We start from the raw sequence: 56,440 nt of genomic DNA on the forward strand, positions 1-56,440 counted from the left end.
GCGGTGGCGGTGATCGCCGACACGCCCTGGCATGCGATGCGCGCGCTCGACAAGGTCGCGATCGACTGGGACCACGGCGCGGCCGCCAGCCTGTCGAGCCGCGCGCTGATCGACCGGCTCGCGCAGAGCCTCGATGCGCCGGACCAGGCCGACGTGCACCTCGAGACCGGCGACGCCGATGCCGCGATGAAGAGCGCCGAGCGCACCATCGAGGCCGAGTACCGCGTGCCCTTCATCGCGCACGCCACCATGGAGCCGATGAACTGCACCGTGCAGTTCAAGGACGGCGCGGCCACCGTCTGGGTCGGCGTGCAGGGGCCCGGCATGCTGCGCGGCGGCATCGCCAAGGTGCTGGGCATCGAGGCCGCGAAGGTCGACATCCGGCTGGCCTACCTCGGCGGCGGCTTCGGGCGCCGCTACCTCGGCGACTTCGTGATGCAGGCGGCGGCGCTGGCGCGCGAAACGGACGGCATGCCGGTGCAGCTGATGTGGTCGCGCGAGCAGGACATGGCGCACGACTACTACCGCCCGGCCTACGTGGCGCGCAGCAAGGCCGGCTTCGATGCGCAGGGCCGGCTGGTGGCCTGGCGCGTCGACACCGCGGGCTCGAGCCTGGGCTCGCCGGCCCTCCTGAGCGCGGCGGCCGAGGGCACGGCCACCACCGCCTACCGCTTCGCCAACGCGCGCGTGGCGCATCGCACGATGGAGTCGGCGGTCACGGTCGGCATCTGGCGCTCGGTCAACCATTCGCAGAACGGCTTCTTCACCGAGAGCTTCATCGACGAATGCGCGCATGCCGCGGGCCAGGACCCGGTGGCATTTCGCCGCGCGCTGCTGGCGGGCAGCCCGGCCGAGGCGCGGCACCTGGGCGTGCTGCAACGCGTGGCGGCGATGTCGGGCTGGGGCACGCCGCTGGCGCCCGAGGCCGACGGCACGCGCCGCGCGCGCGGCCTCGCGCTGCACCGCAGCTTCGGCAGCGTGGTGGCGCAGGTGGCCGAGGTCTCGCTGACGCCCGAGCGGCAGATCCGCGTGCGGCGCATGTATTGCGCGGTCGACTGCGGGCTGGCCGTGAACCCGAACCTGGTGCGCCAGCAGATGGAGAGCGCGATCGTGTTCGGCCTCTCGGCCGCGCTGCACGGCGAGATCACCATCGAGCGCGGCCAGGTGCAGCAGAGCAACTTCCACGACTACGCGCCGCTGCGCATGAACGAGTGCCCGCAGATCGAGATCGCGATCGTGCCGAGCAGCGCGCCGCCCACGGGCGTGGGCGAGCCGGGCACGCCGCCGGTGGCGCCGGCCGTGGCCAACGCGGTGTTCGCGCTCACCGGCCAGCGGCTGCGTTCGCTGCCGCTGCGCCTGGCCTGAACGCACGGCCCGATAGAAAAGGAAGGAAGCCCATGACCACCACGCTCCAGATCAACGGCCGCCCCGTCGCGGTGACGGCCGAGGACGACACGCCCCTCCTGTGGGTGCTGCGCGGCGAGCTGCGCATGACCGGCACCAAGTTCGGCTGCGGCAAGGCGCTGTGCGGCGCCTGCACCGTGATGCTCGACGGCGAGGCGGTGCGCTCGTGCGCCACGCCGCTGGCGGCCGTGCAGGGCCGCGCGGTGTCGACCATCGAGGGCGTGCAGGGCCCCGAGATCGACGCGCTGCGCCGCGCCTGGACCGAACTCGACGTGGTGCAGTGCGGCTACTGCCAGAGCGGCCAGCTGATGTCGGCCTGCGCGCTGCTGCGCCACACGCCGAAGCCCAGCGACGCCGACATCGACGCCGCGATGAGCGGCAACATCTGCCGCTGCGGCACCTATCCGCGCATCCGCGCGGCGATCCACCTCGCGGCGGGCGACGACCGGCGATGACCCAGCGCCCGCCCGACCTGATCGTCGTGCCCGCCGTGATGCAGCAGCGGCTGCGGCTGCTGGGCTTCGACACGCAGTCGATGCTGCGCCGCGCGGGCCTGCCGGCCGACCTGTTCGCGAGCGGCAAGGCGCGCATCACGACGCGGCAGATGTTCGCCGTGTGGGACGCGCTGGCCGCGATGAACCCCGACCCCGCGCTGGGCCTGCGCATCGGCGCCGAGGGCGCGACCGAGCACTACGACATCGCCTCGATCGCGGCGCTGCACTCGCCGAACTTCGGCGAGGCGCTGCAGCGGCTGTCGCGCTTCAAGCGGCTGACCTGCCCCGAGGTGATCCGCATCGAGCGCGGCGACGGCGAGGTGCGCGTGCGCTTCCACTGGTTCCTGGCCGAAGGCCATTCGCCGCCGCTGCTGACCGACGGCACCTTCGCGTCGGTGCTCGAGCTCGCGCGGCGCGGCACCGGCACCCGGGTGGTGCCGCGCCGGGTGGAGCTGGTGCGCGCGCACACGAGCACGCAGGCCGCGATGCTCGGCGCGCACTTCGGCTGCGCGCCGCGCTTCGGCGCCACGGCCGATGTGATCGTGTTCGACGAGGCGCTGCTCGCGCAGCCCTTCGTCACCCACAACCAGGACCTGCTCGCGGTGCTGCTGCCCGGCCTCGAAGCCGCGCTGGCCGCGCAGGCGCCTGCCACCTCGCTGGTCGACCAGGCGCGCGCCGTGCTGGGCCGCACGCTGCGCGGCGAGCGCCCGAGCATCCAGGCCGTGGCGGCCGAGCTCTGCGTGAGCACGCGCACGCTGCAGCGCCGGTTCGAGGAGGCCGGCACCAGCTACCAGCGGCTGCTCGACGAGGTGCGACACCAGGCCGCGCGGCAACTGCTCGAGGACACTCAGCTCGAAGCCGGCGAGATCGCCTTCGTGCTGGGCTTCGAGGAGCTGAATTCCTTCACGCGGGCGTTCCGCGGCTGGGAGGGCACCACGCCCGCGCGCTGGCGCACGGCGCAGGCGGTGCCGGAGCGCCCCTCAACTCCGCGCACCATGACATCGACCCTGCACTCCTTCAAAGCCTGGCTCGCCCTGCTGGCCATCGCGGTCCTCGCCGGTTGCGCCCATCCGATCGCCGTCGTTCCCGATCAGGCGCGCCTCGCGCGCAGCGCGGACGCGCCCGCGCCGATGCCTCTGCGCGTGGGCTATCACATCCCCGCGGCTCTCGCCGACATGGAAGTCACGACACCGGGCGGCGGCGGGGACAACATCCGGTACTTCCCCTACCGCGACATCGATGCGGGCTTCGAGAAGATGCTTTCGAACGTGTTCTCGGACATCGTGAAACTTCCGTCCATTGCCAACCCCGCGGAAACGGCGAGCAGCGGCGTCCACTACGTCATCGTGCCCACGATCGTCACGACCTCGGGTGGCTCGGGGCTGTTCACCTGGCCGCCCACGAGCTTCTCCGTCGACCTGACGAGCCAGGTCCGCGATCCCGCGGGCACGCTGGTCGCCAGTCCCCGCGTGGTGGGTTTCGGCAGCGCCGAGACCTCCGAACGGATCTTCGACCACGGTATCGCCGGCCGGCGTGCCATGGAGGACGCACTGCTGCGCATGCAGGCCGCGTTGCGCGAAACTTCCTTTAGCGGAGCGCCCGCGCAACGGCAGCGGGGCACGACCTCCGAGCGGCTCGATCAGCTCAAGGCGTTGCGGGAGCGCAAGGACATCACCGAGGAGGAGTACGAGAAAAAGCGCAAGGAAATCCTCGACGCCCTGTAGACCCGGTATCCCGGACGGCCGCTCAGAGCAGCCGTCCGCCCTCTCCGGGCGGCGTCACCAGGTCCCGACGCAGGCTCCAGACACAGGCCGCCAGCTTGAGCAGCCGCTCGACCTTGCTGTCGTAGAGCTCGTCGGCGGGATCCTCCTGCGCGATCAGTTCGGCGATCTGCTCGATGGCGAGCGCCGGCGGGAAGCCCAGCCCTTTTCTCGCCATCTCCATCGCCGTCGCCATCACTTCTGTCTTTTTCATGGGCATGCGTACGCATCGGCCGCGTGGCCGGATTCGAAAAGTCCGTGTCCCGGGGCGGCTCGATGCGGCATCAGGCGCGGCGCTTTCGCACCGCCGTGCCCGAGGGCGTGAGCATCGCGGGTTCGGTGTCGAGGTCGGCCGCATCGGTCACCCGGCCTTCGCGGTCGTGCTGCACCAGCAGGCGCCGCGCGCGCTGCCACAGCGTGAGGCGCTGCGGCGCGAGCGAAGTGTATTCGGCGAGCTGGGCCACCGTGCTGTCGGGCGAGCGACCGCGCGTCTCCTCGTCGGCAATGGCGCGCCGTCGCACCGGCGCGAGCAGCAGCATCAGCGCGAAGATGGCGAGCACCGACAGGGCGTAGAGCGTCAGCAGGTTCGCGCCTTCCGCGGGCCGCCAGACCTGGAAGAAATGGTGCCAGGCGTAGAACACGACCCCGACCCAGAACGCGGCCAGCAGCAGCGGCCGCGCGATGCGCAGCCACACGAACATGAGCAGCGCGCCCTGCGGCGTCTTGTGGCGCATGAAGGCGCTCAGCGGCATGCGCGCGGCATCGAGCACCGGCACCTCGCCCTCGGGCTCGGCCCACTCCCGCTCGCGCGGCGGTGCCTTGCCGTTGGGCAGCGGAGGCGCGGCGCCAGGGCCCAGGCCCAGGTCTTCATTCATGCTCGATGGCACGGACGGATGCAGTCGATCGTTCATTCGCAATCACTCCTCTGTCGGGGCTGGTCCACCGGGCGCGCTTGCCCTTGCGCCGCAGGATCGTGGCCGGCAAGGCCACGACCGTGGTGAACATGTTGATCATCCAGAAGGCAAGCGGGTACCAGATGGTCCAGACCAGGTAGCGCAGGATGTCGCGGTCGTAGTGGCGGTCGATCCACAGGCTCACGCCCATCTGCAGCATGCAGGTGATGCCCAGCAGCATCCCGTGCCACTCGGGCCAGAAGCCGACGTACTGCCACTCGGGCGGCAGGAAGCGCCGCACCAGCGCGAGCACCAGCACCGCGAACATGGCGTAGGCCCAGACCACGCTGGCCAGGTACTCGAGGAACACCGGCCACATCATGAAGTTGCGCGGCCTGATCACCTGGCCCGTGTAGCGCAGCAGGGTCTGGATGCCGCCGGTGGCCCAGCGCTGGCGCTGGCGGTAGAGGCCGCGCACGGTCTCGGGCATCAGGATCCAGCACAGCGCGCGCGGCTCGTAGCGCACGCGCCAGTCCTTGAGCTGCAGCTTCCAGCTGATGTCGATGTCCTCGGTCATGACGTCGGGACTCCAGAAGTCGACGTCGAGCAGCGCGTTGCGGCGGAACATCGACAGCACGCCCGAGACGGTGAACAGCCGCCCGGCCAGCTGCTGGGTGCGCTTGATGAGGCCGATGTTCGAGGAGAACTCGCCCACCTGCATGCGCCCGAGCAGGGTGGTGCGCCCGCGGATGCGCGGATTGCCGGTGACGGCGCCCACGCGCTCCGAATGCAGCATGTGGGTCAGCATCCAGGCGATGGCATCGGGGTCGACCAGCGCATCGCCGTCCACGCCGAGGATGTACTCGCCGTTGGCCAGCACCGCCGCCGTGTTGAGCGCGACCGCCTTGCCCTGGTTGGTGGCGTGGTGCACCACGCGCAGCTGGCCGTAGCGCGCGGCCAGCGCGTCGAGGATGGGGCCGGTGTCGTCGCTGCTGCCGTCGTTGACGGCGATGATCTCGTAGTTCGGATAGCGGCTGCGCATCAGCTGCTCGATCACCTCCTGCACGCGCTCGCCTTCGTTGAAGCAGGGCACGATCACGCTGACCAGCGGTTGCTCGGGCAACAGCGGCAGCGGATCGATCCGCCGGTGGCGGCCGCGCTCGAACACCAGCGCATGCGCGATGCCGCCGGCCATCCAGACATAGGCCGCGAGGAAGGGGTAGTAGAAGACGTAGTTGAGCAGCACCCGCACCACGTCGGCGCCGAAGAAATCGGGGTTCATCGCGCGGCTCCCGGTGCGGTCGGCGCGGAGGCCGCGGCCGGCTTGGTGGGGGCGAGCGCCGGCGGCGTCTCGAGGCCGTCGACCTTGCCGCCCGCGAGGTTGGCGCGCACCGACAGGATGTCGCGCACGGTCACCAGCGGCGGCTCGCCCGCGAGGAAGTCGTCGGGGTAGAGCGCGACATGGCGCGCGCCCAGCCGGTGCAGCAGGGTCCACTGCGCGGCCAGGGTGTCCTTGTCGACCATGCGGCCCGTGCGCCAGTCGCGCGCCTGCAGCTCGAACACGGTGCGCGCCAGGCCCTGCGGCTGCGCCGCCACCTGGCGGAACAGCGCCGCCAGCCAGGCCTGCGGATCGGCCGCCTGCTCCATGAAGGGCATCGCCATCACGGCGGTGTAGTCGTAGGCCTGCAGCGACTGCGCGAGGTCCTGCGCGAACCACTCCTGCGCGGCGGGCTCGAGCACCGGGCGCGCATAGAGGTTGCGCGCGGTGAGGATGCGCGGCTGCCAGTCGCGCACGCGCTGCGCGAGCTCGAGCGTGAAGTCGGTGAGCTGGCGCGTCTTCCACGCGGTCCAGCGCGCGCGCAACGCGGGATCGGCGCGCACCGCGGCCAGGTCGGGCGGCAGGCCCTGGGCGGCCAGTTCGCGCAGCGCGGCCGGGCTCGCATCCTCGTCGTCGCTGTAGGTGGCGTCGTCGTGGAACAGCAGGCCGGCGATCGGCGCGTTCTTCGCGAGGTCCTCGTAGATGTCGCCGATCAGGGCGCGCACGCGCGCATCGGCCGGCGAGAGCCGGTGGTAGCGCGTCTGGTCGCGCGCCGCGGCCGACGCGGGCGCGAGGTGCGTCACGCGCACAGCGGCCAGCGGGTTGTTCGCGGGCAGCTGGAACGCCAGCACCGGCATCCACGCATAGACCTCGACCCCGGTGCGCGTGCGCAGTTGCCAGGCGACGCGGTTGAACAGGTCGGCGCGCATCGGCAGGTGCCGGTTCGGGAAGTACAGCGCATCGGCCGCGCCGTCGCCGTCGGGATCGGCGAAGGCCTGCAGGTAGACGGCCGAGGGGCCGACCGCCTGCACCCGGTCGAGCAGGCGCGAGAGGTTGGCCTCCTGCTGCGCCGGGTCGGGGTCGTAGACGTGGTCGAGGTCGATGTGCATGGCGCGGTGCAGCGCGCGCGGATCGGGCCGCGCGGGCGCGCGCAGCAGGCTGAAGTCGGGCACGGACATGTCGTAGGTGGCGAGGCCGCGGCGGATGGTCTGCAGCGGCACCTCGGGCGTGTTGGCGCCCTCCTCGAGCGTCAAGGTGATCGGCATGCCGGCGCGGTCGGCCGCGCGCAAGGTCTGCTTGTTGTAGGCGCCGTAGGGCCAGACCATGGCGCGCACGCGGGTGCCGGTCTGCGCCTCGATCAGGCCGCGGCTGCGGCGCAGGTCGGCCTCGACGCGCGCGATCCAGGCCGCGTCGTCCTCGTAGCGGCCGGTGGCGCTGTCGTAGCGGTGCGTGACGGCCGCGGGCTGCAGGTTGCCCTGCGGATTGCCGGGCACGCCGGTGTGGATCGCGTCGCCATGGCTCGCGAACTCGACCAGGCCCGAGGCGCCCATCTCGCGCGCCTGGCTCCAGGTGATGAAGGCCTCGCGCTTCAAGGGATTGCGCGCGCCGTAGCCCTCGACCACCTGGCCCGGCGGCACCTCGAGCCAGCCGGTGACCAGCGCCATCACGGCCGGATAGCCGAACTGCTTCAACAGCGGATAGACCTTGGTGTAGAAGCTCTCGTAGCCGTCGTCGAAGGTCAGCAGCACGGCCTTCGAGGGCAGCGGCCGGCCGCCGGCGCGCGCGTCGACGATCTGCTGCAGGCTCACCGGATGGTGGCCCGAGCTGCGCAGCCAGGCGAAGAAGTCGGCCACGGTGCGCTCGTCGAGCGCGGTGGGTTCGGGCTCGTCGACGAAGCTCTCGCGCACGTTGTGGCGCACGTCGTGCAGCGCGATGGCGCGGAAGGTTTTGCCGTCGTCGGCATCGGGCGCCGGCAGCGCGGTGGCGCGCGGCAGGCCCTGGGCAAGCGCGGTGCCGGCCAGCAGCACGGCGAACAGCAGCGCGGCCAGGCGCAGCGCCATCGGGATGGACGTCTTGTTCTTCATTGGAACGGCACCGACAGATTGAGATAGACGAAGCGGCGCCGCTCGCGCACGCCGTCGTAGGGATGGCTCGCGATGCCCAGGCCGTAGGCCAGGGTGGCCGAGCGGCCGAACACCCATTCGTGCCCGTAGCGCAGCGACCAGAGCGCGCCGCCGCCGAAGCCCTGCTGGCGATAGCTGCCGGCCTCGATGCCGAAGACATGCGAGAAGCGGCGGTCGTCGCGCTTCCATCCCAGGTACTTGCCGGTCAGGCCGACCTGGAGCGCGCTCTCGCGGCGCGGCGCGAAGTAGTCGACGTCCTGCCGGTCGTAGCGCCCGGTCTCGCCGGAGAGCGTGCCTTCGAGCTGGAAGCGCGGGCCGCTCACGAGGCGCTCGCGCCAGCGCAGGCCGAAGCCGTCGCGCGCATTGCCGTCGCTGAAGTCCATGCGCTGGTAGCGGGCCTCGAAGGCGCGCGACTCGTTGACCACGTAGGTGGCGCCGAGTTCGGCCGAGCGCGCGCCGACGTTCGCCAGCCGCGCCTTCCAGGGCGTGTCGAGGCTGTTCGAGTCGAAGCGCGCCGAGAAGCGCCAGCTGTCGCTGGCGCGCCAGTCCACGCCGAGCGCGAGGCCGGTGCGGTAGCGGCCTTTGTCGGCCTGGTGCAGCTCGGCGCTGGCGCGCCAGCGGCCCTGCAGGTATTCGACGCCGACGCCGGTGCGCGACAGGTCGATGTTGCCCAGCGAGGTGTCGCCGCGCGCGAACACCTGGCGGAAGAACAGGCGCCAGCGGTCGTCCCACAGCGGTGACGAGAGCTTCGAATCCACGCGCCAGTCGCGGTCGGCCAGCACGCTGCTGCCGTGGCCCTGGCCGTAGTCGGCCTCGACGTCGAGCCGCGCCGCATACAGCGTGTCGCGCTGCGCGACGGCATTGCGCACGGCGATCGATTCGGGCGCCTCGGCCTGCAGGTTCTCGGTGAGTTCGCGGCCGGCGCGCATCTCGCCCGCATCGAACAGCGCGCCCGCGTAGCCGGCGCGCGCGGCCACGTCCCAGGGATGGTCGACCAGCGTCTCGCGGTAGCGGCCCAGCGCCTCGTCGGGCTTGTCGCGCAGCTTCATGGTCTCGGCCAGTCCCGAGCGGAAGCCCGCGTTGAGCGGCGCGAGCGAGGTCAGGCCGCGGAAGCTGGTCTCGGCCTGCCAGGGCCGTTCGGTGTAGAGCTGGTAGAGCGCGCGCAGGTTGCGCACCTCGGCGTACTCGGGATTGGGACGGCCCTGTTCGGGCGTGAGCCGCAGCATCGGCGGCGTGGCCTGCTCGAGCTTCTGCAGCAGGGCCTCGGCGTCCTCGAAGCGCGCGGTGTCGAGGTAGGCATAGACCAGGCCGGTGTGGGTGTCGCTGGGCACGGGGATGGCATCGCCGCCACTGCGCAGCGCCTCCTCGTAGATCGGCACGGCGAGGTCGGAGCGGCGCTGCTGCTGGTAGGCACCGGCCACGTCGGACAGCGCGTAGTAGGGCAGCGGCTCTTGCGGATGCTCGGCCTGCCAGCGCTCGTAGGCCGCGGTCACTTCGGGAAAGCGGCCGCGCGCGGACACGGCGAGCAGGTGGTCGGCATAGAGGCGCAGGTACAGCGCCTTCCAGCGCTCGAGGTCGTCGGCTTCGTTGGCCTGCGTGGCGCGCTGCACGGCATCGGAAGCACCCTGCAGTTCGTTCGGATAGAGCGGCAGCAGTGCGTCGATGGACTCGAAGCGCTCGGGGCCCTCGCCACCGCGCTGGTCGCGCTCCGAGATGGCCCAGCGCAGGCGCTGGCCCAGCGCCTGCTGGCGCAGGCTCGCGAGCTCGAAGGCACTGAAGCTGCCGGGCGTGGCGCGCTCGGCGGCCTCGGCCTGCGCCAGAGCCTCGGTCAGCGAGCCCTGGTCCTCGAGCGCGAAGGCGTTCTCGCGCCGCACGATGCGCTGCGTGGGCTTCAGCGCGCTCAGGTGCAACTGCAGGATGCGGTCGTCGACACGGCGCGCGGCGACGAACGCCGACTCGAAGGCATAGCTCGCGAGCCGGTCCAGCGGCACCGCCTGCGCCCATCCCACGGATTCCCGTGGGTTATCGGCCTGCAGTGCCCACACCACGCCATCGGACGCGATGCGCTCGCGCTGGGCCGCGGTCGCGGCGCGCGGGAACCAGGTACGCAGCGCATCGAGCGCTTCGGCCGGCGTCGCGCTGCCGGCACGCACCCGTTCGACGAGCGCGTCATGGGCGGAGGCTGCGTAATCCGCTGCGACGGCGTCAGCCGAAGGGCGAGAAGAGGAAGTCGAGACACCGGGCCGCTCCACCTGTGCCCTGACCTGCGGGCTCGCACCGGCCCACACCGCTGCGACAAGCAATGCCGCGGCGGAGAGAGGGAAGGTGGAACGAAGGAAGGTTGGGTGAGGTTGAGCGAGTGCGGGGTGTGTGACAGCGTGGCGGCGTTGCTTTCTCAAGATCGGGTTGCGATTGGTTATTTGCTTGAACCATATCGCCCGACCTCGAAGCCACGCTGTAGGAAATAGTCAAAAGACCTCGTCGATCCGTAAGGGAGCGTAAAAAGCCGCGCCCCCTGAATCCAGGGCCTGCCACGCTGCGTACGCCATGGGCGTACGCAGCGTCGCGCGGCCCCGGTGCGGCGATACGTTCGCTTTCCGAATGACATCCATGAAACGGGAGGTGTCGACTGCGACGAAGCCTTTGGTTTGACAGCGCCGGGACACTTCCGTCGCGCCCAGATGTCCTCCAGTCGAAAAAAAACCATCGGGCCGCGGGTTGCGGCAGCCGATGGCTTCAGGTGGGACGCGGGATCAGACGCGCTCGAGGATCAGCGCGATGCCCTGGCCGACGCCGATGCACATCGTGCACAGCGCATAGCGGCCGCCGCTCTTGTGCAGCTGGTTGACCGCGGTGGTCGCGAGGCGCGCGCCGCTGGCACCCAGCGGATGGCCCAGCGCGATCGCGCCGCCGTTGACGTTGACGCGCGCGTCGTCGTCCGAAAGGCCCAGCAGGCGCAGCACCGCGAGGCCCTGCGCGGCGAAGGCCTCGTTGAGCTCGATCACGTCGATCTGGTCGAGCCTGAGGCCGGTGAGCGCCAGCACCTTCTGCGTGGCCGGCGCCGGGCCGATGCCCATGATGCGCGGCGCGACGCCGGCGGTGGCCATGCCCACGATGCGCGCGCGCGGCGTGAGGCCGTGCTTGGCGGCGCTGGCCTCGTCGGCCAGCAGCAGCGCGCAGGCACCGTCGTTCACGCCGCTGGCATTGCCCGCGGTGACGGTGCCGTCGGGCCGCACCACGCCCTTGAGCTTGGCCAGCGCTTCGAGGCTGGTCTCGCGCGGATGCTCGTCCTTGGCGACGACGATCGCATCGCCCTTCTTCTGCGGCACGCTCACCGGCACGATCTCGGCGTCGAAGAAGCCGGCCTTCTGCGCGGCCACGGCGCGCAGCTGCGAGTTCAGCGCCATCCGATCCTGTGCCTCGCGCTCGATCTTGTAGTCGGTGGCCACGTTCTCGGCCGTCTCGGGCATCGAGTCGACGCCGTACTGCGCCTTCATGAGCTTGTTGACGAAGCGCCAGCCGATGGTGGTGTCGTAGACCGCGTTGGCGCGGCTGAAGGCGCTCTCGGCCTTGGGCATCACGAAGGGCGCGCGGCTCATGCTCTCGACGCCGCCCGCGATCATCAGGCCGGCCTCGCCGGCGCGGATGGCGCGCGCCGCGCTGCCCACGGCATCGAGGCCCGAGCCGCACAGGCGGTTGATGGTGGCGCCCGGCACCTCGATCGGCAGGCCGGCCAGCAGCGAAGCCATGCGCGCGACGTTGCGGTTGTCCTCGCCGGCCTGGTTGGCGCAGCCGTACAGCACGTCGGTCACGGCCTGCCAGTCGACGTTCTTGTTGCGCTCGATCAGCGCCTTGAGCGGCACCGCGCCGAGGTCGTCGGTGCGCACGCTCGACAGCGCGCCGCCGTAGCGGCCGAAGGGGGTGCGCACGGCGTCGCAGATGAAGGCTTGGTTGGTCATGGTGTGTCTCTATGAAGGTGGAACGAATTCGGGATGCCGGACGCAGAGGACGCGAAGGTTCCGCGAAGGACGCGAAAGAAAGACAAATTATTTCTGAAGTTCTTTCGCGCTCTTCGCGCAACCTTCGCGTCCTTCGCGTCCGGAAGTCCGTATCAGACGGCGATCGGCAGGCCCAACAGTTTCTCGAGCTCCGCATGCTCGAGCCCGTCGACCTTGTCGACCAGCTTCAGGCCCTGCGGCGTGCATTCGAGCGTGGCGAGGTCGGAGTACACGCGCTTCACGCAGCCGATGCCGGTCAGCGGGTAGCTGCAGGTCTCGACGATCTTGCTCTCGCCCTTCTTGGTCAGCAGGTCCATCATGACCCAGGTCTGCTTGGCGCCGATCGCGAGGTCCATCGCGCCGCCCACCGCGGGAATGGCGCCGGCCTCGCCGGTGCTCCAGTTCGCGAGGTCGCCGGTGGCCGAGACCTGGAAGGCGCCGAGCACGCAGATGTCGAGGTGGCCGCCGCGCATCATCGCGAAGCTGTCGGCATGGTGGAAGAAGGCGCCGCCGGGCAGCAGCGTCACCGGCTGCTTGCCGGCGTTGATCAGGTCGTAGTCCTCCTCGCCGGCCTCGGGCGCGGGGCCCATGCCGAGGATGCCGTTCTCGCTGTGCAGGATGACCTCGCGGCCGGCCGGCAGGTGGTTGGCCACCAGCGTGGGCTGGCCGATGCCGAGGTTGACGACGGCGCCGTCGAAGATGTCCTGCGCCACGCGGGCGGCCAGCTGGTCCTTGGTGCGACGGGTGTAGCTCATGGTCATGCCTCCTTCTTGAAGCCGCCGGCCTGCGTGGCGACGCGCTCGATGCGCACCACCTTGTGCACGAAGATGCCGGGGGTGACGATGGTCTCGGGGTCCATGGTGCCGAGCTCGGCGATGTCGTGCACCGTGGCGATGGTCTTCTTCGCGGCCATGGCCATCACCGGGCCGAAGTTGCGCGCGGCCTTGCGGTAGACCAGGTTGCCCCAGCGGTCGCCGCGCTCGGCCTTGATCAGCGCGAGGTCGCCGTGGATCGGGTACTCGAGCACGTACTGCTTGCCATTGATCTCGCGCGTTTCGCGCTTGCCCGCGAGCTCGGTGCCGTAGCCCGTGGGGCAGAAGAAGGCGCCGATGCCGGCACCGGCCGCGCGAATGCGCTCGGCCAGGTTGCCCTGCGGCACCAGCTCGAGCTCGAGCTGGCCGCTGCGGTAGAGCCCGTCGAAGACGTGGCTGTCGGCCTGGCGCGGAAAGCTGCAGATGATCTTGCGCACGCGGCCGGCCTTGAGCAGCGCGGCGAGGCCGGTGTCGCCGTTGCCGGCGTTGTTGTTGACCACCGTCAGGTCGCGCGCGCCCTGCTCGATGAGCCCGTCGATGAGCTCGCCGGGAATGCCGGCGGTGCCGAAGCCGCCGATGAGAACGGTGGCGCCGTCGGCCACGCCCGCGAGGGCGTCGGCGATGGAGGGCGCGATCTTGTCGATCATGGATCTGTCTCCGAAGAAGGATGGTGGAGAGGCGGGAAGACGCTCGTCGCGGTGCGTCCTGGTGAACTCAATTTTGTTCGTATATCGAACTTCTGTTCGTATAATGAATTCTAGAGAGGATCCACACCCATGGCAACCCGCCCCCTTGCGCCCCCCGGGACGCCCGCCCCCGGCGACAGCTACGTGCAGTCCTTCGCGCGCGGCCTGCAGGTGATCCGCTCGTTCAGCGCGAGCGCGCCGCACCAGACGCTCAGCGAGGTGGCGGCCGCCAGCGGCCTCACGCGCGCGGGCGCGCGCCGCATCCTGCTCACGCTGCAGACGCTGGGCTACGTGGTCACCGACGGCAAGCTGTTCACGCTCACGCCGCGCATCCTCGACCTGGGCTTCGCCTACCTGTCGTCGATGCCGATCTGGAACCGCGCCGAGCCCGTGATGGAAGCGCTGGTGCAGCAGGTGCAGGAGTCGTGCTCGGCCGCGGTGCTCGACGCCACCGACATCGTCTACGTGCTGCGCGTGCCGACGCAGAAGATCATGCGCATCAGCCTCGGCGTGGGCTCGCGGCTGCCGGCCTACTGCACCTCGCTGGGCCGGCTGCTGCTGGCCGACCTGCCCGACGAGGAGGTGCGCGCGCGGCTCGAGGCCTCGGCGATCGAGCCGCTGACCAAGCACACCGTGACCGACATCGACGCGCTGCTGGCCAAGGTGGCGCAGGCGCGGCGCCAGCAGTGGTGCCTGGTGAACCAGGAGCTCGAGGAAGGCCTGATCTCGGTGGCCGCGCCGATCGTCGACCGCGCGGGCCGCATGGTGGCCGCGCTCAACATCAGCGGCCAGGCCAACCGCACCAGCGCGAAGGTGATGCAGGACAGCATGCTGCCCGCGCTGCGCGAGGCGGCGCGGCGGATCTCGAGCCTGCTGTGAGCGGGCACCGCGGCCTCAGGCGCCTCCGTTCTCGATCTCGAAGGGCGCGACCTGCCGCCCGTCGATGTCGGTGAAGCCGTACTCGCGCGCCAGGTCGCCCACGCGCAGCGCGCGGCCGGTCTTGTCCATCACCGCGGCATCGCCGGCCAGCGCCACGATGGCACGCCCGATGTAGCGCGGCGACTCGGTGCGCGCGAGCGCGGGCCGCTGGTGCCAGTGCGCCTCGTCGGTCTGGTGGCCGGCCAGCACGAACTCGGTGCGCATCCAGCCCGGCGACACCGCGACCGATGCCACGCCATGCGCGCGCAGGTCCTGCGCCATGCCGAAGGCCAGCCGCGTCATCGAGGCCTTGGCGAGGTCGTAGAACAGGCTGCCGCGCAGGTAGCGGTCGCGGTCCCAGAAGGTGGTGGTGGCGATCAGGCCCCGGCCCTGGCGCACCAGCAGCGGCGCGGCGCAGCGGCTGGCCACGAGGTGGTTGCGCACGCCGCGGTCGAACATCGCCTCCCAGTTCGACAGCGGATGCTCCCAGAACGGCGCCTCGAACACGCCGTTGAAGCTCTCGTGGCCGCCCCAGGCGTTGTTGACCAGCAGGTCGAGCCGGCCGGCCTCGCGCTCGAGGCGCGCGAACAGCTCGCGCACCTGCGCTTCGTCGGTGTGGTCGCAGCGCACCGCCACGCCCTGCCCGCCCAGGCGCGTGACCTCCTCGGCCGTGTCCTCGATGCTGCCGGGCACTCGTTGCATGCTGGACAGCGCGAGGATCTGGCCGTAGCTGTCCGCGGGCTCGGCGCGCGTGCTGCGGCCCGTGACGTAGACGGTGGCGCCGGCCGCGCCGAGTTCGAGCGCGATGCCGCGCCCCGCGCCGCGGCTCGCGCCCGTGACCACGGCCACGCGGCCTTTCAGGGAGGGCAGTGCATTCGCACCCGTGGGCTGGTCGGTCATCGTTCGGCTCGCTGCAAGGGAAGAAGACGCCGAAGGTAGCGCTGCCTTAAACCAGCGTCTTGGAAGAATCCGCAATCGCACGGCCCAGGAACTCCGTGGGCGTGACGCCGCACAGCGCGCGGAACTCGTTGGCCAGGTGCGACTGGTCGTAGAAGCCGTGCTCGACCGCGACCTCGGCCCAGGCCGGCGCCGATTGCTCGCGCAGCGCGCGCAGGCAGCCGTGCATGCGCGCGAGCCGGCGCCAGGCGCGCGGCGAGAGGCCGACCTGCGCATGGAACAGCTGCTGCAGCCGGCGCTCGCCGAGTCCCACCGCCTCGGCCACCTCGCGCAGCGGACGACGACCGGCCGAAGCGGCGATCAGCTGCGCGGCCTGCAGCGCGCCCGGATGCGGGCCGAGCCGCGCCCGTGCGCGGCCGTCGGCCTCGGCGACGCGACGGCATAACGCGGCGTCGAGCAGCGCGACGCGCGCGGCGTCACCGGGAGCTTCGGCCATGCGCTCGAGCAGCTGCGCGCCGGCGCCGCGCCAGAGTTCGTCGAGGTGCAGCACGCGGCCCGCGAGTTCGCCCGCGGGCAGGCCGAGCAACAGGGCCGCGGCGCCGGGCCGCAAGGTGATCGACAGGCCTTCCATGCGCTTGCGCAGCCGCACCAGCACGGCCTCGGCCGAGGCGCCGATGGCCTCGATGGCCAGACCCTCGGCGCCATTGGCGGAGGGCGCGTCGCCGAGGTTGAAGACCAGCCGCGCGGCACCGTCGGGCAGCACGCGCTCGAGCACCTCCTCGCCTTCGGCGAAGCGTTCGCGGTACACGAGGATGTTGGCGACATGCGGGCGCAGCGGCGCGCTGGCGGCGAAGGAGCGCACCGTGCCGCCGGGCGCGTCCATCGGCGGCCCGAGCAAGGGGCCGTCGTCGAGATGGAGGAAAAGGCGCTCGCTCATGCCGGGTCGGTCCGGGAAAGGACCGGCCAGCATGCCACAGGCGCGGCTCAACCCTCGGCGTGGATGCCCTTCATCAGGATCACGCCGCCCAGCCGCGCGGTGTCGGCGCGCATGCGGCGCGCCAGCGCGTCGGGCGAGCCGGGCTGGGCCTGCCAGCCGGTCTTGAGCAGCGCCTCGCGCACTTCGTCCGTACTGATGACCTCGACCAGCGCGGCATTGAGCCTGGCCAGCGCGGTCTTGTTCATGCCCGCGGGCGCGGCCAGCGCGGTCCAGATCTCGAGGTCGGCGCCGCGCACGTCGGCATCGCGGATGGTCGGCAGCTCGGGCACCAGCGGGCTGCGCTCGGGCGAGGTCACGCCGATGGCCTTGAGCTTGCCCGAACGCACGTGCGGCATCGCGAGCGCGGGCGGCAGCAGCGCGAGCTGGATCTCGCCCGCGAGCAGGCCCGCGATCACCTGCGGATTGCCGGTGTAGGGCTTGTGCTGCGCGGTGATGGCCGAGCGGCTCTTGAGCAGCTCCATGCCCAGGTGGCCCACCGTGCCCACGCCCGGCGTGCCGTACTTGCCGCCGCTGCCGAGGTTGCGCACCCACAGCAGGTGGTCGGCCGCGGTCTTGCCGGTGGCGTTGCCCGACACGGCCAGCACCAGCGGCGCGGTGCCGACCATGCCGACCGGCGCGAAGTCCTTCTCGGGATCGAAGGGGAGCTTGGGATTGAGCAGCTTCGCGATCGTCAGGTTGCCGTTGATCAGCGCGCCGATGGTGTGGTCGTCGGTGGCCTTGGCGACCTGGTCGGCCACGATGTTGCCGCTCTCGCCGGGCTTGTTCTCCACCAGCACCGGCTGGCGCAGGATCTTGGCGAGCGGCTCGGCGATGGCACGCGCCAGCAGGTCGGGCGAGGCGCCGGTCGGAAAGCCGACCAGCAGTTTCACGGGCTTGGTGGGCCAGGCGGCTTCGCCGGCGCGCGGCTTGTCCTGGGCGCGGGCGAACGGAGGGAGGAGCGAGGCAGCCAGCGCGGCGGCGCCGCCCTCGAGCAGGCGGCGTTTGGTGATCGTCACGGGAGGAACTCCGGATGGAAGCGGCGGAGCCCTAATTGTAAACAGATCGTTACATCAATGCTGCGGCGCAGCGCGAAATCACGGCTTGCTGGCGACCAGCCGGCGCTGCGTGGGAAACAGCGACCAGCCCCAGCGCTGCTGCGCGAAGCCCCAGAGCCCCTGCTTGAAGAACAGCGTGGCCACGATCGCGAGCAGCCCGAGCCCCAGCAGGTACCAGGTGCCGTAGTCGCTGAGGAACTTGTTGAGCGCCCAGAAGACGAGCGCGCCCACCAGCGGGCCCTCGATGCGGCCGATGCCGCCGATCACCACCATGAAGATCGCGAACGCGCTCCAGTTGACGCTGAAGGCCGCGTCGGGGCTGATGCGCAGGTTGCCGACGAAGTACAGCGCGCCCGCGAGCCCCGCGCCGAAGGCCGCGACCCCATACACGGCGAGCTTCATGCGCGCCACCGGCACGCCCTGCGATTCGGCCGCCACCTCGTTGTCGCGGATCGCCAGCAGCGCGAGGCCGCGCTTGCTGCGCAGGAACAGGTAGACCAGCGCCACCGCCGCCACCACGCAGCCCAGCGCCATCCAGTAGGTGACGCTCTCGCGCGTGGCCTTGTCGATGCCGCGCAGCGCGGTGAGCGTGGTGCCCGAGCCGCCGCCCACCGCCGACACGTTGGCGAAGCTCAGGCGGAACACCTCGGCGATGACCCAGGTGCCGATCGCGAAGTAGCCGCCCGAGAGCCGGAACGCGATGAAGGACACCGGAATCGCGACCAGCCCCGCGGCCAGCGCGCCCAGCGGGATGGCGACGAAGGGATCGAGCCCCGCGAAGTTGCCGAGCACCAGCATCGCGTAGCCGCCGAAGCCGAAGAAGGCCTGCTGCCCGATGCTGACCATGCCGCCATAGCCCGCGAGCAGGTTCCACATCATCGCGAAGATGAAATAGCAGGCGATCTCGACGAACTCGCGCATCCAGCTCGACTCGCCCCAGAAGGGCAGGCTGGCGGCGACGAGCACCAGCGCGGTGCCGGCGGCGAGCGCGCCGCGGCTGGCGGCGGTGGCGCGCTCGACCTCGAAGGAGGAGTGCATGGCCATGGCAGGCACCGTTCAGTCGAGCTGCAGCTGGATGCGCTGCGCTACCGCGCCCCAGCGCGCGTTCTCGGCACGCAAGCGGGCCGCCGCCTCGGCGGGCGTGTTGGCCAGCGGCTCGAGATCGAGCGTGGCGAGGCGCTCGCGCACCTCGGGCGCGGCCAGGGCCTTCGCGACCTCGTTGCGCAGCCGGTCGACCACGGGCGCGGGCGTGCCGCGCGGCATCGCCATCATCTCGGCGAAGACGGCCTCGTAGCCGGGCACGCCGGCCTCGGCCGCGGTCGGCACCGCGGGCTGGCTCGCGAGCCGGTGGCGGCCCGAGACCACGATCGGCACCAGCCGGCCCTCGCGGATCAGCGGGCCGACCACCGGCGACGCCAGGAAGCCGCAGGGCACGGCATTGCCGAGCACGTCCTGCATGGCCGGGCCGGGGCCGCGGTAGGCCACGTGCTGCATCGAGACACCGGTGCTCGACAGCAGCAGCTCCATCGCCATGTGGCCCGGCACGCCCTGCCCGCCCGAGGCATAGCTCATCGGCGTCTTCTTCGCCGCCGCCAGCAGCTGCGCCAGCGTCTTCACCCCGGCCGCGGGATGGCACACCAGCTCCTGGCTGAAGGCCGCGAGCTGGGTGACGGGCACGAAGTCCTCCATCGGCCTGAAGGCCATCTTGCGGTAGAGGTGCGGGTTGATGGTGAACATGGTGTCGGGCCCGACCAGCACCGAGTGGCCGTCGTTGGCGCGCAGCACCTCCTGCATGCCGATGTTGCCGCCCGCGCCGGGCCGGTTGTCGACCACCACGGGCTGGCCCAGCGCCTTCTGCAGCGCGGGCTGGATCAGGCGCGAGACGATGTCGCCGGGCGCGCCGGCCGGAAAGGCCACGACCAGCCGCAGCGGGCGGACCGGCCAGGCCACCGCGTCGACGGTGTCCGTGGCGGCCATGGCCGGCGGCACCAGCATGCCCAGGCCCAGTGCCAATGCCGCGCCGAGGCGCCGGGGAAAGGGGAGGAAAAATCGCATGCAGTCTCCTTGCTCGTCAGTCTTTTTTGGGGGGCGCCGAAGTCACCAGGCGCCGATCAGGATCCCCGCCTCGCGCTCGCGCCGGTTCCAGGCCTCGACGGCCGCGGGCGCGATGGTGGGAAAGCGGCGGCGCTCGCGCAGCCAGTCGAACATGCGCGCCAGCATGCGCTCGCGCACCCAGGCGAAGGCCGGGTCGCGGCCGAGGTCGACCAGTTCCCCCGGATCGGCCTCGAGGTCGAACAGCATCGGCGGCAGGTCCTCGACGTGCACGAACTTCCAGCGCGCGTCGCGCAGCATCGTCATGTGGCAGCGCTCCACCGGCTGGCCCAGCGGCAGCCGCACGCTGTCGCGAAAGGCGTAGCTGTTCTCGCACACCACGAAGTCCTTGCCCGCGGCGCGCGGGTCGGCGCGCACCAGCGGCAGCAGCGAGCGGCCCTCGAGCCATTGCGCGGGCTGCGGCAGCCCGAGCGCGTCGAGCACGGTGGGCACGATGTCGATGCACTCGACCAGCGCCGCGCTGGCGCCGCCGCGCGTGGCATCGGCGCGCTCGCGCGGATCGACCACGATCAGCGGCACGCGCACGATCGGTTCGTGGAACAGCTCCTTCTCGCCGAGCCAGTGGTCGCCGAGGTAGTCGCCGTGGTCGCTGGTGAAGACGACCAGCGTGTCGCGGTCCAGCCCCTGCGCGGCCATGAAGCCGAACAGGCGCCCGAGCTGGTCGTCGAGCTGCTTGACCAGGCCCATGTAGGTCGGGATCACGGTCTCGCGCACCTCGTCGCGGCTGAAGCTGCGGCTGGCGGTGTCGCCGCGGAAGCCCGCGAGCACCGGATGCGCGTCCCGCCGCTCGGCCTCGCCGCGCACCGCGGGCAGCACGTCGCGCGGCCCGTACATCGCGTGATAGGGCGCGGGCGCGACGTAGGGCCAGTGCGGCTTGATGTACGACAGGTGCAGCACCCAGGGCCGGTCGCCGGCCTCGCGCATGAAGTCGATGGCGCGATCGGTGGTGTAGGGCGTCTCGCTGTGCGGCTCGGCCACGGCCGCGGGCAGCCCGGCCCAGCGCATCTCCCAGCCGCTGCGGATCTCGCCGCCCGGGCCGCGGCCCGAATTGGCGAAGTCGTGCCAGGGGTTGTCCGATGCATAGCCGCGCTCGCGCAGCCAGTCGCAGTAGGCGTTGCCGCTGACCTTGAAGCCCGGCGGCCAGATGCCGTCGTCGCGCGCATAGGGCTCGAAGCCGCCGTGCATCGCGAGCAGGCCCGCGCCCTGCGAGACGTCCAGGCCCAGGCGCGCCGCGCCTTCGGTGTCGGGCTCCACGTGCGTCTTGCCGACCAGCGCGCAGCGCACGCCGTGCGCGCGCAGATGGTCGCCGAGCGTCTTCTGGCCCACCGACAGCGGCACGAAGTTCCACATCGCGCCGTGGCTGCTCACGTAGCGCCCGGTGTAGGTCGACATGCGCGAGGCGCCGCAGACCGCGCCCTGCACGAAGGCCCGGTCGAAGCGCAGGCCGCGCGCGGCGAGCGCGTCGATGTGCGGCGTGTGCAGGCGCGGGTGGCCATAGCAGGACAGGTAGTCGGCGCGCAGCTGGTCGCACATGACGAACAGCACGTTGCGCAGCGGCCGGGCGGAAGAACGGCTCATGCGGACCTCAGCGGGTGCGTGGAAAAAGGCCCTGCGGCCGGAACACGAGCACCGCGAGGAACACGATGTGCCCGAACCAGATGCCCCAGCCCGGATCGAGGCGGAAGCCGACCTGCTGCGCGATGCCGAGGATCATGGCGCCGGCCAGCGTGCCCCAGAACGAGCCCATGCCGCCGATGATCACGGCCTCGAAGGCGAACAGCAGCAGCAGCGGGCCGTCCGAGGGCGACACCGTGGTGCGCATGCCCTGCAGCGCGCCCGCGATGGCGATCAGCACGAAGGCGATGGCGGTCGCGAAGGCATAGACCTTCTTCGCATCGAGCCCCATGAGCTCGGCGATCTCGCGGTCGTCCGACACGGCGCGGAACGACCGGCCCAGCGCCGTGTGCGCGAACAGCCATTGCAAAGCGCCGGTGGCCGCGAGCGCCACGGCCAGCACGATCAGCGGCAGCACGCCGAGCGAGAGCGACTCGCCGAATGCCAGGCCGCGCGTGCCGAGGCCGCCGGTCTCGATGGCGCGCGGGTCGGCCGAGAACAGCTCGAGCAGCAGGTTCTGGATCACGATCGACAGGCCGAAGGTGACGACCAGCGAGGGCAGCGGGTCCTTGCCCAGCGTGCCGTTGAGCACCCAGCGCTGCAGCGCGTAGCCGAAGCCGAAGGCCAGGGGCAGCACCGCGAGCGCGACCAGCCACGGCGCCGCAGCGCCGGCCAGCGACACGCCCGCGATCACCGCGAAGGCGCCGAGCACGATGAAGTCGCCCTGCGCCGTGTTGGTGAGCCGCATGACGCCGAACATCAGCGACTGACCGAGCGCGAACAGCGTGTAGAGGCCGCCGAGCAGCACGCCCTGGAGCAGGGTCTCAAGCATGGGCCGCCTCGATGCCGAAGTAGGCCTGCGCGATCCGTTCGCGCGTGAGCTCGGCCGACAGGCCCTCGAGCGACACCCTGCCTTCCTGGAAGCAGTAGACGCGGCGCGAGACCTGGCGCGCCATCGTCACGTCCTGCTCGACGATCACCACCGCCATGCCCTCGGCCGTGATGCCGGGCATGGCCGCGTAGATCTCGCGGATGACGACCGGCGCGAGGCCCAGCGAGAGCTCGTCGCACAGCAGCAGCTCGGGATTGCTCATGAGCGCGCGACCCAGCGCCACCATCTGCTGCTGGCCGCCCGACAGCGAGGTGCCGGGCTGGCGGCGCTTCTCGGCCAGGATGGGGAAGAGGCCGTAGAGCCGCTGCAGGTTCCACGGGCCCGGGCGCCTGGCGGTGGCGCCCATCAGCAGGTTCTCTTCCACGCTGAGGCTGGGAAACAGCCGGCGGCCCTCGGGTACCAGCGCGAGGCCGCGCCGCACGATCTCGCCGGGCGGCAGGCCGCCGATGGGCTCGCCCTTGAAACGGATCGCCTCGCGCGGCGCGCGCACCAGGCCCGCGAGGCTCTTGAGGAAGGTCGACTTGCCCGCGCCGTTGGCGCCGATGACGGCAACGAGTTCGCCGGCGGCGAGCGCGAAGTCGATGCCGAACAGGGCCTGGGCGTCGCCGTAGAAGGCCTGCAGGCCGTGGGTGGTGAGCAGCGGCGCGCTCATGCTTCCATCCCCATGTACACGCGCCGCACCTCCGGATCGTTCATCACCGCGCGCGGCTCGCCCTCGGCCAGCTTCTGCCCGAAGTTGATGACGAACAGCCGGTCGGCCAGCGACAGCAGCGCATGCACCACGTGCTCGATCCAGATCATGGTCACGCCGCGCGCCTTGATGCGCCGCAGCTCGCCCACCAGCACCGCGGCCTCGGGCTCGGTGAGCCCGCCCGCGATCTCGTCGAGCAGCAGCAGCCGCGGCTTCGTCGCGAGTGCGCGCGCGAGTTCGAGCCGCTTGCGGTCGAGCAGCCGCAGCCCGCCGGCCGGCGCGTTCGCCTGCGCCATCAGCCCGGTCTGCGCCAGCACCTCGTGCGCCGTGCGCCAGGCCTCGCGCTCGGTCTGCTGCCCGCCGAAGCAGGCCGCGGTCACGAGGTTCTCGAACACGCTCATGTGCCCGAAGGGCTGCGGCACCTGGTAGCTGCGGCCGATGCCGGCGCGGCAGCGCTGGTGCGGACGCAGCCGCGTCACGTCGCGGCCGTCGTAGTCGACCCGGCCCGCGTCGGCGCGCACGTCGCCCGAGATCAGGTTGAACAGCGTGGTCTTGCCCGCCCCGTTGGGGCCGAGGATGCCCAGCGTCTCTCCCTCGGCCACCGCGAGCGTGATGCCGTCGGTGACCTTGAGCGCGCCGTAGGACTTGCTCACGCCATGCAATGCCAGCAGCGCCATGGCGGTCAGAGCGCGCGCAGCTTGCCGCCGGTGGGAATGGCCGGCGCGGCTTCGTTGTTCACGATGGTGAGTTCCACCTTGTACTTGGTGCCCTTGCCCCACTGGCCGAGCACCAGCGGTGTCTTGCTGACGTTCCTGAACGGCCCCTGCCCGCCCCACTTGACCGGGCCGACCACCGACTGGATCGAGGTCGCGGCCACGGCATCGCGCACGTCGGCGGCCTTGAGCGACTTCGCGCGGCCCAGCGCATTGGCCGCCACCTCGAACAGCGCATGCGCGAAGCCGATCGGCTGCGTCCACTGCTTCTTCGTGCCGGCCTCGTAGGCCTCGGCCAGCGCCTTCGCGCTCTGCTTCGTGAGGCTCGACGCGAAGGGATGCGAAGGGCTCCACCAGACCTCGGTCGAGAGGCCGTCGCCGAGTTCGCCCAGCGCCTCGATCGCGCCCGGGAACAGCAGCGCCTTGCCGAGCGTGATCGCCTTCGGTTTGAAGCCCTGCTGCCGCGCCTGCGTGAGGAAGGTCTTGGCATCGGGCGGGATCACCACGCCGGTCACGATCTCCACGCCCTCCTTCTTGAAGGCCGCGATCTGCGCGCTGAAGTCCTGCGTGCCGTTCTGGAAACGGCCCGGGTCGGTGAGCGTGAAGCCCATCTGCGCGAGCGGCTTCGGAAAGCCCAGTTCCTTGTCGCCCCAGGCATTGCCGTCGCCGTCGTTCGGGAACAGGCCGCCCACCTTCTTGTTGGTGGCCAGCGTCTTCCAGCCGCTGGTGAAGTTGGCGATGACGTCCTCGAGGCCCCAGAACAGGTGATAGGTCCAGTCGAAGCCCTTGGCCGGATCGCCCTTGCGGCCGAAGAACCAGGGCTGCCACGGCACCACGCTCGAGATGCAGGGCACCTCGTTGAGCTCGCAGGCATCGCTGACCGGGTTTGCGGTCTCGGGCGTGCCGGCCGTGAGCACCAGCGCCACCTTGTCCTTGAGGATCAGGTCGTTCGCGACCTCGCCCGCGCGGTTCGGGTTCGACTGGCTGTCCTTGAGCACGATCTGCACCGCGTACTTGCGGCCGCCGACCGCGATGCCGTCCTTGAAGGCGGCCTTCATCTGGTCGATGACCCACTTGTCGGCCTCGCCGAAGGGCGCGAGCGGGCCGGTCTGCGGCGACACGTAGCCGATCTTGAGCGTATCGGCCGCGAACGCCAGCGGTGTCGCGCCCGCGGCGACGAGGGCCGCGCCGGCCTGGGTGAATTGCCTGCGATTGAATGTCATGGCTGTCTCCTGTTCTTGTGTCTGCGGATGCCGCTCTGCCGAAACTCAGCGCGCGAAGTGCGGCGGTATCCGCGCGTCGACGTTGACCCACACGCTCTTGACCTGCGTGTACTCGCGCATCGCGTCGAAGCCCATCTCGCGGCCGTAGCCGCTCTGGCCCACGCCGCCGAAGGGCGAGCCGGGGTTCACGCGCTTGTAGCTGTTGATCCAGACCATGCCGGCGTGCAGCTCGCGCGCCACCTTGTGGGCGCGCTGCAGGTCCTTCGTCCACAGGCCCGAGCCCAGGCCGTAGTCGGTGCCGTTGGCGATGCGCATCGCCTCCTCGTCGTCCTTGAAGGTCAGCACGGTGACGAAGGGGCCGAAGACCTCTTCCTGCGCGACGCGGTCGCGGTACGACTTCGCGCGCATCACGGTGGGCTCGACGTAGCAGCCCTTGGCGAGATCGCCGCCCGGCAACCGGCCGCCCGCGAGCAGCTCGCCGCCCTCGCCTCGTGCCACTTCCACGTAACTCAGCACGCGCTCGCGGTGCTGGGCGCTGGTCAGCGGGCCCATCTCGGTGGTCTCGTCGAGCGGGTTGCCGAGGCGGATCGACTTGGCGAGCGGAACGAACTGCGCGAGGAACTCGTCGGCGATCCGCTCGTGCAGCATCAGCCGCGAGCCCGCGATGCAGGCCTGGCCCTGGTTGTGGAAGATGGCCCAGGCGCTGCCGTTGACGGCGGCCTGCAGGTTCGCGTCCTCGAACACGATGTTGGGCCCCTTGCCGCCGAGCTCGAGCTGCACCTTCTTGAGGTTGCCCGCGCTGGCCTGCACGATGCGCCGGCCGGTGGCGGTGCTGCCGGTGAAGGCGATCTTCGCGATCTCCGGATGCTCGGCGATGTACTGGCCCGCCACGCTGCCCAGCCCCGGCAGCATGTTGACCACGCCGGGCGGCAGGCCCGCCTCGGCCATCAGCTCGGCGATGCGCAGCGAACTCAGCGGCGTGATCTCGGCCGGCTTCATCACGATGCAGTTGCCGGCCGCGAGCGCGGGCGCCATCTTCCAGCTCGTGAACATCAGCGGGAAGTTCCACGGCACCACCTGGCCGACGATGCCCACGGGCTCGCGCAGCGTGTAGTTGAGGAAGCCCTCCTCGACGGGAATGGTCTCGCCCTGGAACTTGTCGGCCATGCCGCCGAAGTAGCGGAAGCACGCGGCCGTGCGCGGCACGTCGAGCCGGCGCGAATCGCGGATCGGATGGCCGGTGTCCAGCGATTCGAGGCGCGCGAGCTCCTCGGCGTTGGCCTCGATCAGGTCGGCGAGCCTGAGCAGGATGCGGCCGCGGTCGGCGGCGGCCATGCGGCTCCACGCCGGGAACGCGCGCTTGGCGGCGGCGACGGCCTTGTCGACGTCGGCCTTGCCCGCGAGCGCGACATCGACGATGGGCATGTTGTCGTGCGGGTTCAGGGTGGCGAGGGTCTCGCCCGATTCGGCGTCGACGAAGCGGCCGTCGATGAAGAGCTGGTGGCGGATGGAAGCAATGGGCATGAGCATTCCTCTCCCTCCCCCTTTGGGGGAGGGTTGGGGTGGGGGCTTCTTCGAAGAGGGCGCGGGCTCGCGGAGCCCCCACCCCGGCCCTCCCCCAGCGGGGGAGGGAGACAGGCAGGTCAGAACTGCACGGGAATCTCGGGCGACTCGCCCTTCTGGATCTCGTACACCAGGCTCGGCGAGCCGTTCTCCCACACCAGCAGCATCGAGCGCTTGGGGCTGAAGCCCTGGTGGCGGCAGTAGGCGGGCATGGCGGCCATGTCGCCGGCCTTCATGATCACGCGCGCCATGGGCTTGCCGGTGTTCTTGTCGCCGCAGTCCCAGTGGATCTCGTCGGTCATCTGGAAGAACCACTCGACGCGGTCGTTGCCGTGGATGATCGGCAGGATGTGCTCCTCGGTCGTCGGGCACATGTAGCTGTGCTTGACCACCGAGGTGAAGCTCGGGTTCCAGGTCACCTGCGAGCGGCTCAGGAAGCCGAAGAGGTTGAAGGCATGCACCTCGTTCTCGAAGCCGGGCTCGGGATGCAGCTCGGGCTGGTCCTGCGGCACGTCGGCGAAGGCGCGGTTGACCGGCGCGCCGCGCTCGTCGCTGCGCAGGTCGAGGTCGTCCTTCAGGCCCACGCAGCGCTTGGCGAGCTCGCGCGCCCGCGTGATCTTGGCCGTGTTGTTGCCGTTCTTGCGACCGTAGGGCGAGCCGGTTTCCTGCGGCGCGGCGAAGGGATCGAAGCTCGCATTGGTCCAGTCGTCGAGCATGGCCTCGAAGGTGGCGCGGATCTGCGCGGTCGGGAAGTTCTCGAGCAGGTCGATGCCCGCGTCCTTCATGGTGCCGTTGAAGCTGCCGGCATAGAGGTCGACCGAGTCGTAGTGGTTGACGGTGCCGAACACGCTGTCGAAGTTGACCCAGCCGTAGAAGAAGCCCCAGGCCACGTCGCGCATCAGCGCGCGCAGGTAGTTGCCCGCATCCATGGTGTGGCTCATCGGCCGGCCGTCGCGGGTCTGCCAGCCGATGTGGACGAAATACTCGTCGCGGCGGAAGCGGAAGCTGCCGAGCGAGAAGTCCTTGTAGCCGAGCGTGGCGTCGGGTTGCGAGGCGATGACTCGGGCGAGTTCGGCGGGTGCGTTCATGGCATGTGCTCCTGGTTCGGTGCTGTTCAGTGCGATTGGCAGATCTCGGCCCACTTCTCGACCGACAGATCGCCCTTGCAGGTCTGCAGCACGATCACGCCGGGGCGCGCGCTGCGGAACTGGTAGGCGGTGTTCTTCGGCAGCAGGCCCTGGTGGCCGCGCGAGAGCTTCATCCAGCCCATCTTCTTGCCGCGCGGCTCGCCCTCGACCCGCACGGCGCCGTTCTTCTCGGGGTCGGCCACGGCCTGGGCCGCGTCGAGCCGCACCAGGTGCACCTCGACCTCGCCGTCCATCACCAGCGCGAACTCGTCGTGCGCGCAGGTGAACCAGGGCGAGTGGCCCTCGGCGCGCAGGGTCTCGAGCACGTAGATCTGGTTCTGGCCGAACACCACCTTCTCGTAGGGCCGGCTGTTGTTCGCGATCTCGAAGCAATTGGAGAAGGCGTAGTGGCGCACGTCGTCGGCGATCGGCTCGACGTGGCCTTTCTCGTAGTGGGCGAGCGAACCGAAGCGGGTGCGGTAGGCGGGCGCGTCCTGGGTCTGGGCGGTCTGGGTCATGGCGGTCTCCTTGGTTCTGGCTTGGACCGAACTCTAGGAAACAACCGGGGCCGCCGGTAGGGACCAGATTGGAAGAGGATTATTCGCAGACTCCGAATAATCGCTGGGGTTTACCCGGGAACGCGCGCCCTCACTCGATCAGTTCGGCCGGGATCATTCCGCGCTCGATCAGCGTGGCGTCCCAGGGCGGCACGCGCGTGAAGCGGGTCGCGATGTGCTCGATGAACAGCCGCAGCTTGAGCGCGTTGCGCGAGGTGCCCGCATAGACCGCGCTCAACGAGAACGACGAGAGCTGGTGCTCGGGCAGCACCACGCGCAGCTCGCCGCGCGCGATCGCGTCGCCGGCCACCAGCGTGGGCAGGCAGACGATGCCCGCGTGCTCGAGCGCGTACTCGCGCAGCAGGTGCACGCTGTTGGTCAGCAGCGCGGCCGCGAGGTAGATGGTGGTCTGCTCGCCCTGGTGGTGGAAGGTCCAGCGGTCGCGCGTGGGATAGCCCGAGTACAGGCCCAGCTTGTGGCGGTGCAGCTCGCGCGGGCTCGCGGGCGTGCCGTGGCGCTCGAGGTACTCGGGCGTGGCGCACAGCAGCCGGCGCACCGGGAACAGCGGGCGCGACACCAGTTCCTCGGAGGCGGCCGGGAAGATCTGCAGCGCGCAGTCGACGCCGGCCTTGACCGGATCGACCACCGCGTCGCTCACGATCAGCTCGAGGTGGATGTCGGGGTAGATGGTGTGGAACTCGTGCAGCAGCGAGGCGAAGCGCCCGAGCACCATGCCCGTGAGCGCATGCACGCGCAGCACGCCCGAGGGGGTGCCGCGCGCATCGCGCATCTGGTCGACGATGTCGTTGGCGCGGCCCACGAGTTCCACGCAGTCGCGCAGGAAGGCCTGGCCCACGTCGCTGAGCCGCACCACGCGCGTGCTGCGGTGGAACAGCGGCGCGCCGAGGAACTCCTCGAGCTGCTTGACGCGCGTGGTGACCACCGAGTTCGCCACCCGCAGCTGGCGCGCCGCCTCCGCGAAACTCTGCGTCTGCGCGACGCGCACGAAGGCTTCGATGCTCTGAAGGCGGTCCATGGCGGGACTGTACTGTGCGGGCGCCGCGGCCGGACCCCGGGGCGACGCGGGGGCGCACTTATGATCGCCGCCCTCAGACGGGAGAACACAACGACATGGCAACGGACTCCACCGCGCCCACCCTCGCCTCGCGCACCGCCGCCGAGGAACCCACGCTGCGCCGCGCGCTCGGCACGCGCCACCTGACGATGATCGCCATCGGCGGCTCGATCGGCACCGGCCTGTTCGTGGCCTCGGGCGCCACGGTGTCGCAGGCCGGCCCGGGCGGCGCGCTCGCGGCCTACCTGCTGATCGGCGCGATGGTCTATTTCCTCATGACCAGCCTCGGCGAGCTCGCGGCCTGCATGCCGGTGTCGGGCTCGTTCGCGACCTATGGCGCGCTCTACGTCGACGAGGGCTTCGGCTTCGCGCTCGGCTGGAACTATTGGTACAACTGGGCCGTGACCATCGCGGTCGAACTCGCGGCCGCGCAGCTGGTGATGCAGTACTGGTTCCCGGGCACGCCGGCCGTGCTGTGGAGCGCGCTGTTCCTCGGGCTGATGTTCCTGCTCAACGCGATCTCGGTGCGCGGCTTCGGCGAGGCCGAGTTCTGGTTCGCACTGGTCAAGGTGGTGACGGTGATCGCCTTCGTCGCCATCGGCCTCTTGATGATCTTCGGCATCCTGCGCGGCGACCGGCCCGCCGGCTTCGGCAACCTCACGGTCGGCGACGCGCCCTTCGTGGGCGGCCTGCCCGCGATGATCGGCGTGGCGATGATCGCGGGCTTCTCGTTCCAGGGCACCGAGCTGATCGGCGTGGCGGCCGGCGAGTCGGCCGACCCCGCGAAGAACATCCCGCGCGCGGTGCGCCAGGTGTTCTGGCGCATCCTGCTGTTCTATGTGCTGGCGATCGGCGTGATCGGCGTGCTGATTCCCTACACCGACCCGAACCTGATCAAGACCGACCTCCACGCGATCGGCGTGAGCCCGTTCACGCTGGTGTTCCGCCACGCCGGGCTGGCCTTCGCGGCCAGCGTGATGAACGCGGTGATCCTCACGGCCGTGCTGTCGGCCGGCAACTCGGGCATGTACGCCTCGACCCGGATGCTGTTCAACCTCGCGAAGGACGGCCGCGCGCCGCGCTGCTTCGCGCGGCTCACGCGCGCGGGCGTGCCGCTCAATGCGCTGCTCGCGACCACCGCGGTCGGCGCGCTGTGCTTCCTGACCTCGCTGTCGGAGAGCCAGGGCGTGTACCTGTGGCTGCTGAACCTCTCGGGCATGACCGGCTTCGTGGCCTGGCTCGGCATCGCGGTGAGCCACTACCGCTTCCGCAAGGGAATGATGGCGCAGGGGCTGGATCTCTCGCTGCTGCCCTACCGCTCGCCCTTCTTCCCCTACGGCCCGCTGTTCGCCTTCGGCCTGTGCCTGGTGGTCACGCTGGGCCAGAACTACGCGGCCTTCACGGGCGGGCGCATCGACTGGATCGGCGTGTTCTCGACCTACATCGGGCTGGTGCTGTTCGTGGCGGTCTGGTGGGGCTACCGGCTGGCGCGCGGCAGCCGCTTCGTGGCCTACCGCGACATGCACTTCCCGGCCATGCTGCGGCCGGCGCCGGGGCACGGGCTGGCGGATGCCGCCGGCGAACCGGAGCGCGGCGCCGCCTGAACGCAGACCCCACCGGTTTCGGTGGGAATGGCGCCGGCCAGTTGCCTCGAGGAATGGAACGGCGTTGCAGCCACGCCGCAGTGTGTCTGGAGGTTAACCGCCCCACTTACAATCCCGGGCGCATCCCCTTTCCTCTCCTCTCTCACGAGGCCTCGCCGCCATGCCCAAGAGCCCCCTGCGCACTCCCCTCAGCCTGACGCCCGTCGTGCGCGCCCTGTTCCTGGCCGCCGCGGTCGGCGCCACGGCCCTGCCCGCGCTGGCGGCCCCCGAGCACGAGGAAGTCGACCGCCTGATGCAGGCCGGCAAGCTCGACGAAGCCTCGGCCAAGGCCGACGCCTTCCTCAAGGACAAGCCGCGCGACCCGCAGATGCGCTTCCTCAAGGGCGTGATCCAGCTCGACACCGGCAAGCGCGCCGAGGCGATCGCCGCCTTCACCCAGCTCACGCAGGACGCCCCCGAGCTGCCCGAGCCCTACAACAACCTCGCGGTCATCTACGCGAGCCAGAACCAGTTCGACAAGGCGCGCAACGCCCTCGAGAGCGCGATCCGCACCAATCCGAGCTATGCCACCGCCCAGGAAAACCTCGGCGACCTCTATGCGCGGCTCGCGAGCCAGGCCTACAGCAAGGCGCTGCAGCTCGACCAGAACAACACCGCGGTCGCGCCCAAGCTGGCGGTGATCCGCACGCTGTTCGTGCCGGCCGTGCCGGGCGCCAAGCCGACCATGCTGGCGGCGGCGGCGCCCGAGGCACCGCGCCCGGCACCGGCGGCTCCGGCACCCGCACCGGTCGCGAAGGCGCCCGCTCCCGCACCGGCACCCGTCGCCGCCCCCGTGCCGGCGCCCGCGCCCGCTCCGGTGGCCAAGGCCCCCGCGCCCGCCCCGGCACCGGCCCCGGCCCCGGCCGTGGTCGCCAAGGCACCCGAGGCTTCGCCGCCGGCCGCCGCACCGGCCGCGCCCGCCGCTTCGTCCAGCGCCAACGCGGAAGTCGAATCGGCCGTGCGTGGCTGGGCCGCCGCCTGGGCCGGCCAGGACATGGACCGCTACCTCGCCGCCTACGGCAGCGACTTCACGCCCGGCGGCGGCCAGAGCCGCAAGAGCTGGGAAGAAGAGCGCCGCGCGCGCATCGTCGGCAAGTCCAGCATCAGCGTGAACCTCGAGAACCTCGTGATCCAGGTCAACGGCCAGTCGGCCACCGCCAAGTTCCGCCAGGTCTACCGCGCCGACAACCTCAACATCTCCAGCCGCAAGACGCTGGAACTGCAGCGCTCCGGCGGCCAGTGGCACATTCGCAAGGAAAGCGTCGGCGGCTAGTGGCAGACATCGTCCGGCGGGGCCGGCCCCAGATCCCAGAACTGCGGCGCGGCGGGAGCCTGCTGGCCGCGCTGATGGCCGCCTCGGCCCTCGTGCTCGCCATGCCCGCCGGCGCCGCTGGCAGCACGAGCAAGACCTCGCATGCCAAGACGAGCGGCGCCAAGTCCGGCAAGGCTGCCGCCGCTGGCAGCCGTTCGGCGCAGAAGGAAAAAGCCGGCGCCAAGGAAGCGCGCGGCACCCGCGAATCGCGCAGCGCGCGCGAAGCCCGGGAGGCACGCGAAGCCCGTGACGCCAGGGGCGGCAAGGCCCAGGTCCGCCTGAAGAAGGGGGCCGTGGCGACCGCGGCCGCCGCGGCGGCCGGCACCGCCGCCGCTTCTTCCGAAGCCCGCGGCGCGCGCAAGGCGCCGAGCGCGGGCGCGATCCAGGAAGCCGGCAATGCCGAGGCGCGGCTGATCGCGATCTACGAACTCTTCGGCCGCGGCCAGGCGCGGCCCGCATTGGCCAAGGCGCGCGAGCTGGTGCGCGACTACCCGAATTTCCAGCTCGCGCAGCTCGTGTACGGCGACCTGCTCGCCTCGCAGGTGCCCGCTGCCCACAGCCTGTCGGACGCCGCCAGCGTGGCGCGCCTGAAGGGCAATCCGGCCATGGCCGAGCTGCAGGAAGAATCGCGCCGCCGCCTGCAGGCGCTGCGCGAACGGCCGCCGCCGAACACCGTGCCCTCCCAGTTCCTCGAGCTGTCCACGCGCAGCCGCTACGCGATCGCCATCGACGCCTCGCGCTCGCGCCTGTACCTGCTCGAGAACGGCGACAAGGGCCTGAAGCTCGTGGCCGACTACTACATCTCGGTCGGCAAGTCGGGCATCGACAAGGCGTCCGAAGGCGATGCGCGCACGCCGCTGGGCGTGTACTTCATCACCAGCAGCCTCGACCCGAAGTCGCTCAAGGACTTCTACGGCGCCGGCGCGCTGCCGATCAACTATCCCAACGCCTACGACCAGCGCCGCGGCAAGACCGGCAGCGGCATCTGGCTGCACGGCACGCCCTCGCAGCAGTACGCGCGCGCGCCGCTGGCCAGCGACGGCTGCGTGGTCATGGCCAACCCCGACCTGCGCCAGCTGCTGCGCAAGGTGCAGATCGGCGCCACGCCGGTCGTCACCGCGCGCAGCCTGCAATGGATTTCCCAGCCCCAGGCCGAAAAGGACGCTCAATCCTTCACCAGCGCGATCAATGCCTGGAAAGACGCCCGGACCCAGGGAAATGAAGCGCAATTGAAGAAATTCTATTTGCCCGATTTTCAGCGCCAGGCGAAAAAATCGGCCGACGGAATTTCAATTGTTCGCGATGAAGTCGAATACGCCCAAGGCAGGCGTATTCAGTTAAAGGATGTTTCCTACCTCCATTGGCGCGACAGCGAGGACACCATGGTCGCCACCTTCGGCGAGGTGTTCGAGGGGGAACGCAGCGGTCGCATGCGCCGTCAGTACTGGCTGCGCCAGGGCGGCGAGTGGAAGCTCTTCCACGAGGAAATCCTGGGCTGATCCCCCTTCGCGAGCAGGGTCAGACCCCTGAACTTGTGATTTTTTGCGCACGGTCCAACCCTTTCTGGACTGTTACATCTTTGCCGTTCCGGGTCGTGTCACGTAACACGTAACACGTATGTACCCGTAACGCGCCCCTCGCGCGCACCCCTGTTCCGTAACACTCCCTCCCGTCTTCATGGGATGTCGGTGCACGCCTACAGAGGGAAAAATCGTTTCCGAACTGTTACTCAGCGTCTCTGACCAGCCGGTCAACCGATGTCCGTGGGAGTTGGCAGCCATCGTGCTAGTAGTTCTGGACTAGCACAGCGGAACTCCCTTCCATCGGGTTTGCCTTGTTGATACACAGAGTTACGCCGGATAACATTCGCACCGCCAGCCCTTGTTAACGACTTTTTCTGAAAGGTTAATCATGCTCAACGCTATTGCTCGTTTTATTCGCGACGAAGAAGGTGCCACCGCCATCGAATACGGAATCATTGCCGGGATGATGGCCATTCTTTTGGCCTTCATCTTTAATGGAACCGACGGCACTCTGGCCGTCGCACTGAAGGGTGTTTTCTCGCGTATTTCGACTTCGCTCGGCGGCGCAGCAACTTGAGATTTGAAGCCCCATTTCTTTTGTGGCTTCTTTTTGCAGTCGTCTATGACTTCCGCCAACGCCGCATCCCCAACTGGCTCGTGCTCACGGGCGCCCTCGGGGCACTCATCGCACTGGCCTTCGGGGCTGCGCCGTTCGGACACGGCTGGGCGTCGGCACTTCTTGGCGCAGCGGTGGGGTTCGGCTTCCTGCTCGTCTTCCATCTTCTGGGGCTCATGGGAGCAGGCGACGTGAAATACGCCGGCGCTCTCGGACTGTGGGTGGGCCTGGCGGCACTGGCGCCGATCTGGATCATCAGCAGCGTGCTTGCAGCCATGCACGGACTTCTCTGGCTTGCACTCCAGCGCTGGCCTCTTTCGCCCAGGGTCGCGCTCTTTCTTTTCGGTCGGTCCATCTCTCGGGACGGTCAAACGCCCGCGAAACGGACTCGCTTCATCCCTTATGCGGCTTACCTCTCAGTGGCCGCAGCGATATGCATGGTTTGGGGCCGACAGAGTTTGTAGTCACTCTGCCGCGAGCTTTTCATCGACGGTTCCCGATTGCCCGCCCACCTTCCCCGAATGCCGCCCATGATCAATCTCACCAAAATCGTCGCCGCCATCCTCGTCCTGTTGGCCCTCGCGCTCGGCGGCTACGCGTGGATGCTCAGTCGTCAGGCGCCTGCGGCACCACCACCGGCGGCTGCCGCTTCCGGTAACTCTCCCGCCAAGGCGGCGCAGGTCAAGACCTTCCCCGTGGTTGTGGCCACCAAGCCATTGCCGGCCGGCTTGGCCATTCCGGCCGACGCGTTGCGTGTGGAGCAGCTCACGATCAATCCCGCAGGAGCCTTCCAGGAAACGGCGCCGCTTGCGGGTCGCGTACCCGTCATCGACTTGGGCGAAGGCTCGCCATTGCTCGAAGGCCAACTCGTTTCTGGGCTTGCGCTGCGTGTGGCCGAGGGCGAACGCGCTGTCGCAGTGAAAGCCGACGAGGTCATGGGCGTGGGCAACAAGGTCCAGCCCGGCGATTTCGTCGACGTTTTCCTGATGCTCAAGTCCGACAGCAAGGACATCGACCGCAGCCAGGCGCGCCTGCTGCTGTCGCGCAAGCGCGTACTGGCTTTCGGCAGTGCCTCGGTCGACGGACTGCCTTCCAAGACCGACAAGAACGCTGGCGCCCAGCAGCAACGCGCCGAGGCCGCACGCACGGCCGTTCTCGCCATACCGGTGGAGGACGTCAATCGCCTGACGCTCGCGGAGAACAGCGGCCGCCTGCTGCTGGCGCTGCGCAATCCCACCGACATGTCGGAGCCCGACCCCAAGCTCTTCGCCGAATTGCCCACCGCCTTGCAACCCTTGGCCCCGAAGCCCGGCGAGCCGCGCCGTCCACCGCTCGAAGGCCTGGATCGCGCGCAGGCGGGGGTGACGACCGCCGACTTCGTGACTGGCGGCAAGCCCGACTCGATCCGCACGGCGACCGTGGTCCCGCGCACATCTGCGCCGCGCGCCGAAGGACAGCGCGGCGGCGGACTCAAGGTCGAAGTGATCCGCGGTGACCGCAGCGAAACCATCAATTACTAATCGGCACCCAGCGCCAAGCCCGTGCATTCCATGCAGGAAAAAAACACCATGACGCATTCCCTCCACGCGGCATCCGAGGGTCATATCCACCCATTGCGCCTGACGCTCGTGGCACTGTGCCTGATGGCCCCGGGCGCATGGCCCCTGGCTGTCGCGGCCGAGGCGCAGGCGGTCGTGGCGCAGCGCGCGCCGATCCAGTTGCTCGTGGATGCCGGCACGCAGAAGGAACTGCTGATCCCGAAAGGCATCGACCGCATGGCGATCGCCGACGAGTCCGTGGCCGGCGTCGCGCTCACGCGCCAGTCTCCGAACTCCGTGGCGGCGCGCCTGATTGTCACCGGCAAGGCGGCCGGCCGCACCACGCTGATGATCTGGGAGAAGGGCCAGACGAGCGCCACGGTCTACATGCTCGAAGTGCGCCGCCGCGGCTCCACGCTTACCGGCACGCTGGACAGCATGACCGCGCACCAGGAAGCGCGCGACGCGGCATCGGCAGCGGGCGGCGAGAAGTCGGTGCTGGCCGACCGCTCCATCGTCAACGTGCGCAGCAACACGGTGCAGGTCGAGGTCAAGGTGGTGGAGTTCAACCGCAGCGTGCTCAAGCAGGCCGGGCTCAACATCTTCAGCACCCGCGCCAATTCCAATGGCTTCAGCTTTGGAAGCTTCACGCCCACGTCGCTGAAGTCCGCCACCTTCAACTCGGACGGCAGCATCATCCGCAATGACGGCAACCCGCTCTCCCAGGCCTTCAGCCTGCTGTTCAACTTCGGCAAGGCCGGCATCGGGCTGAACGTCGGCTTTCTCGAAGGCAACGGCATGGCGCGCGTGCTCGCCGAGCCCACGCTGGTGGCCCTGTCAGGCCAGAGCGCGAGCTTTCTGGCCGGCGGCGAACTGCCGGTGCCCGTGCCCCAGGGCCTGGGCACCATCAGCATCGAATACAAGCCCTTCGGCATCGGCCTCACGGTCACGCCCACCGTGCTGTCGAACGAACGCATCGTGCTCAAGGTGGCGCCCGAGGCCAGCGACCTCGATTACACCAACGCGGTGAGCATCAACGGCGTGGCCGTGCCCGCCATCAGTACCCGCCGCGCCGACACCACCGTCGAACTCGGCGACGGCGAGAGCTTCATCGTCGGCGGCCTCGTGAGCCGCACCACCACTTCGAACGCGGACAAGGTTCCGCTGCTCGGCGACATCCCCGTGCTCGGGACTTTCTTCAAGCAGAACAAGTACCAGATGAACGAGAAGGAGCTGGTGATCCTGGTGACGCCGCACCTCGTGAAGCCGATCGCGCGCGACACCGACCTCGCGCCCTACCTGCCCGGCGGCGCCGAGCAGCGCGACGGCCCGGTATGGCGCGCCCACTTGCTGGGACCGGCGGGCGGCACGGCGGTGCCGGGCTTCTCGCGTTGATGGAAACCAGCCACGCACGCCCTGTGGCCGACGCCATGAACGCCCCCCGCGACAGCCTCCCCGAGACCGGTGCAGAGACCTATCTCTTCGCCTCGCCGAACGTCGGCCACATCACGTGGCTGACCGACGCGCTCGGCAAGCTGGGCACCGTGGTGGTGCTGTCGCCCGACATCAAGTCAATCGACGAACGCATCGCCCTGCTCGGCCCGGTGGCCGTCTTTCTTGACTTCTCCGGCGACCACGCACAGGCCGCGAGCGAACTGCACCAGCGCCTGAAGCGCGATTGGCAGGCACTGCCGGTGCTGGCCACGGGCGTGTCGGCGGAGCCGGCCTCGATGCTGGCCGCGCTGCGCGCCGGCGTGGACGATTTCGTCGACATGGCCGCGCCGCCCGCCGATGCGGTCAACACGCTGCGCAAGCTGCTCGACCGCCGCAGCAGCCTGCAGAGCGGCACGCGCGGCTGCACGCTCGCCCTGCTCGGCGCACGGCCGGGCATCGGCGTGACGACGCTCGCGACCAGCCTGTCGCTGATGCTCAACGATCAGTTGACCCAGGCCCCGGGCAAGGCACCAGGACGCAGCGCGCGCCATGGCGTGGCCCTGCTCGACCTCGGCCTGCCCGCACGCGACGGCCTGCTGTACCTCGACACGCAAAGCGGCTTCAGCTTTGTGGAAGGCGTGCGCAACCTGCGCCGCCTCGACCAGACCCTGCTGCATACCGCGCTCGCCCATCACACCAGCGGCGTGGCGGTACTGCCGCTGCCCGCGAACCTCGCGCAAATGCGCGAGGTGTCGCATGCCGACTCCGTCGCGCTGATCAAGCGGCTCGGCGACTTCTTCGATTTCCAGATCGCCGACCTCGGCGGTTTCTCGACCATCGACTTCGTGGCGCAGACCGCGAAGGAAGCGCAGCGCTGCTGGGTCGTCTGCGACCAGAGCATCGGCGCCATCGTCTCCACCGCGAACATGCTCAAGGAACTGCGCACGCGCGGCATCGAGACCGACCAGATGTCGCTGGTGGTCAACAAGTTCGACAGCCACGTCGGCCTCGCGGCCAAGGACATCGCGGAGCGGCTCGAACTGCCGCTGCGCCACGTGCTGCCCGCGCGCAGCACGCAGCTGCTGGCCGCCTCGAGCCGCGGCGAGATGCTGGTGCGCACCGCGCGCAACGATCCCTACTCGCAAGCCATCGCGGGCCTCGCGCGCGGCCTGCATCAGGAATACACCTCTGGCTCCAGCCCGCAACCGGCGAAGGACCCACGCTGGACGGCGCTGATGTCGAAAGTCACCGGCTTCCGCAAGAGCCCCACCCAAGGTTGAACAGCCCATGTCCACCGATATCGAATTCGCCGACGACGACCAGGCGTTCATCACATCCCAGCAGTTCCAGGACATCAAGAGCTGGACGCACGATCACCTGCTCAGTCGCATCGAGGAGCTGGGCGCGGAGTTCGGACGCTGGTCGCGCGCCTCGATCCAGCAGTTCGTCGAGCTCGAGGTCGACAGCTTCGTGCGCCTGCGCCGCGTGCCGATCAACGACCGCGAGATGCAGCTCATCTCGGATGCGCTCACGAAGGAACTCGCGGGCTTCGGTCCGCTGGAAGACCTGCTCAACGACCCGGCGGTCGAAGACATCCTGATCAACGGCTACCAGAACGTCTACGTCTCGCGCCACGGCATCCTGGAGCGCGAGACCCTGCGCTTCGCCGACTCCGAGCACGTGATGCGCATCGTTCGCCGCATCCTCGCGCCGCTGGGTCGCCGGCTCGACGAAGCCAACCCGATGGTCGACGCGCGCCTGCCCGATGGCGGGCGCATCAACGTGATCATCGAGCCGCTCGCGATCGACGGCCTGTCGGTCTCGATCCGCAAGTTCCGCAAGGAGCCGCTCACGCCGGCCGACCTGGTCAAGCTCGGCACCTTCGATGCCGGCATGGCGCAACTGCTCGAAATCGCGGTGCGCGCACGCTGCAACGTGCTCGTGAGCGGCGGCACCAGCTCGGGCAAGACGTCTCTGCTCAATGCGCTGGCCAGCTTCATCCCGGCGCGCGAGCGCGTGATCACGATCGAGGACACGGCCGAACTCTCGCTGAGCACCAGCCACGTGGTGCGGCTCGAGAGCCGCCCGGGCGGCTTCGACGGCCAGGGCGTGGTGTCGATCCGCGACCTGCTGCGCAACAGCCTGCGCATGCGGCCCGACCGCATCATCGTGGGCGAAGTGCGCGGCGCCGAAGTGATCGAGATGCTGCAGGCGATGAACACCGGCCACGAAGGCTCGATGGGCACGATCCACGCGAGCTCGCCGCGCGAATGCCTCTACCGGCTCGAGATGCTCGCGGGCTTCGCGGGCTACCAGGGCAGCGAGGTGAGCCTGCGTCGGCAGATCGCGAGCGCGATCGACTTCATCGTGCAGATCGGGCGGATGTCGAACGGGCAACGCCGCATCGTCTCGCTGAGCGAAGTGACCGGCGTGAACGACAACGTGGTGGCGATGCAGGAGCTGTATCGCTACGAGCCGGTGGTGTCGCCGGACGGAGAAGAGAAGGATCGCTGGGTGTCGCTGGGCATCGCGCCGCATTCGCCGAAGATCACGCGATTCCGGCAAGCGTTCACGCGCGGTATGCAGGGAGATCATCGTGCGTGAAGTCATCCTGCTCGGCGCCACCGTCGTGGCGCTGCTGATGGCCGCCTTCGGTCTGCTGCTGTGGCAATGGGCACGAAAGCGTCAGTCACGGCAGACCGTCAGCCGACATCTGGATCTTCAAATCCATGCGAGCAACAAGGCTCCCGTGAACTCAGCGACGCCTGCCCCCGCCCCAGGTCGTCGCGATGCGTCGGTGGAGAGCCTGACGACCGGTCTCATGAGCGACCCATGGCTCCAAACCGACGGAGTGGCCGCAGCCACGCAGCGCAAGGGCTGGCTGGAAACCGCCATGCCTGGTTGGCTGCTGGGCGTGCTCGAGCCCAAGACGCTCGCGCTCGTAGTCGGCGCAGTCGTCGTGGTGTCGATTGTGATCGGACTCTTCGGCGGCTGGATCGCTGCACTGGGCACACTGGCGCTACTGCTGCTGGGCTCCTCCTTCGCGATCTGGCTGCGCATTCAGAAGATGCGGCGGACCCTTGTGAGCCAGTTGCCCGGCTATATCGACGCGATGGTCCGCCTAATCACGATTGGCAATTCGACGCAAGCCTCGTTCCAGCTTGCGATCGCAGGCACGCAAGAGCCGTTGCGGGGCCACCTGGAGCGCTCGGCCTCGCTTGTGCGAGCGGGTGTGGACCTCGATCGCGCACTCCACCAGACGGCCAGCAACGTCCGCATCGAAGAGATGTACCTGCTGGCCTCGATACTCGGACTGGGTGTCCGCTACGGTGGCCGCTCGGACCTGCTCCTCGAGCGCGTTAGCAATTTCATGCGCGATCGCGAGCAGGCCGAACACGAACTTGTCGCCATGTCGGCCGAAACTCGACTGTCCGCATGGATCCTCGGCCTGCTGCCGGTGGGTGTCGGGGCCTTCATGATCTCGAACAATCCGAGCTACTTTCTCGGCATGTGGAACGACGGTTCCGGCCGTGTGATGGTCCTTGTGGCTGTCGGCCTCCAATTGCTCGGTGGCGTGCTGCTCTACAGGCTCGCGAGGCTCGCATGACGATGACACCCGCCACCCTGACAACACTGAGCCTCGCGCTACTGGCTCTCGGCCTCCTGATTGCCGCTGGCGCATTGATCGCAGCGGACCTGCGGCGCGCCCGCAGCGGCCAGGCGATCGAACGCGCGATCCAGCAAGGCACGGTCGTCCTACCCAACGGCATCGTCGAGACCAATCCTGATCTGGGCCAACAGGATAAGCCCGACGTGGAGCTGCCCTTTCATTGGCTCAACTCCAGGATCGGCCGGGCATTGGTTGCCAACGAGGACCGAGACCTCATCGATCAGTGCGGTCTGCGATCGCAGCGTGCACAACTCATCTTCCTGGTCACACGCATGATGCTCGCAGTGCTGCTACCAGTCTCAGCGCTACTCTTCTGGGTCGAAGGCTACTCCAGATCAACCGTCGCGATGATCATGGCCGCCTTGTTCGTCGCTGGCTTCATGGGCCCGAAATGGGTGCTGGGTCGGTTCGCCGCTCAACGGCGCGAACGGGTGGCCCGCGAATTGCCGCTGTTCGTCGACCTGCTCAAGCTGCTCCAGGGCGTGGGGCTGAGTCTGGACCAGAGCCTGCAGATCATGGCATCCGACTTCTCCCACGTGCTGCACGTGCTGGGCTACGAGCTGGCCATCGCGAATCGCCAGTACTCGCAGGGCCGCACCCGCGAGCATTCGCTGCAGCGCCTGGCTTCGCTTCACAAAAACGAGAACCTGCGCAGCTTGGTCGCCCTGCTGGTGCAGGTGGACCGCCACGGCGGCGCAGTGCAGGAACCCATGCGCGTCTTCGGCGAGCGCCTGCGCGAGCACCGCCGCTCCGAGATGAAGGAACGGATCGGAAAAATCACCGTGAAGATGACCGGCATCATGGTCACCACGCTTCTGCCCGCGCTGGTGATCGTGACGGCGGGCCCCGGCTTCATCGCCATCTTCCGTTCGCTGGGGAGCATCGGAAAATGAGATCTCTCGCTCTTTTTCGCTACTGCGCGCCCAGCACGCGCCTGAAGTCGACCTTGGCAATCGCAGGGGCAACCCTCGCTCTCGCCGGCTGCGCGGTCTCCAAGGACCGCTATGCCGCCACTGAGGAAGCCCAACAGCGGCAGGCCTTTGAAACGGCGAACGAAACCAAGGCCAGTGCCAACATCGACACACAGGCAACCTACCTGCAGCTCGTCAGCCAGATGCAGCAACAGGGCTTGTGGTTCGCTTCCCTGGCACACATCGATGCGCTTGAGCAACGCTGGGGGGTTACGCCGGATTCGACGCGGGTGCGCGCGGACGCCTTGCGCCAAACCGGCCAGGCCGTCCCTGCAGAAGCCGCCTACAAGCGCCTGATGGGCACATCGCTGGAAAGCGCTGGGTATCGTGGCCTCGGCCTGATCGCTGGCGAGCGCGGCAACTTCGCCGAGTCAGCGCTGCTGCTGCGCCAGGCGCAGCGCCGCACACCAACCGATGGCCTGCTGCTCAGCGACCTCGGCTACGCGAGCCTGCGCGCCGGCCAATACGAGGAAGCACGGCTACCGCTGATGCAGGCGCTCCAGTTGCGCCCCGACAGCACGCAGGCACAGGCCAACCTCGCGCTCTACCTTGAACTGACAAGCCAGCGCGATCAGGCGCTCGCGCTGATGGACTCGAGCCGCATGCCGGAAGCCACGCGCCAGGCTGTGCGCGCAGCTGCGATCCAGATGCGCGGCCAAACCGCTCCTGTGGCAGCAGCGTCACCCGGGATGCCCACCGTCACCGCAGCCGGCGAGACATCGCCGGGGATTCGCGATGAAGCAATTGCCACACCGCTCGCACTCAAGGCCTCCCGCTGGGCAGGCATGGGCGGCGTGCGGACCGCCAACCAGCTCAACCCCGGCGCCGAGGCCGCGACATCTGCGCCCTCTTCGGGCATGACTTCACGAGGTACACCATGAACACCAGACCCATCTGCAAGGTCGCCGCACTGTCCGCCTGCGCCATGGCCGCAGCGCTGCTTCTCGCGCCTATCGCCGCGTCGGCCCAGCCGAATGCGGCCAAGCCTGAAGAAGCGAAGAGCAAGCCCGTGACCACTGTGACCGTTCCTGCTGCTCCGGCTGCGAAGGCCGACGAGCCGGCACCCGTGCCGCCGGCCGATGCAACGGCAGCCGTCGCACAGGATATGCAGGTCGCCGAGCCCGAGGACGACGAATACGTGCCGCCGTTGCAAGTGGGCGATGCAACGCTCAACCTGCTCGCCTGGCAGCGCAGCGGCGAGATTGCATCGCGCACCCCCCGCCCGATCGCCGGCAACGTCGCGAACCGAAGCTACGAGCGCTACCTCAAAAGCTTCGAATTCCCGATCCCCGAGCGGCTCAACTCGATCGTGAGCGAAAGCAAGGGCGGCGGCTCCTCCGGCGGTTCGCGCTGATCGCGGCTCGATTTCCTGCAAAAGGACGCGCGATGACCTCCACACGCAGACAGTCGGCCAGCGCACGCGCGCAGCGGGGCGCGTACGCGGTGGAATTCGCCTTCGTTTTCCTGCTCTCGTTCGCGCTGCTCTACGGTGCGATCTGCTACGGAATGCTGTTCGCGTTCCGCCTGAGCCTGCAGACTGCCGCAGAAGACGGCGCCCGCGCTGCGCTGCGTTATCAGTCCGACTTCGCGGTGCGCCGTCAGAAGGCCGTCGACGTGGCGACCAGCAGCGTCAGCTGGATGCCAGGCGACGCGCCGAGTGTCGACGCGCAGATTTGCCGCGCCGGGACCAGTGCTTGCTCGACCTCGGACTGCGGCACGACCTGGACCCAGCGTTGCCTCGTCACAGTCACGGTGCAGACCAACAAGCTCGGACTGGTGATTCCCCCGATGCCTGGCTTCGCAATGCCAGGCGCACTCGTCGGCAAGGCCAGCATGCTGCTCGATCCGAGGTCGCCATGAAGCACCGCGCACGTACCGCCATGCCTCGCCGCGCTGTCAAGCGCGCGCGCCAGCGGGGGCTCGCCGCGATCGAATTCGCACTGACCTTTACCTTCCTGTTTCTCATCCTCTACGGCCTCGCCACCTTCGGCGCGGTGTTCTATACGCAGCAGATCGTCTCTCGCGCCGCGGAGGATGGCGTGCGCGCCATCACGGCCTACCGCCCCACGGGCACGGGCACAGGTACGAACACGCTGTTCGAATCGACCGTGCGCACCGCCATCGTCGACTCCCTCGAGCAATCGCTGGTGGTTCCGCTCACCGCGAGCGCCAACCGCCGCAACTGGATCACCCAGAGGGTGACCATCGCCATCACCGGCAACGGAGCGACCGGGATCGGCTCGTCGACGCAGATCGCCGTCACGGTGACCTACCCCTATAACGGCGACAGCCGGCTGTTGCCATCCCTGCCGTTGCTCGACACCAGCCGCTGGATGCCCGAGCAACTGCGAGGCCGCGCGTCGGCCGCGCTCTTGGCCATGTGAGGACGCCATGAACACGACGAAGTCCTTCCCGCACTCCACAAGGCCACAGCTCTCGTCCCGGGTGCGAACCCGTTCGCGCGGCTCGATCGTGGTCAACCTCGCGATCGCGATGAGCCTGATCGTGATCACGCTCATCGGTAGCGAGCTCGGCTACCTCTTCTTCCTCAAGCGCGAGTTGCAGAAGACGGCCGACCTCGCGGCCCTCGCAGGCGCGCAGGCGCTCGGCCCCAGCAACTGTGGCGTGGCCCAGCAGGCCGCGGTCGCCAACGCCGCGCAGAACCTCCCGGCGGGACTCTCCCCCGTGCTCGCATCGGAAGTGAGCTGCGGCAACTGGGATGCGAGTCGTCCAGCACCGCTGCACTTCGGCACGCCTGGCACGGGCCAGCGACTCAACGCGGTGCGCGTCACCCTGAGCCGCGCGCCCTTGCGCCTGCTGCCGCTGCTGCCGGGCAACTCGCAGCGCACCGTCACCGTCGACGCGCTCGCCGCGCAGAAACAACCGCTGGCTTCGCTGACCGTGCGCAACACGCTGGTGAACGTCGACAGCACGAAGTCTCCGCTGCTCAATGCGATCGTCGGCGGCCTGCTGGGCGGCAGCATCAACATCGACGCAGTGGGCTGGAACGGGCTGCTCAACAGTGACATCAAGCTGCTCGACTTTCTCGATCAATTGAAGATCGCGCTCAACATCAGCGCTGGCGGCTACGACCAGGTCCTCAATACCCAAGCCGACGTGGGCACGCTGCTGCAGGCGATGATCGTGGCGCTCCAGCGCAGCGGAGCCACTGCCCAGGTGGTCATCGACGCACTGCAGCAGATCAAGGTCGCGGCCGAACTCGCCGCGACCAAGCCGCTGCTCAAGGTAGCGGACCTGCTCAACATCGAGACCGGCACCGACGCCGCCGGCCTGAAGACCGACCTGCAGCTTTTTCAGCTCGTCAACAGCGTCGTACAGCTGGCGAATGGGAAGAACGCCGCGGCCGTTGCGCTGAACATCCCCTCGCTCGCGGGCATCACCGCCAGCGTCAAGATCAAGGTGGTAGAGCCAGCCCAGGTCTCGGCCGTGGGAAATCCCAATCTGATCACACCGAGCCTCGGCGTGTCGGATCCCTACAAGATCTATGTCCGGACTTCGCAGATCCGTACGCTGATCTCAGTGAATCTGGCCAACCTTACCGGAGTCGTGAGCCAAGTCGCATCGGCCGCACTCGCTGCGCTATCGCCGATCCTCAACTTTCTCAATACGGTGAGCACGCTCAACCTGGGCAACATCGTGGGACAGCTCGTGGGCGGCATCATCTGTGGCGGCAACAGTTGTCCCGTTTCAAAAGTGCTCTATGCCGATGCACTACCCGCTCCCATCGACGTCGCAATCAGCTCGGGCAACGGCGAGGCCTACGTGACAGGATACGCCTGCACCTCCGACACGAATAAAGAACTCGACGTACAGGCCAATACGAGCATCGCCCAGCTCAATGTCGGCAAGGTCTCTGATACCGTCTTTTCCTCGTCGGCGCCCGTCACTGCGGCACCCGTGCCCGTGGTTGAGATCGGTTACCAGGAGGCTCGCTACGACTCCTGCTTGCTAAATATCCTGCTTGGCTCGATCGGGTGTTCCGGCGAGAAGTGGAAGAACGCGGCCGGCAACTTCGTAGACGGGAAGACCAACGGCAAAAAGACCGTGATCTCGGGCCTGGGCCTGACGATCAATTCGCCCGTAGGCGGCACCGGCACCACCAATCCAATGGTCTACCGCGCGCCCGCGCCGGAAAATCTGCCCGAAATCGACGCCCCGCCTTTCGATGGCACGGTCGATCCCTCGTACAAGGCCATCACTTCGCAGTCTGTCGTGGGCAGCCTTGCCGCCACCTTGGGCGGCATCCAGATCCGCCCTTACGCGGACGACAACAGCGGCCTGCTCGGTGCATTGCTCAACGGCACACTCAGTCTCATCAGCAACTTGCTGACTACGCTGCAGAACCTGGTGAAAACTGCGCTGGGCCCATTGCTCGACCCCACGCTCAACGCACTGCTCGACCTGCTGGGCATCGACCTGTCGAAGACCGAGGTCTCGGGCCGTCTTTCGTGCAACCGGGGCGCCGTTCTCGTCTACTGACGCTCCTCCCTCTCCACGACGAACCTTTCCAAGCGAGCTTGTTCCTTGATTCAGCGCTTCATCCAATAGCATGAGTTCAGCCCCCAATTTCGACGAACTTGACCTCTTTGTCTGGGAAGGAAAGGCCGACATCCTCGACCGCATCGCCCGCTGCATGGCGAGCTTCGATGTCGAGGTGATCCGGGCCGACGGCATGCCGCCGCCCTCGCAGGACCGCACGGCGGCGATGCGGCCGTCGGTGGCGATCATCAGCGTCACGGTCATCGATGGCGGCGGGTTGCCGCAGGCCACCGAACTGCTGCAGGGCATGCCGGTGATCTGGGTCGCGGCCGCTTCGCGCGAGCGCGACTCGCGCACCTATCCGCCCGAGTACCTGCACGTGCTGCCCTACGACTTCACCTGCGCCGAACTGCGCACGATGGTCGCGAAGCTGGTGCGGCAACTGCGCGCGCGCGACGTGGCGCCGCAGCCGCTCGACGAGCTGGTGGCGCACTCCGAAGCGATGAAGTCGCTGCTGGCCGAGGTCAATGCCTTCGCCGATTGCGACCACAGCGTGCTGGTGCGCGGCGAGACCGGCGTGGGCAAGGAACGCATCGCGCAGCAGCTGCACCTGGGCCACCAGAACTACAGCAAGGGCGCATTCGTGGCGGTGAACTGCGGCGCGATTCCCGACGGGCTGTTCGAGTCGCTGTTCTTCGGCCACGCCAAGGGCTCTTTCACGGGCGCGGTGCATGCGCACCGCGGCTACTTCGAGCAGGCCACGGGCGGCACGCTGTTCCTCGACGAGATCGGCGACCTGCCGAAGTACCAGCAGGTGAAGCTGCTGCGCGTGCTCGAGGACGGCGCGGTCACGCGGCTCGGCGCGACCTCGCCGATCCGGGTCGACTTCCGGCTGGTGGCGGCGACCAACCGCAACCTGCGCGAGATGGTGGCCAGCGGCGAATTCCGCGCCGACCTGTTCTACCGCCTCGCGGTGATCGAGCTGCACGTGCCCAGCCTCGAGGAACGCGGCGAGATCGACAAGATCGCGATCTTCAAGGCACTGCTGGCCAACGTGCTGGGCGACCAGCTCGAGGCGCTCGGCGAAACGCCGCACTGGCTCAGCGACGCGGTGGCCGAGACCTACTTCCCCGGCAACGTGCGCCAGCTGCGCAACCTCGCGGAACGCGTGGGCGTGATCGCGCGGCAGCTGCACAGCTGGGACCAGCACCTGATCCAGCGCGCGATCGCGCTGACCCGCGGCACGCCCTCCACCGGCGCGGGCGGCGGCATGGGCCTGGGCGCGAACGCGGTGGGCACGAGCAGCGCCTTCGATGCCGCCGGCGGCGATCAGCGCAAGGGCTGGAACGGCAGCGAGCGCAACCGCATCATCGCGGCGCTCGAGATCAACGACTGGAAACGCCAGGATACGGCACAGCACCTGGGCATCAGCCGCAAGGTGCTGTGGGAGAAGATGCGCAAGTACCAGATCCTCGACGGCGAACCGGGCATTCCGGAAGACGCCTGAGCCGCGGCGCGCCCGGCGCGCCGCGCACCCCTTCTTCTCTGTTCGTCAGTTGCCGGCCGGCAGGCGCTCGGCGCGCCGCAGGGTCACGGTCTGCGCGTTCTCCGAGCGATCCACGCGCGCCTCGCTCGCGCAGGTCGAGTTGCTCGCGAGGCACGGGCCGCTCAACAGGCCGTCCTCGGTCAGCACGGTACGGCTCGGCGCGCCGAAGACGCGGTCGACCCATTCGTTGCCGCCCTCGGGGTCGATGCGCAGCTCGCCGGTGGTGCGCGCCAGGCGCAGCTCGTTGACGCGCAGGTCGAACACGGCATCGACGTAGTCGAACAGCAGGTTGTAGTACTCGAGCTGGGCATCGAGCACCTGCGGCAGGGTGTCGCGGCCGAACTCCAGCAGGCGGCGGCGACCGCGGAAGGCCTGGCCCGAAGTGCTCACGGCCTCCATCAGCTGGCGCTCGCGCTCGCGGCCCGACACGGTGCGCGACCACGAGGCGCTGGTGAGCTCGAACAGGTTGAGCTTCACGCCCTCGAGCTTGGCCTCCTGGTTCTCGACCTCGGCCATGGCGGTGCGCACGCGCAGCTGGCGGTCGAAGCCGCTGCCGAAGTTCCAGCTCAGCTCGAGCGCGGTGCGCGTGGGATCCTGCGGCGACACGCCGCGCGGGTCCTTGCTCTTCACGATCACGGCCTCGACGGTGGGCCAGATGCTGGCCTCCTGCTGCTCGACCAGCGCCTTGGCCTTGTTGATGCGGCCCTGGGCCTCGGCGATCTCGGTGCTGCGCTCCTCGGCGCGGCGCAGCGCCTCGGCCTGCGAGTCGATGCGCCACTGCGGCGGCGCGGCCAGCACCGGCAGGTTGCGCGTGATGGGCGTGAACTTGAAGTAGCTGCGGAACTTGGCGATGGCCTCGTCGCGCTGGGCCTCGAAGTCGGCCTCGCGCGCGGCCACGCTGGCGCGGCGCGCGCTGGCCATGTTGAGGTCGTTCTCGCCGGTGGCGCCGAGCGCGACGCGGCGCGCCTCGGCCTTCGAGAGCTCGGCCACGATCTCGGTGGAGCGGTGCGCGATCTCCTTCTTGAGGTCGAAGCGCTGCACCTGCAGGTAGGCGGTCAGGGCATCGAGCACCACCTTCTGCGAGGTGGTGGTGACAGCCTGGCCGTCGGCCTCGTTGCCGGCCTCGGCGGCGCGGATCGAGGCGCTGATCGCGCCGCCGTCGAGCAGGCTCATGCGCGCCTCGGCGGTGATCACGTTGTAGCTCTGGGTCTGCGCGTTGGCGGCGCCGCTGTTGTAGTTGCCCGATGAGGTGCCGACCTTGAAGCGCGGATAGCGCGCCTTCTTCGCCTGGTCGATCTGGAAGCCGCTGGTGTTGGCGGCGGCCTGCGCGGTCTGCACCTCGGGGTATTCCTGCGACAGCGCGACCAGCGCCTGCTTCACGCGCTGCACGTAGCCGGCGGTGCCGATCGAGGGCTGCGACAGGCGCCGCGCGAGCACCAGCGAGGGCGGCGGATCCTGCTGCTCCTGCGCCATCGCGGCGGGCGGCAGCGCGAAGCTGGCGGCGAGCGCCGCGCACAGCACGCCGGTGCCCGCGGGGCGCCGGCCATTGGTCATGCGGCGCTTCATGGTTCGCGGAAGGCTTCGCGCCGAAGCTTGAGCACGGGACGCAGAATGTACCAGATGAAGGGGTCGGTGCCGACCTTGAGGTCGACCTCGGACTCCATGCCGACGGTGATGCGGTTTTCCTTGTGGCCGACGAAGGACTTGTCGGTGCTGATCAGGAGCCGGTAGTACGGCGCGCCGTTCGAGATCGCGGGGTCGCGGTCCGCGTCGGCCGCCACCAGCGTGACCTTGCCCTCGACGGCGCCATAGCGCAGGTAGTCGTAGGCGGTGATCTTGACGGTGGCCGCCTGGCCGATCTCGACGAAGCCGCGGTCGTTCGGGTTGAGCCGCGCCTCGACCATGATCTCGTCCTTGTCGGGCACCACCTCGAGGATGGCCTCGCCGGGCTTCACGACCCAGCCGGGACTGCCGCTGCGCAGGCCCTTGACGATGCCGTCCGAGGGCGCCTTGACCTCGGTGCGCGAGCGCTGCGTGCGTGCGCGCGCGAGGTCCTCGCTCAGGCTCGCGAACTGGCGCTCGACGGTGGCGAGCTCGTCGGACGCGCGGCGCCGGAAGCGCCCTTCGGCTTCGGCCATCTTGGCCTGCGCCTCGGTGATGGCGGCGTTGGCCGAGATCACGCCCTGACGCGCCACCGCGAGTTCGCTGCGCGCGGCCTCGGCCTGGCGGCGCTTCTCGAGCACCTCGACCTGGCCGACCAGCTTTTCCTTCAGCAGCTGCTCGGACACCTCGAGTTCCTTCTGCATCAGGTCGAGCCGGTCGCTCAGGCCCTTGACCTTGGCCTGCTGCTCGAGCTGCCGGCTGCGCGCGGCCTCGAGGCCGGAGATGGCACCGGCCATCACGCCGCGCTGCTCGAGCGCGCGCGCGTCGTAGGCGCCGGTCTCGCCGGCGTACACGCCCTCGTCGATGTCCTTGGCGAAGCTGTCGCGCTTGAGCGGCTGGCCGCGGCTCTCGGCCAGCAGGCGCACGCGCGTGGCCTGGGTGGCGGCATAGCGCGCGGTCAGTTCCTCGAGGTTGAGGCCGCTGCCGCCGAGGTCGATCTCGACCAGCGACTGGCCCTGCTTGACGTGGTCGCCTTCCTTCACGAGCACGGCGCTGACGATGCCGCCTTCCAGATGCTGGATCGACTTCACGCGGTCGGAGGGGATCACGCGCCCGGGCGCGACCACGACGGTCTCCATCGGGAAGCCCAGGCCGACCAACGCGAAGACGCCGATCAGGCCGCCGAGCAGCCATTGGCGCCGGCGGCCCTGGGGCGTGACCTGGGCGGCGCGCCTCTGTTCTTCGGTCTGCAGGACCTGCGGCAGATCGGCTTTCAAGATCTCGCCTCCCTTGCGGTCACTCGGTCGTCGCACTCGGTCATCGGTCGATCGGTCCAATCCATAAACAAAGTCGAAGCTCAGGCGATCGAGCGCGCGGAGGACTCGCCGTCCTCGCCACCTTCGGGCAGCGCCACCAGCGCCTTCTTCACGCCGAACAGCTTGGGCACCATCGCCGCGGCCGTGCCCTGCTCCACCGTGCCCTCGCCGGTCACGTGGTAGACATGGCTGGCGGCCGAGACGATGCGCAGCGAATGCGTGACCACCACCACGGTGCGCACCTTGGCCACCGCCAGCAGCGTGGCCAGCAGCGCGCGCTCGCTCTGGAAGTCGAGGTCGTTGCTGGGCTCGTCGAGCACCAGCACCGAGGGCTTGCGCAGGAAGCTCATGGCCAGCGCGAGCTTGCGGCGCTCGCCCACCGACAGGCCGGTGCCGCCCTCGCCCACCATCGAGCGGTAGCCGTCGGGCAACCGCGAGATGAACTCGTGCGCGCCCGAGAGCTTGCAGGCCGCGACGATCTGCTCGTCGCTCTGGCCCGGCGCGGTGCGGCGCATGACGTCGATCAGCGAACCGCCGAACCAGTAGACCTCCTGCGAGAGGTAGCTGATCCAGCGCGACAACTCCTCGCGGCCGAACTGCGAGAGGTCGTACTCGCCGATGCTGACGACGCCGTGCGTGGGCGTGTACAGGCCCGACAGCAGCTTGACCAGCGTGGACTTGCCGGCGCCGTTGCGCCCGACGATGACGTGCAGGCCGCCGGGGCCGATGTCGAGATCGAGGTTCTCGATGACCGCCTTCTGCGCGTTCTCGGTGAAGCTGAAGCTCACGTCCTTGAGCGTGATGCGGCCCAGCGGCTGCGGCAGCGCCATGCCCACCGGCGGCTTCTCCACCGGCTCGCCGAGCACGGTCTCCAGGCGCTTGGCGGCTTCCTTGGCGGTGGCCAGCGAACGCCAGTTCGACACCAGGCCGGCGATCGGCTGCAGCGCGCGCAGCGCGAGCATGTTGGAGGCCACGAGGCCGCCGACCGTCATCCACTGCTCCATCACCGAGATCGCGCCCACCGTGACCACGATCACCGAGAACACCGTCAGCAGCACCGTGGTGCCGTCGCGCGCGGTCTCGATCTGGCCGTTCTTGGTGAAGCTCTCGGTGAGCCAGTCGTTGTAGGTCTTCTGCCACATCTCGATGATGGGGCCGTCGTTGGCCTGCGACTTGAGCGTCTCGCGCGCATGGCAGATCTCGGCCGTCATGCGGTCGAGGCCGCGGCCGCGCTGCACTTCCTCGACGCGGCCGGCGCGTACTTCGTCGGCCCACCACCAGGCGAGGAACGAGAGGATGGCGAGGAAGGCCACCACCACCGGCAGCACCGGCAGCGCGACGATGCCGATCACCACCAGCCCGAACACCGCCATCGGCAGGTCGAAGATCGATTGCGCGAGGCCGCCGGTGACGGTGCCGCGCACCGAGCCGACGTCGCGGAAGTACAGGTGCCACACCGAGGCCGGCCGCGCCTCGAGCGCGCGCAGCGGACGACCGAGCATGGAGCCCATCAAGGCGCCCGAGACGCCGTGGTCGATGATCGCGCCCGCGTTGCGCAGCAGGCGCGAGCGGCGCGTGCGCAGCCAGAACTCGATGCACAGGAAGAACAGGATGCCGCTGACCAGCGCCGCCAGCGTCGAGACGCCGCTGCGCGAGAGCACGCGGTCGTAGACCTGCAGCAGAAAGATCGAGGGCAGCAGCCCGAACAGGCTGATCGGAATGGAGCGCCAGGCCGCGCTCTTGATCAGCGGGTAGGCATCACGGAACGCGGCGTGGAGGGCGCCCGCGTAGGGACTGGCACCGGGCTCCACGGGCCGTTCGGCGACCAGTTGAGTGGGCAGGAGAAACTTGATCATGGGCGAAAGCCGATCCCGTCAGGCGATGACGCAACGGCTTCATTATCAACTGTTACCCGACTGTTACAAGGCAATATTTCACTCTAGAAAGCAGTGCAATTCGAGGCTTTGGTCAGGGGTCGGTCAGTCCCTGTCGCCGCTCGGTGCGAGACGGTTTCGGTGGGCAGCACGATGCCGGCGCAAGCCACCGTCCTGCGTGCCTGCGCGGGTTCGTCGTCTCCGAAGAAACCCCGATCCAGCAGGATCGCGACGTTGACGCACAGCAGCATGCAGACGACCCACGCGCACAGCAGCTGGGCCCAGCCCGTCCACCACCGGCGTGCCGGGGCGGCTTCCTGCTGCGCGGGCAGATGAAGGAGTGCATCCAGTCTGGTCATGGCAGTGCTTTCAGAACCCGGGCCAGCCGGGACAGACCCACGCCCGCGGAGCTTTTCGCGAGCACCCAGTCGCCCGGCTGGAGCAGGCTGCCCAGCGCGGTCGACAAATCGGAGACGTCGACGAACCAGTGCGAACGCACCTTCGAGCTGATGCGCGCATGCAGGGCCCGCATCAGCGGTCCGCACAGCAGCACGCGGTCGGCCTGCGTGGCCAGCAGCTCGGGTTCGAGGTCGAGGTGATGGCGCTGGGCCGCGGGGCCCAGCTCCTGCATGTCGCCGAGGATCGCCACGCGGCGCGCGGGCTCGCACGGGGCCTGCGCCAGCAGCTCGAGCGCGGCGCGCATCGAGCTCGGATTGGCGTCGTAGGTCTCGTCGATCAGCTTGAAGCTGCCGCCGCCGATGTGGATGGTGTGCAGCGCGCCGCGGCCGCCCGGCGGCTCGAACTGCGCGAAGGGTTCGACCGCCGCGGCCAGCGGCAGGCGCAGCGCGGTCAGCGCGGCCAGGCCGGCGACGGCGCTCATGCCCATGTGGCGGCCCGGCGCGTTCAGCCGCAGCTGCAGCGGCTCGCCGGCCACCACCGCCTTCACCTCGCCATGGTCGAAGGAGACCAGCCGCACGTCGGCCGCGCGATGCTCGCCGTAGCTCACCACCTGCAGCTGGCGTTCGGCCGCGACCTCGGCGAAGACCGGGTACTCGAGCATGTCGCGGTTCAGCACCACGCTGTCGCCGGCCGTCATGCCGAGGAAGATGCGCGCGTCCTGCCGCGCGGCGGCCTCGGCCGGGCCGCGGTGCTTCTGCGCCGCGGCCGAGGGACCGGCGATCACCGCGAGCGTCGGGCGCACCAGCTGCGTCGACGCGGGCAGCTGCGACTGGCTCATGTCGAGCACCCAGTAGGCGGCGTGGCGCGGCAGGCAGGTGAGGTTCCAGGCGATGCCGGACGGCAGGCTGATGCTGCCCTCGGGCTGGCCGACCTCGCCCCACACGGTGAGCGCACTGGCCATCATGGCCGCCACGGTCGAGCCCGTGACGCCCTGCCCCACCACCGCGCAGACGCCGCCGTCGAACTCGGCGCGCGCATGGGTGCCGAGCTGCAGCACGGCCTGCGGCAGGTCGGCCACCTTGAGCACGGGCACGCGCTTGTCGAGGTGCGGCTTGGGATCGACGCACAGCACGGCGGCCGCTGGCTGCAGCACGCCCTTGAGCGCGACGGCCGCGAGCGGGGCCTTGGCATTGCGGGTCTGGTTCTCGAACACCACGCGGCCCTTGCGCAGGAAGGAGCGCTGCGCGACGCCGCTGGCGCGCCAGCCGTCCTCGGGCTTCACCACCCACTCGCCGCCGGTCACGCGCGCCATCTCGCTCGCGGTCCAGGTGCCGCCGTCGTCGCGCGGTCCGCCCTGGCCGACCGAGATGCCGCCGCCGGCCACCGCGCCGGCACCGGTGCCGTGCAGCGTGCGGCGCTCCACCAGGTAGCGGTGGAAGGCCACGAAGCCCGAGACGTACTGCTCGACATCGTCGATGCGCACGCGGAAGGCGTGGTGGCGGATGAAGAACGAGCCGACGATGGTCGAGGGACGGCGGAAGTACATCGCCATCTCGGGCCAGAAGTAGCCGTTGAGCAGGTAGTGCGCGCGGTAGTCGAGCGCGCGGTAGAACTTCTCGACGTCGAGCTCGTCGAGCAGGTGCCGCATCGCGGGCATGCCCTCGAGCCGCTGCAGCATCTGCTGCGCGGCGAGCATCAGCTCGAGCAGCGTCGGGAAGGTGGTCTTGCGGTCGAGCACGAAGTCGAGGTAGCCCGCGACGTTCTGCAGCCCGAAGCGGAAGTAGCGCTCCTGCGGGCTCCAGCGCGCGAGCTCGTTGACGCAGCAGCTCAACCAGTGGTCGTGCGCCTGCCAGTGCTGGCTGGCGATGAAATGGTCGAAGGCCTTCTCCACCACCGCGAGCCACTGGGGATCGCGCGTGAGGCCGTAGAGGCGCAGCAGGCCGTACGAGGCCTGGCCGTCGTAGTAGATGATCCGCGAGGCCTGCTTGAGCGTCAGGTCGTTCGCATGGATGACATGGTTGAAGCGGCCGGTCGCCGGGTCCTGCAGCGAGGAGATGCCCAGCGCGAGCTTGTCGAGCAGCGGCAGCCAGCGCCGCGTGTCCATGGCCTCGCAGTACTTCACGAGCGCCAGCACGCAGGCCGCGTTGCCGCCGAGGCGGATCTCGCCGCCGGTGTCGACCAGGAACGAGATGTCGCGGCCGTCGGCGAGCTTGTAGTCGCGGATCAGGTGGTGCACCAGGCGATCGAGCGCGCGCTCGATGGCCGCGCGCAGCGTCTCGTCGCGCGTGATCTCCCACGCCTCGATCATGGCGTAGAGCGCGCTCGCATGGCGCATCGCGTCGTAGGTCGGGATGCGCCGGTCGAAGCAGGGGAAGTAGCCGTAGACGAACAGGCCGTCGGCCTGCACCTGGCGCGCCAGGTACGAGGCGCCGCTGCGCACCAGGTCGAGCGTGGACTGCGGATTGAGCGCGGGCAGCTGGCGCCGCCCGGCATCGAGCCCCGTGCCCACGAGCTTGTGCACCACGCCGTCGGGCTGGCAGAACAGGCCCACGGTCGCCAGCAGGAACACCGGCTGGTCGCCCGGCAGGTCGAGCGAGAGCCGGCGGCCGAAGCGCTCGTCGGCATAGAGCTCGAAGTTGCGCGGATTCACCACCGCGTGCGCGATGGTCGAGTCGCCGCTGAGCATCGCGTTCGCGTTGAGCTCCTGCTCGGTGAAGGCGAGCTCGAAGTCCTTGTCGAAGGCCAGGCCGAGGCGGAAGTAGTTGCGCTTGACCGACGCGAGCTGTCCCTTGAACTGGGTCCAGTCGATCGGGCTCGCGCCCTCGACCCAGTCGATGCGCAACCAGGGCGTGGCGATGCCGTGCTCGCGCACCCAGCGTTCGACCTGTTCGGCGCCTTCGCGCCAGGCGGTCTCGAGCACGGCCGCGCGGGTGTGCACCACGTGCGCCCGCTGCGTGCCGTCGCTCACCGAGAAGAACAGCGTGAAGGCCGGGTAGGGCGCCGGCAGCGCCGCGCACACCGAGACGAGTCGCTCGTGGCAGGCGTGGAGCTGATCGGAAAAGGACATCATTCGGCCCCGGTCGAAAACGGGCAACCGGTCGTCTTCGTCATGCGTTGCCGCGATGACTCGGAAGACCGGGAGCTGCCATCGAAGGCATCGCAGTTCCCTGGTTCAGCGGTAGCTGAATTCGGCGCGGCGATTGAGCTGGTAGCCCTCCTCGGTGTTGGCAAGCGACGCGGGTTTTTCCATGCCCCAGCTGATGGCTTCGAGCCGTTCGGCGGGCACGCCCAGCTGCGTCAGGGCGCGCTGGACGGCTTCGGCACGGCGCTGGCCCAGCGCGAGGTTGTATTCGCGGCCACCGCGCGAGTCGGTGTGGCCTTCGAGCACGACACGGCTCGTCGGGCGGTTGCGCAGGAAGCTGGCGTGCGCCTCGACGATGCCGCGATATTCGGGCTTGATGTCGTATTTGTCGAAGTCGAAGTAGACGATCTTCGACACGCCGGCCGGGCCGTTCTGCACCGGCGGCGGGGGCGGCGGCTCGACCTTGGCGACCGCGCTCGCGCCCTTGTTGGAGTAGTAGTAGGTCGCGTCGTC

General features: G+C 69.3%; 49 protein-coding genes (2 of these 49 only partly in view). 21 read left to right on the forward strand and 28 right to left on the reverse strand.

The features are described 5' to 3' along the window. The 3 genes in view from AC1HIL_RS31410 to AC1HIL_RS31420 are tightly spaced (at most 32 nt apart) and all read left to right on the forward strand, a layout consistent with a single transcriptional unit that may run on beyond the window. On the forward strand, positions 1-1,365 hold the 3' portion of the coding sequence (locus tag AC1HIL_RS31410) for a xanthine dehydrogenase family protein molybdopterin-binding subunit (protein ID WP_479670819.1). It extends 927 nt beyond the left edge of the window; 1,365 of the gene's 2,292 nt are visible here — the last part of the coding sequence; the start codon falls outside the window, past its left edge; its stop codon occupies positions 1,363-1,365. A 32-nt stretch (positions 1,366-1,397) separates the two neighbouring features. Continuing rightward, a complete protein-coding gene (locus AC1HIL_RS31415; RefSeq protein ID WP_479670820.1) occupies positions 1,398-1,859 on the forward strand; it encodes a (2Fe-2S)-binding protein in 462 nt (153 codons plus the stop codon). After that, the gene (locus AC1HIL_RS31420) at positions 1,856-3,622 is read left to right on the forward strand and encodes an AraC family transcriptional regulator (RefSeq protein WP_479670821.1); all 1,767 of its coding nucleotides are present in this window, start codon (positions 1,856-1,858) and stop codon (positions 3,620-3,622) included. Before AC1HIL_RS31415 ends, AC1HIL_RS31420 begins: the two co-directional genes overlap by 4 nt. 22 nt (positions 3,623-3,644) lie before the next feature. On the opposite strand, the gene AC1HIL_RS31425 is transcribed toward AC1HIL_RS31420, so the two are convergent. The 8 genes from AC1HIL_RS31425 to AC1HIL_RS31460 form a co-directional block, all read right to left on the reverse strand. Further along, a complete protein-coding gene (locus tag AC1HIL_RS31425) occupies positions 3,645-3,872 on the reverse strand; it encodes a hypothetical protein (RefSeq protein ID WP_057596909.1) in 228 nt (75 codons plus the stop codon). Positions 3,873-3,942: 70 nt separating this feature from the next. Continuing rightward, positions 3,943-4,569, reverse strand: coding sequence for a poly-beta-1,6-N-acetyl-D-glucosamine biosynthesis protein PgaD (gene pgaD, locus AC1HIL_RS31430; RefSeq protein ID WP_479670822.1), 627 nt, complete (start codon positions 4,567-4,569; stop codon positions 3,943-3,945). Beyond that, positions 4,526-5,833, reverse strand: coding sequence for a poly-beta-1,6-N-acetyl-D-glucosamine synthase (gene pgaC, locus AC1HIL_RS31435; protein WP_296729966.1), 1,308 nt, complete (start codon positions 5,831-5,833; stop codon positions 4,526-4,528). Before pgaC ends, pgaD begins: the two co-directional genes overlap by 44 nt. Beyond that, positions 5,830-7,953 carry a poly-beta-1,6-N-acetyl-D-glucosamine N-deacetylase PgaB gene (gene pgaB / locus AC1HIL_RS31440; protein ID WP_479670823.1) on the reverse strand — a complete coding sequence of 708 codons (2,124 nt, stop codon included), beginning with the start codon at positions 7,951-7,953 and terminating at the stop codon, positions 5,830-5,832. Before pgaB ends, pgaC begins: the two co-directional genes overlap by 4 nt. Then, positions 7,950-10,145 carry a poly-beta-1,6 N-acetyl-D-glucosamine export porin PgaA gene (gene pgaA / locus AC1HIL_RS31445; RefSeq protein WP_479670824.1) on the reverse strand — a complete coding sequence of 732 codons (2,196 nt, stop codon included), beginning with the start codon at positions 10,143-10,145 and terminating at the stop codon, positions 7,950-7,952. Before pgaA ends, pgaB begins: the two co-directional genes overlap by 4 nt. A 600-nt stretch (positions 10,146-10,745) precedes the next feature. Beyond that, the gene (gene pcaF, locus AC1HIL_RS31450) at positions 10,746-11,951 is read right to left on the reverse strand and encodes a 3-oxoadipyl-CoA thiolase (protein ID WP_057596895.1); all 1,206 of its coding nucleotides are present in this window, start codon (positions 11,949-11,951) and stop codon (positions 10,746-10,748) included. Between the two features lie 152 nt (positions 11,952-12,103). Beyond that, complete coding sequence (locus tag AC1HIL_RS31455; protein WP_413762360.1) at positions 12,104-12,751, reverse strand: 3-oxoacid CoA-transferase subunit B; 648 nt, start codon at positions 12,749-12,751, stop codon at positions 12,104-12,106. Then, a complete protein-coding gene (locus AC1HIL_RS31460) occupies positions 12,748-13,449 on the reverse strand; it encodes a 3-oxoacid CoA-transferase subunit A (RefSeq protein ID WP_413762359.1) in 702 nt (233 codons plus the stop codon). The genes AC1HIL_RS31455 and AC1HIL_RS31460 overlap by 4 nt, the downstream gene beginning before the upstream one ends. A gap of 129 nt (positions 13,450-13,578) precedes the next feature. On the opposite strand from AC1HIL_RS31460, the gene AC1HIL_RS31465 reads away from it, so the two are divergent. Further along, positions 13,579-14,367: an IclR family transcriptional regulator domain-containing protein gene (locus tag AC1HIL_RS31465; protein WP_261213396.1), complete on the forward strand. Its 789-nt coding sequence runs from the start codon at positions 13,579-13,581 to the stop codon at positions 14,365-14,367. Positions 14,368-14,382: 15 nt separating this feature from the next. On the opposite strand, the gene AC1HIL_RS31470 is transcribed toward AC1HIL_RS31465, so the two are convergent. The 14 genes from AC1HIL_RS31470 to AC1HIL_RS31535 all read right to left on the reverse strand — a co-directional run bounded on the left by AC1HIL_RS31470 (position 14,383) and on the right by AC1HIL_RS31535 (position 28,862). Next, the gene (locus tag AC1HIL_RS31470; RefSeq protein WP_479670825.1) at positions 14,383-15,306 is read right to left on the reverse strand and encodes an SDR family oxidoreductase; all 924 of its coding nucleotides are present in this window, start codon (positions 15,304-15,306) and stop codon (positions 14,383-14,385) included. A 46-nt stretch (positions 15,307-15,352) separates the two neighbouring features. Continuing rightward, the gene (locus tag AC1HIL_RS31475; RefSeq protein ID WP_479670826.1) at positions 15,353-16,240 is read right to left on the reverse strand and encodes a helix-turn-helix transcriptional regulator; all 888 of its coding nucleotides are present in this window, start codon (positions 16,238-16,240) and stop codon (positions 15,353-15,355) included. 47 nt (positions 16,241-16,287) lie between these two features. Further along, on the reverse strand, positions 16,288-17,295 hold the full coding sequence (locus AC1HIL_RS31480) for a Bug family tripartite tricarboxylate transporter substrate binding protein (RefSeq protein ID WP_479670827.1): 1,008 nt from the start codon (positions 17,293-17,295) through the stop codon (positions 16,288-16,290). Between the two features lie 78 nt (positions 17,296-17,373). Beyond that, positions 17,374-18,378, reverse strand: a complete 1,005-nt coding sequence (locus tag AC1HIL_RS31485; protein WP_422095918.1) for a branched-chain amino acid ABC transporter permease — start codon at positions 18,376-18,378, stop codon at positions 17,374-17,376. A 12-nt stretch (positions 18,379-18,390) separates the two neighbouring features. Beyond that, positions 18,391-19,389 (reverse strand): Bug family tripartite tricarboxylate transporter substrate binding protein, encoded by a 999-nt coding sequence (locus tag AC1HIL_RS31490; RefSeq protein WP_479670828.1) that lies wholly within the window; start codon positions 19,387-19,389, stop codon positions 18,391-18,393. Between the two features lie 42 nt (positions 19,390-19,431). After that, positions 19,432-21,024, reverse strand: a complete 1,593-nt coding sequence (locus AC1HIL_RS31495) for a sulfatase-like hydrolase/transferase (protein ID WP_479670829.1) — start codon at positions 21,022-21,024, stop codon at positions 19,432-19,434. 7 nt (positions 21,025-21,031) lie between these two features. Further along, positions 21,032-21,892, reverse strand: coding sequence for a branched-chain amino acid ABC transporter permease (locus tag AC1HIL_RS31500; RefSeq protein ID WP_057594349.1), 861 nt, complete (start codon positions 21,890-21,892; stop codon positions 21,032-21,034). Then, positions 21,885-22,604, reverse strand: a complete 720-nt coding sequence (locus tag AC1HIL_RS31505) for an ABC transporter ATP-binding protein (protein ID WP_261213376.1) — start codon at positions 22,602-22,604, stop codon at positions 21,885-21,887. Before AC1HIL_RS31505 ends, AC1HIL_RS31500 begins: the two co-directional genes overlap by 8 nt. Continuing rightward, the gene (locus AC1HIL_RS31510) at positions 22,601-23,320 is read right to left on the reverse strand and encodes an ABC transporter ATP-binding protein (protein WP_479670830.1); all 720 of its coding nucleotides are present in this window, start codon (positions 23,318-23,320) and stop codon (positions 22,601-22,603) included. Before AC1HIL_RS31510 ends, AC1HIL_RS31505 begins: the two co-directional genes overlap by 4 nt. 5 nt (positions 23,321-23,325) lie before the next feature. Further along, a complete protein-coding gene (locus AC1HIL_RS31515; RefSeq protein ID WP_057594346.1) occupies positions 23,326-24,579 on the reverse strand; it encodes an ABC transporter substrate-binding protein in 1,254 nt (417 codons plus the stop codon). A 45-nt stretch (positions 24,580-24,624) separates the two neighbouring features. After that, positions 24,625-26,088: an aldehyde dehydrogenase family protein gene (locus tag AC1HIL_RS31520; protein WP_479672452.1), complete on the reverse strand. Its 1,464-nt coding sequence runs from the start codon at positions 26,086-26,088 to the stop codon at positions 24,625-24,627. Positions 26,089-26,222: 134 nt separating this feature from the next. Continuing rightward, a complete protein-coding gene (locus tag AC1HIL_RS31525) occupies positions 26,223-27,230 on the reverse strand; it encodes a hypothetical protein (protein ID WP_057594345.1) in 1,008 nt (335 codons plus the stop codon). Positions 27,231-27,256: 26 nt separating this feature from the next. Continuing rightward, positions 27,257-27,787: a cupin domain-containing protein gene (locus AC1HIL_RS31530; protein ID WP_057594344.1), complete on the reverse strand. Its 531-nt coding sequence runs from the start codon at positions 27,785-27,787 to the stop codon at positions 27,257-27,259. Between the two features lie 130 nt (positions 27,788-27,917). Further along, entirely contained in the window at positions 27,918-28,862 is a 945-nt protein-coding gene (locus AC1HIL_RS31535) for a LysR family transcriptional regulator (RefSeq protein WP_057594343.1), read from the reverse strand. Between the two features lie 95 nt (positions 28,863-28,957). Between AC1HIL_RS31535 and AC1HIL_RS31540 the strand changes: the two genes are divergently transcribed. The 17 genes from AC1HIL_RS31540 (at position 28,958) to AC1HIL_RS31620 (ending at position 47,615) form a co-directional block, all read left to right on the forward strand. Beyond that, the gene (locus AC1HIL_RS31540) at positions 28,958-30,505 is read left to right on the forward strand and encodes an amino acid permease (RefSeq protein WP_057594342.1); all 1,548 of its coding nucleotides are present in this window, start codon (positions 28,958-28,960) and stop codon (positions 30,503-30,505) included. Positions 30,506-30,665: 160 nt separating this feature from the next. Continuing rightward, the gene (locus AC1HIL_RS31545; protein WP_479670831.1) at positions 30,666-31,817 is read left to right on the forward strand and encodes a tetratricopeptide repeat protein; all 1,152 of its coding nucleotides are present in this window, start codon (positions 30,666-30,668) and stop codon (positions 31,815-31,817) included. Further along, entirely contained in the window at positions 31,817-33,355 is a 1,539-nt protein-coding gene (locus tag AC1HIL_RS31550; protein WP_479670832.1) for a L,D-transpeptidase family protein, read from the forward strand. The genes AC1HIL_RS31545 and AC1HIL_RS31550 overlap by 1 nt, the downstream gene beginning before the upstream one ends. A gap of 412 nt (positions 33,356-33,767) precedes the next feature. Further along, entirely contained in the window at positions 33,768-33,956 is a 189-nt protein-coding gene (locus tag AC1HIL_RS31555) for a Flp family type IVb pilin (protein WP_479670833.1), read from the forward strand. Continuing rightward, positions 33,953-34,459, forward strand: coding sequence for an A24 family peptidase (locus AC1HIL_RS31560; protein WP_296729935.1), 507 nt, complete (start codon positions 33,953-33,955; stop codon positions 34,457-34,459). The genes AC1HIL_RS31555 and AC1HIL_RS31560 overlap by 4 nt, the downstream gene beginning before the upstream one ends. Before the next feature lie 66 nt (positions 34,460-34,525). Beyond that, the gene (gene cpaB, locus AC1HIL_RS31565) at positions 34,526-35,515 is read left to right on the forward strand and encodes a Flp pilus assembly protein CpaB (RefSeq protein ID WP_296729937.1); all 990 of its coding nucleotides are present in this window, start codon (positions 34,526-34,528) and stop codon (positions 35,513-35,515) included. 123 nt (positions 35,516-35,638) lie between these two features. Continuing rightward, on the forward strand, positions 35,639-36,928 hold the full coding sequence (locus AC1HIL_RS31570; RefSeq protein ID WP_479672453.1) for a type II and III secretion system protein family protein: 1,290 nt from the start codon (positions 35,639-35,641) through the stop codon (positions 36,926-36,928). 35 nt (positions 36,929-36,963) lie between these two features. Further along, positions 36,964-38,247 (forward strand): CpaE/TadZ family protein, encoded by a 1,284-nt coding sequence (locus AC1HIL_RS31575; RefSeq protein WP_296729940.1) that lies wholly within the window; start codon positions 36,964-36,966, stop codon positions 38,245-38,247. A gap of 7 nt (positions 38,248-38,254) precedes the next feature. Continuing rightward, positions 38,255-39,571 carry a TadA family conjugal transfer-associated ATPase gene (locus tag AC1HIL_RS31580; protein ID WP_296729942.1) on the forward strand — a complete coding sequence of 439 codons (1,317 nt, stop codon included), beginning with the start codon at positions 38,255-38,257 and terminating at the stop codon, positions 39,569-39,571. Beyond that, positions 39,564-40,574 carry a type II secretion system F family protein gene (locus AC1HIL_RS31585; protein WP_479670834.1) on the forward strand — a complete coding sequence of 337 codons (1,011 nt, stop codon included), beginning with the start codon at positions 39,564-39,566 and terminating at the stop codon, positions 40,572-40,574. The genes AC1HIL_RS31580 and AC1HIL_RS31585 overlap by 8 nt, the downstream gene beginning before the upstream one ends. Then, a complete protein-coding gene (locus tag AC1HIL_RS31590) occupies positions 40,571-41,530 on the forward strand; it encodes a type II secretion system F family protein (RefSeq protein ID WP_296729945.1) in 960 nt (319 codons plus the stop codon). Before AC1HIL_RS31585 ends, AC1HIL_RS31590 begins: the two co-directional genes overlap by 4 nt. Further along, entirely contained in the window at positions 41,527-42,489 is a 963-nt protein-coding gene (locus tag AC1HIL_RS31595; protein ID WP_479670835.1) for a hypothetical protein, read from the forward strand. The genes AC1HIL_RS31590 and AC1HIL_RS31595 overlap by 4 nt, the downstream gene beginning before the upstream one ends. Then, complete coding sequence (locus AC1HIL_RS31600; protein WP_479670836.1) at positions 42,486-42,962, forward strand: DUF3613 domain-containing protein; 477 nt, start codon at positions 42,486-42,488, stop codon at positions 42,960-42,962. Before AC1HIL_RS31595 ends, AC1HIL_RS31600 begins: the two co-directional genes overlap by 4 nt. A 32-nt stretch (positions 42,963-42,994) precedes the next feature. After that, positions 42,995-43,468: a TadE/TadG family type IV pilus assembly protein gene (locus AC1HIL_RS31605; protein WP_296729949.1), complete on the forward strand. Its 474-nt coding sequence runs from the start codon at positions 42,995-42,997 to the stop codon at positions 43,466-43,468. After that, the gene (locus AC1HIL_RS31610) at positions 43,465-43,992 is read left to right on the forward strand and encodes a TadE/TadG family type IV pilus assembly protein (RefSeq protein WP_479670837.1); all 528 of its coding nucleotides are present in this window, start codon (positions 43,465-43,467) and stop codon (positions 43,990-43,992) included. The genes AC1HIL_RS31605 and AC1HIL_RS31610 overlap by 4 nt, the downstream gene beginning before the upstream one ends. Positions 43,993-43,999: 7 nt before the next feature. Then, on the forward strand, positions 44,000-46,108 hold the full coding sequence (locus AC1HIL_RS31615) for a TadG family pilus assembly protein (protein ID WP_296729954.1): 2,109 nt from the start codon (positions 44,000-44,002) through the stop codon (positions 46,106-46,108). A 70-nt stretch (positions 46,109-46,178) separates the two neighbouring features. Then, positions 46,179-47,615 carry a sigma 54-interacting transcriptional regulator gene (locus AC1HIL_RS31620; RefSeq protein ID WP_296729956.1) on the forward strand — a complete coding sequence of 479 codons (1,437 nt, stop codon included), beginning with the start codon at positions 46,179-46,181 and terminating at the stop codon, positions 47,613-47,615. A 45-nt stretch (positions 47,616-47,660) separates the two neighbouring features. Here the strand turns inward: AC1HIL_RS31620 and AC1HIL_RS31625 are convergent, their stop codons facing one another. The 6 genes from AC1HIL_RS31625 to pal all read right to left on the reverse strand — a co-directional run. Continuing rightward, the gene (locus AC1HIL_RS31625; RefSeq protein WP_057594325.1) at positions 47,661-49,220 is read right to left on the reverse strand and encodes a TolC family protein; all 1,560 of its coding nucleotides are present in this window, start codon (positions 49,218-49,220) and stop codon (positions 47,661-47,663) included. Next, positions 49,217-50,533 (reverse strand): HlyD family type I secretion periplasmic adaptor subunit, encoded by a 1,317-nt coding sequence (locus AC1HIL_RS31630; RefSeq protein ID WP_057594324.1) that lies wholly within the window; start codon positions 50,531-50,533, stop codon positions 49,217-49,219. The genes AC1HIL_RS31625 and AC1HIL_RS31630 overlap by 4 nt, the downstream gene beginning before the upstream one ends. Before the next feature lie 80 nt (positions 50,534-50,613). Then, positions 50,614-52,428: a peptidase domain-containing ABC transporter gene (locus AC1HIL_RS31635; RefSeq protein WP_057594323.1), complete on the reverse strand. Its 1,815-nt coding sequence runs from the start codon at positions 52,426-52,428 to the stop codon at positions 50,614-50,616. An 83-nt stretch (positions 52,429-52,511) separates the two neighbouring features. Continuing rightward, on the reverse strand, positions 52,512-52,805 hold the full coding sequence (locus tag AC1HIL_RS31640) for a hypothetical protein (protein WP_057594322.1): 294 nt from the start codon (positions 52,803-52,805) through the stop codon (positions 52,512-52,514). Then, the gene (locus tag AC1HIL_RS31645; protein WP_057594321.1) at positions 52,802-55,915 is read right to left on the reverse strand and encodes a glutamate ligase domain-containing protein; all 3,114 of its coding nucleotides are present in this window, start codon (positions 55,913-55,915) and stop codon (positions 52,802-52,804) included. Before AC1HIL_RS31645 ends, AC1HIL_RS31640 begins: the two co-directional genes overlap by 4 nt. A gap of 102 nt (positions 55,916-56,017) precedes the next feature. Then, positions 56,018-56,440, reverse strand: partial view of a peptidoglycan-associated lipoprotein Pal gene (gene pal / locus AC1HIL_RS31650; RefSeq protein WP_057594320.1) — the 3' portion only. The gene runs 84 nt beyond the window's last position; the window shows 423 of its 507 coding nt (coding positions 85-507); its start codon lies beyond the right edge, outside the window; it ends in the stop codon at positions 56,018-56,020.

It is taken from the genome of Variovorax sp. ISS6, from assembly GCF_056523145.1.

What these genes read in the sequence shown, in the direction of transcription:
- AC1HIL_RS31470 (WP_479670825.1), bottom strand. Translation starts at nt 15,306, where the DNA reads ATGACCGACCAGCCCACGGGTGCGAATGCACTGCCCTCCCTGAAAGGC.
- cpaB (WP_296729937.1), top strand. Translation starts at nt 34,526, where the DNA reads ATGATCAATCTCACCAAAATCGTCGCCGCCATCCTCGTCCTGTTGGCC.
- AC1HIL_RS31420 (WP_479670821.1), top strand. Translation starts at nt 1,856, where the DNA reads ATGACCCAGCGCCCGCCCGACCTGATCGTCGTGCCCGCCGTGATGCAG.
- AC1HIL_RS31525 (WP_057594345.1), bottom strand. Translation starts at nt 27,230, where the DNA reads ATGAACGCACCCGCCGAACTCGCCCGAGTCATCGCCTCGCAACCCGAC.
- AC1HIL_RS31570 (WP_479672453.1), top strand. Translation starts at nt 35,639, where the DNA reads ATGGCCCCGGGCGCATGGCCCCTGGCTGTCGCGGCCGAGGCGCAGGCG.
- AC1HIL_RS31590 (WP_296729945.1), top strand. Translation starts at nt 40,571, where the DNA reads ATGACGATGACACCCGCCACCCTGACAACACTGAGCCTCGCGCTACTG.
- AC1HIL_RS31510 (WP_479670830.1), bottom strand. Translation starts at nt 23,320, where the DNA reads ATGGCGCTGCTGGCATTGCATGGCGTGAGCAAGTCCTACGGCGCGCTC.
- AC1HIL_RS31535 (WP_057594343.1), bottom strand. Translation starts at nt 28,862, where the DNA reads ATGGACCGCCTTCAGAGCATCGAAGCCTTCGTGCGCGTCGCGCAGACG.
- pgaD (WP_479670822.1), bottom strand. Translation starts at nt 4,569, where the DNA reads ATGAACGATCGACTGCATCCGTCCGTGCCATCGAGCATGAATGAAGAC.
- AC1HIL_RS31610 (WP_479670837.1), top strand. Translation starts at nt 43,465, where the DNA reads ATGAAGCACCGCGCACGTACCGCCATGCCTCGCCGCGCTGTCAAGCGC.
- AC1HIL_RS31415 (WP_479670820.1), top strand. Translation starts at nt 1,398, where the DNA reads ATGACCACCACGCTCCAGATCAACGGCCGCCCCGTCGCGGTGACGGCC.
- AC1HIL_RS31475 (WP_479670826.1), bottom strand. Translation starts at nt 16,240, where the DNA reads ATGAGCGAGCGCCTTTTCCTCCATCTCGACGACGGCCCCTTGCTCGGG.
- AC1HIL_RS31515 (WP_057594346.1), bottom strand. Translation starts at nt 24,579, where the DNA reads ATGACATTCAATCGCAGGCAATTCACCCAGGCCGGCGCGGCCCTCGTC.
- AC1HIL_RS31545 (WP_479670831.1), top strand. Translation starts at nt 30,666, where the DNA reads ATGCCCAAGAGCCCCCTGCGCACTCCCCTCAGCCTGACGCCCGTCGTG.
- AC1HIL_RS31595 (WP_479670835.1), top strand. Translation starts at nt 41,527, where the DNA reads ATGAGATCTCTCGCTCTTTTTCGCTACTGCGCGCCCAGCACGCGCCTG.
- AC1HIL_RS31530 (WP_057594344.1), bottom strand. Translation starts at nt 27,787, where the DNA reads ATGACCCAGACCGCCCAGACCCAGGACGCGCCCGCCTACCGCACCCGC.
- AC1HIL_RS31505 (WP_261213376.1), bottom strand. Translation starts at nt 22,604, where the DNA reads ATGAGCGCGCCGCTGCTCACCACCCACGGCCTGCAGGCCTTCTACGGC.
- AC1HIL_RS31455 (WP_413762360.1), bottom strand. Translation starts at nt 12,751, where the DNA reads ATGACCATGAGCTACACCCGTCGCACCAAGGACCAGCTGGCCGCCCGC.
- AC1HIL_RS31465 (WP_261213396.1), top strand. Translation starts at nt 13,579, where the DNA reads ATGGCAACCCGCCCCCTTGCGCCCCCCGGGACGCCCGCCCCCGGCGAC.
- AC1HIL_RS31635 (WP_057594323.1), bottom strand. Translation starts at nt 52,428, where the DNA reads ATGATCAAGTTTCTCCTGCCCACTCAACTGGTCGCCGAACGGCCCGTG.
- AC1HIL_RS31540 (WP_057594342.1), top strand. Translation starts at nt 28,958, where the DNA reads ATGGCAACGGACTCCACCGCGCCCACCCTCGCCTCGCGCACCGCCGCC.
- AC1HIL_RS31605 (WP_296729949.1), top strand. Translation starts at nt 42,995, where the DNA reads ATGACCTCCACACGCAGACAGTCGGCCAGCGCACGCGCGCAGCGGGGC.
- AC1HIL_RS31500 (WP_057594349.1), bottom strand. Translation starts at nt 21,892, where the DNA reads ATGCTTGAGACCCTGCTCCAGGGCGTGCTGCTCGGCGGCCTCTACACG.
- pgaC (WP_296729966.1), bottom strand. Translation starts at nt 5,833, where the DNA reads ATGAACCCCGATTTCTTCGGCGCCGACGTGGTGCGGGTGCTGCTCAAC.
- AC1HIL_RS31425 (WP_057596909.1), bottom strand. Translation starts at nt 3,872, where the DNA reads ATGAAAAAGACAGAAGTGATGGCGACGGCGATGGAGATGGCGAGAAAA.
- AC1HIL_RS31615 (WP_296729954.1), top strand. Translation starts at nt 44,000, where the DNA reads ATGAACACGACGAAGTCCTTCCCGCACTCCACAAGGCCACAGCTCTCG.
- AC1HIL_RS31555 (WP_479670833.1), top strand. Translation starts at nt 33,768, where the DNA reads ATGCTCAACGCTATTGCTCGTTTTATTCGCGACGAAGAAGGTGCCACC.
- AC1HIL_RS31485 (WP_422095918.1), bottom strand. Translation starts at nt 18,378, where the DNA reads ATGGCCATGCACTCCTCCTTCGAGGTCGAGCGCGCCACCGCCGCCAGC.
- AC1HIL_RS31625 (WP_057594325.1), bottom strand. Translation starts at nt 49,220, where the DNA reads ATGAAGCGCCGCATGACCAATGGCCGGCGCCCCGCGGGCACCGGCGTG.
- AC1HIL_RS31620 (WP_296729956.1), top strand. Translation starts at nt 46,179, where the DNA reads ATGAGTTCAGCCCCCAATTTCGACGAACTTGACCTCTTTGTCTGGGAA.
- AC1HIL_RS31645 (WP_057594321.1), bottom strand. Translation starts at nt 55,915, where the DNA reads ATGATGTCCTTTTCCGATCAGCTCCACGCCTGCCACGAGCGACTCGTC.
- AC1HIL_RS31600 (WP_479670836.1), top strand. Translation starts at nt 42,486, where the DNA reads ATGAACACCAGACCCATCTGCAAGGTCGCCGCACTGTCCGCCTGCGCC.
- pgaB (WP_479670823.1), bottom strand. Translation starts at nt 7,953, where the DNA reads ATGAAGAACAAGACGTCCATCCCGATGGCGCTGCGCCTGGCCGCGCTG.
- AC1HIL_RS31640 (WP_057594322.1), bottom strand. Translation starts at nt 52,805, where the DNA reads ATGACCAGACTGGATGCACTCCTTCATCTGCCCGCGCAGCAGGAAGCC.
- AC1HIL_RS31580 (WP_296729942.1), top strand. Translation starts at nt 38,255, where the DNA reads ATGTCCACCGATATCGAATTCGCCGACGACGACCAGGCGTTCATCACA.
- pcaF (WP_057596895.1), bottom strand. Translation starts at nt 11,951, where the DNA reads ATGACCAACCAAGCCTTCATCTGCGACGCCGTGCGCACCCCCTTCGGC.
- AC1HIL_RS31495 (WP_479670829.1), bottom strand. Translation starts at nt 21,024, where the DNA reads ATGAGCCGTTCTTCCGCCCGGCCGCTGCGCAACGTGCTGTTCGTCATG.
- AC1HIL_RS31460 (WP_413762359.1), bottom strand. Translation starts at nt 13,449, where the DNA reads ATGATCGACAAGATCGCGCCCTCCATCGCCGACGCCCTCGCGGGCGTG.
- AC1HIL_RS31490 (WP_479670828.1), bottom strand. Translation starts at nt 19,389, where the DNA reads ATGCGATTTTTCCTCCCCTTTCCCCGGCGCCTCGGCGCGGCATTGGCA.
- AC1HIL_RS31575 (WP_296729940.1), top strand. Translation starts at nt 36,964, where the DNA reads ATGAACGCCCCCCGCGACAGCCTCCCCGAGACCGGTGCAGAGACCTAT.